60 protein-coding genes, 6 pseudogenes and 1 riboswitch (1 of these 67 running past the window's edge) are annotated in these 57,671 nt (G+C 50.5%); of the genes and pseudogenes, 17 read left to right on the top strand and 49 right to left on the bottom strand.

Features of this window, described 5'->3' with window-relative positions; translation table 11 throughout:
• From KI215_RS07510 to KI215_RS07490, 5 genes are all read right to left on the bottom strand, one after another.
• On the bottom strand, positions 1–767 hold the 5' end (the start) of the coding sequence (locus KI215_RS07510) for an ATP-binding protein (RefSeq protein ID WP_420830175.1). It extends 1,075 nt beyond the left edge of the window; 767 of the gene's 1,842 nt are visible here — the first part of the coding sequence; it begins with the start codon at positions 765–767; the stop codon falls past the left edge of the window.
• The gene (locus tag KI215_RS07505) at positions 764–1,480 is read right to left on the bottom strand and encodes a response regulator transcription factor (protein WP_212774903.1); all 717 of its coding nucleotides are present in this window, start codon (positions 1,478–1,480) and stop codon (positions 764–766) included. Before KI215_RS07505 ends, KI215_RS07510 begins: the two co-directional genes overlap by 4 nt.
• Positions 1,481–1,519: 39 nt before the next feature.
• Positions 1,520–2,731 (bottom strand): c-type cytochrome biogenesis protein CcsB, encoded by a 1,212-nt coding sequence (gene ccsB, locus KI215_RS07500; RefSeq protein WP_212774902.1) that lies wholly within the window; start codon positions 2,729–2,731, stop codon positions 1,520–1,522.
• 6 nt (positions 2,732–2,737) lie between these two features.
• Positions 2,738–4,324, bottom strand: coding sequence for a cytochrome c biogenesis protein ResB (locus KI215_RS07495; protein WP_212774901.1), 1,587 nt, complete (start codon positions 4,322–4,324; stop codon positions 2,738–2,740).
• A gap of 96 nt (positions 4,325–4,420) precedes the next feature.
• The gene (locus KI215_RS07490) at positions 4,421–5,137 is read right to left on the bottom strand and encodes a pseudouridine synthase (protein WP_212774900.1); all 717 of its coding nucleotides are present in this window, start codon (positions 5,135–5,137) and stop codon (positions 4,421–4,423) included.
• 611 nt (positions 5,138–5,748) lie between these two features.
• Here KI215_RS07490 and KI215_RS07485 point away from each other — a divergent pair.
• Positions 5,749–6,507: a YheC/YheD family protein gene (locus tag KI215_RS07485; protein WP_212774899.1), complete on the top strand. Its 759-nt coding sequence runs from the start codon at positions 5,749–5,751 to the stop codon at positions 6,505–6,507.
• A gap of 3 nt (positions 6,508–6,510) precedes the next feature.
• Positions 6,511–7,584, top strand: coding sequence for a TauD/TfdA family dioxygenase (locus KI215_RS07480; protein ID WP_212774898.1), 1,074 nt, complete (start codon positions 6,511–6,513; stop codon positions 7,582–7,584).
• 1,062 nt (positions 7,585–8,646) lie between these two features.
• Here KI215_RS07480 and KI215_RS07475 read toward each other — a convergent pair.
• The 3 genes from KI215_RS07475 to KI215_RS07465 all read right to left on the bottom strand — a co-directional run bounded on the left by KI215_RS07475 (position 8,647) and on the right by KI215_RS07465 (position 10,075).
• Positions 8,647–9,135, bottom strand: a complete 489-nt coding sequence (locus KI215_RS07475; protein ID WP_246512285.1) for a metallophosphoesterase family protein — start codon at positions 9,133–9,135, stop codon at positions 8,647–8,649.
• Positions 9,136–9,265: 130 nt separating this feature from the next.
• Positions 9,266–9,421 carry a hypothetical protein gene (locus KI215_RS07470; protein WP_212774896.1) on the bottom strand — a complete coding sequence of 52 codons (156 nt, stop codon included), beginning with the start codon at positions 9,419–9,421 and terminating at the stop codon, positions 9,266–9,268.
• A gap of 432 nt (positions 9,422–9,853) precedes the next feature.
• Complete coding sequence (locus KI215_RS07465; protein ID WP_212774893.1) at positions 9,854–10,075, bottom strand: hypothetical protein; 222 nt, start codon at positions 10,073–10,075, stop codon at positions 9,854–9,856.
• A 191-nt stretch (positions 10,076–10,266) separates the two neighbouring features.
• On the opposite strand from KI215_RS07465, the pseudogene KI215_RS16280 reads away from it, so the two are divergent.
• The 10 genes and pseudogenes from KI215_RS16280 to panD all read left to right on the top strand — a co-directional run.
• Positions 10,267–10,450 (top strand): annotated as a pseudogene (locus tag KI215_RS16280) (AMP-binding enzyme); the annotation flags it as partial.
• Between the two features lie 637 nt (positions 10,451–11,087).
• Positions 11,088–11,231 (top strand): annotated as a pseudogene (locus KI215_RS15925) (MFS transporter); the annotation flags it as partial.
• A 684-nt stretch (positions 11,232–11,915) separates the two neighbouring features.
• Positions 11,916–12,944, top strand: coding sequence for a YheC/YheD family protein (locus tag KI215_RS07460; RefSeq protein ID WP_212774895.1), 1,029 nt, complete (start codon positions 11,916–11,918; stop codon positions 12,942–12,944).
• 55 nt (positions 12,945–12,999) lie between these two features.
• Positions 13,000–13,560 (top strand): annotated as a pseudogene (locus tag KI215_RS07455) (aminotransferase class I/II-fold pyridoxal phosphate-dependent enzyme); the annotation flags it as partial.
• 1,125 nt (positions 13,561–14,685) lie between these two features.
• Positions 14,686–14,940, top strand: a complete 255-nt coding sequence (locus KI215_RS16275) for a transposase (protein ID WP_420830187.1) — start codon at positions 14,686–14,688, stop codon at positions 14,938–14,940.
• Between the two features lie 273 nt (positions 14,941–15,213).
• Positions 15,214–15,435, top strand: a complete 222-nt coding sequence (locus KI215_RS07445) for a hypothetical protein (RefSeq protein ID WP_212774893.1) — start codon at positions 15,214–15,216, stop codon at positions 15,433–15,435.
• A 37-nt stretch (positions 15,436–15,472) separates the two neighbouring features.
• A pseudogene (locus KI215_RS15920) lies at positions 15,473–15,778 on the top strand (transposase); the annotation flags it as partial.
• A 176-nt stretch (positions 15,779–15,954) separates the two neighbouring features.
• Positions 15,955–16,134: a YheC/YheD family protein gene (locus KI215_RS16270; RefSeq protein WP_420830186.1), complete on the top strand. Its 180-nt coding sequence runs from the start codon at positions 15,955–15,957 to the stop codon at positions 16,132–16,134.
• A gap of 226 nt (positions 16,135–16,360) precedes the next feature.
• Positions 16,361–17,164, top strand: a complete 804-nt coding sequence (locus tag KI215_RS07435; protein WP_212774892.1) for a YheC/YheD family protein — start codon at positions 16,361–16,363, stop codon at positions 17,162–17,164.
• A gap of 1 nt (position 17,165) precedes the next feature.
• Positions 17,166–17,551: pseudogene (panD, locus tag KI215_RS07430) on the top strand (aspartate 1-decarboxylase).
• Between the two features lie 637 nt (positions 17,552–18,188).
• Here panD and KI215_RS07425 read toward each other — a convergent pair.
• The 5 genes from KI215_RS07425 to KI215_RS07405 all read right to left on the bottom strand — a co-directional run bounded on the left by KI215_RS07425 (position 18,189) and on the right by KI215_RS07405 (position 21,715).
• Positions 18,189–18,722, bottom strand: coding sequence for a spore maturation protein (locus tag KI215_RS07425; protein ID WP_212774891.1), 534 nt, complete (start codon positions 18,720–18,722; stop codon positions 18,189–18,191).
• Between the two features lie 35 nt (positions 18,723–18,757).
• Complete coding sequence (locus KI215_RS07420; protein WP_212774890.1) at positions 18,758–19,351, bottom strand: nucleoside recognition domain-containing protein; 594 nt, start codon at positions 19,349–19,351, stop codon at positions 18,758–18,760.
• Entirely contained in the window at positions 19,344–20,492 is a 1,149-nt protein-coding gene (locus KI215_RS07415; RefSeq protein ID WP_246512240.1) for a D-alanyl-D-alanine carboxypeptidase family protein, read from the bottom strand. The genes KI215_RS07420 and KI215_RS07415 overlap by 8 nt, the downstream gene beginning before the upstream one ends.
• Before the next feature lie 111 nt (positions 20,493–20,603).
• Positions 20,604–21,071, bottom strand: a complete 468-nt coding sequence (gene ytfJ / locus KI215_RS07410; protein ID WP_212774889.1) for a GerW family sporulation protein — start codon at positions 21,069–21,071, stop codon at positions 20,604–20,606.
• On the bottom strand, positions 21,044–21,715 hold the full coding sequence (locus tag KI215_RS07405; protein WP_212774888.1) for a DUF2953 domain-containing protein: 672 nt from the start codon (positions 21,713–21,715) through the stop codon (positions 21,044–21,046). Before KI215_RS07405 ends, ytfJ begins: the two co-directional genes overlap by 28 nt.
• 137 nt (positions 21,716–21,852) lie before the next feature.
• Here KI215_RS07405 and KI215_RS07400 point away from each other — a divergent pair, with 137 nt between their 5' ends.
• A complete protein-coding gene (locus tag KI215_RS07400) occupies positions 21,853–22,176 on the top strand; it encodes an ArsI/CadI family heavy metal resistance metalloenzyme (RefSeq protein WP_212774887.1) in 324 nt (107 codons plus the stop codon).
• Between the two features lie 56 nt (positions 22,177–22,232).
• Entirely contained in the window at positions 22,233–22,535 is a 303-nt protein-coding gene (locus KI215_RS07395) for an ArsR/SmtB family transcription factor (RefSeq protein ID WP_338048339.1), read from the top strand.
• Between the two features lie 426 nt (positions 22,536–22,961).
• Here the strand turns inward: KI215_RS07395 and arsC are convergent, their stop codons facing one another.
• From arsC to KI215_RS07345, 10 genes are all read right to left on the bottom strand, one after another.
• The gene (gene arsC / locus KI215_RS07390; RefSeq protein WP_212774885.1) at positions 22,962–23,390 is read right to left on the bottom strand and encodes an arsenate reductase (thioredoxin); all 429 of its coding nucleotides are present in this window, start codon (positions 23,388–23,390) and stop codon (positions 22,962–22,964) included.
• A complete protein-coding gene (locus KI215_RS07385) occupies positions 23,380–23,751 on the bottom strand; it encodes an aquaporin (RefSeq protein WP_246512284.1) in 372 nt (123 codons plus the stop codon). The genes arsC and KI215_RS07385 overlap by 11 nt, the downstream gene beginning before the upstream one ends.
• A 5-nt stretch (positions 23,752–23,756) precedes the next feature.
• Positions 23,757–24,083 carry an ArsR/SmtB family transcription factor gene (locus KI215_RS07380; RefSeq protein ID WP_212774884.1) on the bottom strand — a complete coding sequence of 109 codons (327 nt, stop codon included), beginning with the start codon at positions 24,081–24,083 and terminating at the stop codon, positions 23,757–23,759.
• An 88-nt stretch (positions 24,084–24,171) separates the two neighbouring features.
• Positions 24,172–24,807 carry an SMC-Scp complex subunit ScpB gene (gene scpB / locus KI215_RS07375; RefSeq protein WP_212774883.1) on the bottom strand — a complete coding sequence of 212 codons (636 nt, stop codon included), beginning with the start codon at positions 24,805–24,807 and terminating at the stop codon, positions 24,172–24,174.
• Positions 24,776–25,567 carry a segregation and condensation protein A gene (locus KI215_RS07370; RefSeq protein WP_212774882.1) on the bottom strand — a complete coding sequence of 264 codons (792 nt, stop codon included), beginning with the start codon at positions 25,565–25,567 and terminating at the stop codon, positions 24,776–24,778. The genes scpB and KI215_RS07370 overlap by 32 nt, the downstream gene beginning before the upstream one ends.
• A 27-nt stretch (positions 25,568–25,594) precedes the next feature.
• Positions 25,595–26,065, bottom strand: coding sequence for a 6,7-dimethyl-8-ribityllumazine synthase (gene ribH, locus KI215_RS07365; RefSeq protein ID WP_275956747.1), 471 nt, complete (start codon positions 26,063–26,065; stop codon positions 25,595–25,597).
• A 23-nt stretch (positions 26,066–26,088) separates the two neighbouring features.
• Entirely contained in the window at positions 26,089–27,288 is a 1,200-nt protein-coding gene (locus KI215_RS07360) for a bifunctional 3,4-dihydroxy-2-butanone-4-phosphate synthase/GTP cyclohydrolase II (RefSeq protein WP_212774880.1), read from the bottom strand.
• Between the two features lie 339 nt (positions 27,289–27,627).
• On the bottom strand, positions 27,628–28,269 hold the full coding sequence (gene ribE / locus KI215_RS07355) for a riboflavin synthase (RefSeq protein ID WP_212774879.1): 642 nt from the start codon (positions 28,267–28,269) through the stop codon (positions 27,628–27,630).
• 13 nt (positions 28,270–28,282) lie between these two features.
• Positions 28,283–29,380, bottom strand: a complete 1,098-nt coding sequence (gene ribD, locus KI215_RS07350) for a bifunctional diaminohydroxyphosphoribosylaminopyrimidine deaminase/5-amino-6-(5-phosphoribosylamino)uracil reductase RibD (protein WP_212774878.1) — start codon at positions 29,378–29,380, stop codon at positions 28,283–28,285.
• Between the two features lie 173 nt (positions 29,381–29,553).
• Positions 29,554–29,693, bottom strand: a riboswitch (FMN riboswitch).
• 75 nt (positions 29,694–29,768) lie between these two features.
• Positions 29,769–30,701 (bottom strand): COX15/CtaA family protein, encoded by a 933-nt coding sequence (locus KI215_RS07345; RefSeq protein WP_212774877.1) that lies wholly within the window; start codon positions 30,699–30,701, stop codon positions 29,769–29,771.
• Between the two features lie 203 nt (positions 30,702–30,904).
• On the opposite strand from KI215_RS07345, the gene KI215_RS07340 reads away from it, so the two are divergent.
• A complete protein-coding gene (locus KI215_RS07340) occupies positions 30,905–32,500 on the top strand; it encodes a PucR family transcriptional regulator (protein ID WP_212774876.1) in 1,596 nt (531 codons plus the stop codon).
• 302 nt (positions 32,501–32,802) lie between these two features.
• Here the strand turns inward: KI215_RS07340 and ald (KI215_RS07335) are convergent, their stop codons facing one another.
• A complete protein-coding gene (gene ald, locus KI215_RS07335; protein ID WP_212774875.1) occupies positions 32,803–33,921 on the bottom strand; it encodes an alanine dehydrogenase in 1,119 nt (372 codons plus the stop codon).
• Between the two features lie 250 nt (positions 33,922–34,171).
• Between ald (KI215_RS07335) and KI215_RS07330 the strand changes: the two are divergent.
• Positions 34,172–34,625 (top strand): annotated as a pseudogene (locus tag KI215_RS07330) (GNAT family N-acetyltransferase).
• Between the two features lie 322 nt (positions 34,626–34,947).
• On the opposite strand, the gene KI215_RS07325 reads toward KI215_RS07330, so the two are convergent.
• From KI215_RS07325 to KI215_RS07215, 23 genes are all read right to left on the bottom strand, one after another.
• Positions 34,948–35,196, bottom strand: coding sequence for a hypothetical protein (locus KI215_RS07325; protein ID WP_212774874.1), 249 nt, complete (start codon positions 35,194–35,196; stop codon positions 34,948–34,950).
• A 229-nt stretch (positions 35,197–35,425) separates the two neighbouring features.
• Entirely contained in the window at positions 35,426–36,769 is a 1,344-nt protein-coding gene (lysA, locus tag KI215_RS07320) for a diaminopimelate decarboxylase (RefSeq protein ID WP_212774873.1), read from the bottom strand.
• Positions 36,770–36,984: 215 nt separating this feature from the next.
• A complete protein-coding gene (gene spoVAEA, locus KI215_RS07315) occupies positions 36,985–37,551 on the bottom strand; it encodes a stage V sporulation protein SpoVABEA (protein ID WP_212774872.1) in 567 nt (188 codons plus the stop codon).
• 6 nt (positions 37,552–37,557) lie between these two features.
• The gene (gene spoVAE / locus KI215_RS07310; protein ID WP_212774871.1) at positions 37,558–37,911 is read right to left on the bottom strand and encodes a stage V sporulation protein AE; all 354 of its coding nucleotides are present in this window, start codon (positions 37,909–37,911) and stop codon (positions 37,558–37,560) included.
• A gap of 16 nt (positions 37,912–37,927) precedes the next feature.
• Positions 37,928–38,350 carry a stage V sporulation protein AB gene (locus KI215_RS07305; RefSeq protein WP_212774870.1) on the bottom strand — a complete coding sequence of 141 codons (423 nt, stop codon included), beginning with the start codon at positions 38,348–38,350 and terminating at the stop codon, positions 37,928–37,930.
• Positions 38,347–38,946, bottom strand: coding sequence for a stage V sporulation protein AA (locus KI215_RS07300; protein ID WP_212775112.1), 600 nt, complete (start codon positions 38,944–38,946; stop codon positions 38,347–38,349). Before KI215_RS07300 ends, KI215_RS07305 begins: the two co-directional genes overlap by 4 nt.
• Before the next feature lie 178 nt (positions 38,947–39,124).
• Positions 39,125–39,892: an RNA polymerase sporulation sigma factor SigF gene (sigF, locus tag KI215_RS07295; RefSeq protein ID WP_212774869.1), complete on the bottom strand. Its 768-nt coding sequence runs from the start codon at positions 39,890–39,892 to the stop codon at positions 39,125–39,127.
• 9 nt (positions 39,893–39,901) lie between these two features.
• Positions 39,902–40,357, bottom strand: coding sequence for an anti-sigma F factor (gene spoIIAB, locus KI215_RS07290; protein WP_212774868.1), 456 nt, complete (start codon positions 40,355–40,357; stop codon positions 39,902–39,904).
• A complete protein-coding gene (gene spoIIAA / locus KI215_RS07285; RefSeq protein WP_212774867.1) occupies positions 40,354–40,707 on the bottom strand; it encodes an anti-sigma F factor antagonist in 354 nt (117 codons plus the stop codon). The genes spoIIAB and spoIIAA overlap by 4 nt, the downstream gene beginning before the upstream one ends.
• 124 nt (positions 40,708–40,831) lie before the next feature.
• Positions 40,832–42,016: a D-alanyl-D-alanine carboxypeptidase family protein gene (locus KI215_RS07280; RefSeq protein WP_212774866.1), complete on the bottom strand. Its 1,185-nt coding sequence runs from the start codon at positions 42,014–42,016 to the stop codon at positions 40,832–40,834.
• A 74-nt stretch (positions 42,017–42,090) separates the two neighbouring features.
• On the bottom strand, positions 42,091–43,083 hold the full coding sequence (locus KI215_RS07275; RefSeq protein ID WP_212774865.1) for a phosphotransferase: 993 nt from the start codon (positions 43,081–43,083) through the stop codon (positions 42,091–42,093).
• A 118-nt stretch (positions 43,084–43,201) separates the two neighbouring features.
• On the bottom strand, positions 43,202–44,527 hold the full coding sequence (locus KI215_RS07270; protein ID WP_212775111.1) for a pyrimidine-nucleoside phosphorylase: 1,326 nt from the start codon (positions 44,525–44,527) through the stop codon (positions 43,202–43,204).
• Entirely contained in the window at positions 44,527–45,354 is an 828-nt protein-coding gene (locus KI215_RS07265; RefSeq protein WP_212774864.1) for a purine-nucleoside phosphorylase, read from the bottom strand. Before KI215_RS07265 ends, KI215_RS07270 begins: the two co-directional genes overlap by 1 nt.
• A 20-nt stretch (positions 45,355–45,374) precedes the next feature.
• Complete coding sequence (locus tag KI215_RS07260; protein ID WP_420830185.1) at positions 45,375–46,187, bottom strand: purine-nucleoside phosphorylase; 813 nt, start codon at positions 46,185–46,187, stop codon at positions 45,375–45,377.
• A gap of 29 nt (positions 46,188–46,216) precedes the next feature.
• Positions 46,217–47,407 (bottom strand): phosphopentomutase, encoded by a 1,191-nt coding sequence (deoB, locus tag KI215_RS07255; protein WP_212774862.1) that lies wholly within the window; start codon positions 47,405–47,407, stop codon positions 46,217–46,219.
• Positions 47,408–47,477: 70 nt separating this feature from the next.
• On the bottom strand, positions 47,478–47,717 hold the full coding sequence (locus tag KI215_RS07250) for a DUF4227 family protein (protein WP_212774861.1): 240 nt from the start codon (positions 47,715–47,717) through the stop codon (positions 47,478–47,480).
• A gap of 61 nt (positions 47,718–47,778) precedes the next feature.
• Positions 47,779–48,912, bottom strand: coding sequence for an alanine dehydrogenase (gene ald / locus KI215_RS07245; protein WP_212774860.1), 1,134 nt, complete (start codon positions 48,910–48,912; stop codon positions 47,779–47,781).
• Positions 48,913–49,105: 193 nt separating this feature from the next.
• Complete coding sequence (gene fur / locus KI215_RS07240) at positions 49,106–49,585, bottom strand: ferric iron uptake transcriptional regulator (RefSeq protein WP_212774859.1); 480 nt, start codon at positions 49,583–49,585, stop codon at positions 49,106–49,108.
• A gap of 94 nt (positions 49,586–49,679) precedes the next feature.
• On the bottom strand, positions 49,680–50,360 hold the full coding sequence (spoIIM, locus tag KI215_RS07235) for a stage II sporulation protein M (RefSeq protein WP_246512239.1): 681 nt from the start codon (positions 50,358–50,360) through the stop codon (positions 49,680–49,682).
• Between the two features lie 243 nt (positions 50,361–50,603).
• Positions 50,604–51,833 (bottom strand): endonuclease Q family protein, encoded by a 1,230-nt coding sequence (locus KI215_RS07230; protein ID WP_246512238.1) that lies wholly within the window; start codon positions 51,831–51,833, stop codon positions 50,604–50,606.
• Positions 51,830–52,372, bottom strand: coding sequence for an NUDIX domain-containing protein (locus tag KI215_RS07225; RefSeq protein WP_212774858.1), 543 nt, complete (start codon positions 52,370–52,372; stop codon positions 51,830–51,832). Before KI215_RS07225 ends, KI215_RS07230 begins: the two co-directional genes overlap by 4 nt.
• A 79-nt stretch (positions 52,373–52,451) precedes the next feature.
• Positions 52,452–53,012 (bottom strand): VOC family protein, encoded by a 561-nt coding sequence (locus KI215_RS07220; protein ID WP_212774857.1) that lies wholly within the window; start codon positions 53,010–53,012, stop codon positions 52,452–52,454.
• A 52-nt stretch (positions 53,013–53,064) separates the two neighbouring features.
• A complete protein-coding gene (locus KI215_RS07215) occupies positions 53,065–53,829 on the bottom strand; it encodes a hypothetical protein (RefSeq protein ID WP_212774856.1) in 765 nt (254 codons plus the stop codon).
• Between the two features lie 819 nt (positions 53,830–54,648).
• Here KI215_RS07215 and KI215_RS07210 point away from each other — a divergent pair.
• Positions 54,649–54,873: a hypothetical protein gene (locus tag KI215_RS07210; RefSeq protein WP_212774855.1), complete on the top strand. Its 225-nt coding sequence runs from the start codon at positions 54,649–54,651 to the stop codon at positions 54,871–54,873.
• Positions 54,874–54,977: 104 nt separating this feature from the next.
• Here KI215_RS07210 and KI215_RS07205 read toward each other — a convergent pair whose 3' ends face one another.
• A complete protein-coding gene (locus tag KI215_RS07205; RefSeq protein ID WP_212774854.1) occupies positions 54,978–55,400 on the bottom strand; it encodes a hypothetical protein in 423 nt (140 codons plus the stop codon).
• A gap of 703 nt (positions 55,401–56,103) precedes the next feature.
• Positions 56,104–56,952 carry an esterase/lipase family protein gene (locus KI215_RS07200; RefSeq protein ID WP_275956746.1) on the bottom strand — a complete coding sequence of 283 codons (849 nt, stop codon included), beginning with the start codon at positions 56,950–56,952 and terminating at the stop codon, positions 56,104–56,106.
• Positions 56,953–57,671 lie beyond the last annotated feature (719 nt).

The following is a 57,671-nucleotide window of genomic DNA, read 5'->3' as shown; positions in this document are numbered from 1 at the left end:
GCGTGAACCAGCTCCTCCAATTGCTCTGCCATACGATTGAATGTGGCCGCCAAATCCCCGATTTCATCCCGTTCATGCTGCCGAACGGGAACACGAATGTTAAATTCCCCTTTTGCCATTCGTTCCGCCGCTTTTTTCATCTGCTTCAGAGGTTGGGTGATCCGGGTGGAAAGGAAGAAAGCGAAAATTGTCGTCAGAAAAAATCCGATAATAGCGGAGTAGTAGATCCACTTTTTGATATCCGTTTCGCTTTGCAGTTGGTTCTGCGTTCGGTAGAGCACCACCGCTCCCTCAATTTGGGATCCATTTTTCAGCGGTACGGCCACCATCAGGATGTCCTCTTTAAAAAGAGGGAACGGCATCCCTTCGCCTTCTTCCACAAACACCCTGTCTTTCATGACCACCGTTTTACCGCGCAACACACGGTCGATGTCCGTCTTTTCCAGTAGCTGTTGCCAAGGAACGTTGGCGATGGTAGGCGAAACGCCGATCGGCTCTGCAGCCCCGTCCGGTCCGAGTACAATCATGTACGTATCGAACAACTCCGAGATCCGCAGCATGTCACGCAAGTACGTCCCGCGTTTCGCCCCTTTTTTCTCCAGATCGTGCTGGATCTTATGCGCCAAAGCCAACAGGTTTTCCTGTTGGCTGCGTTGGTGGGTCTTTTCCACTTGGTCACTCAGGAACGCACTCAGCATCACCAAGAGGAGCGTGACCAAACCGATGATAGTCAGCCACAGCTTGCCGACAACACTTCTCCAGATCAATCCTTCGGCACCTCGAGCTTATACCCCACGCCCCACACGGTTGTGATCATCTTGGCCGCTTTGGAAGAGGCGCGGTTCAGTTTTTCACGCAATCGTTTGATGTGCGTGTCTACAGTGCGCAAGTCACCGAAAAACTCATACTGCCACACATCGCGCAACAACTCTTCCCGCGTGAACACTTTGTCCGGCGAACGGGCGAGATAATGGAGCAGCTCATATTCCTTTGGTGTCAATTGCACCGTTTTGCCACCCGCACGCACCTCGTGCGCATCATGATCGATCGTCAGATCGGGGAAGACGATCACGTTGTGTGTCTCGGTGTCTGTTTTCAGATACGCAGTGGCCGACGAACGGCGTAAAACCGCTTTGACCCGGTGCACCAACTCGCGTGGAGAGAACGGCTTCACCACATAATCATCCGCCCCGGCCTCAAACCCCTCCACCCGGTTTCCCTCTTCTCCCCGGGCAGTCAGCATGATGATCGGGGTCGCCTTTTTCTTACGAATGCCGCGGCAGACATCCACTCCGTCCATCCCCGGCAGCATCAGATCCAGCACGATGAGATCGTAATCGGTTTCCAACGCTTTGGACAAGGCGGTTTCTCCGTCCTCCGCCTCCTCGATTTCGTACCCCTCCCGCTCCAGATACATGGTGAGCAACCGACGGATGCGGTCCTCATCATCCACGATCAAAATACGTTCCCGCTTTTCCATCAACCTTCACCTCACTGGCACAACCTCGTCGTTCACGGTTTATGCATAAGAATGGAGGCCGGCGATCACCAAGTTAATCACAATCAGATTCAACATGATGATGACAAATCCGATCACCGCCATCCAGGAGGACTTCAGCCCGTGCCAACCACGGGAAAGGCGCAAATGCAGATAGGCGCTGTAAAACAGCCAGGTGATGAGCGCCCATACTTCTTTGGGGTCCCATCCCCAAAAACGCCCCCATGCTTCCTGGGCCCAGATCATGGCGAAAATCAGGCCGCCCAGCGTGAAGATGGGGAATCCGATGGCGATGGCACGATAGCTGATCTCATCGGCCATCTCCAGCGAGACATTTTTCACCATGGGATGAAGCAGCTCACTGATCCGTCTGCGTGACGCCAATCGGATCAAACCATAGAGAACCGTCCCGGACAGCACAGACCAGATTACCGAATTGAACTTGCGGGCCGCTTCCTGCCCCTGCATCCAAGACGGTGCTTCAAACAACGGATGCGTCATCCCCAAAAATGGCTGCATCCGCAATACTTCTCCGCCGTTAGGTCCCACGATCGGCGGCATCTCGTACACTTGCACCAATTGCTGTCCTTCAAAGGTGTGTTGGATCTCCGCATGATAACCAGCCATCGAAAACGCAAAACTGGTGAGAATAAAGCCGATCAGCATCACCAACACGAGGAGGGTTCCCTCCAACACGGCGGCACCGGTGGTTCCCCGTTCGTGACCGACAGCACGAATCAGATAGATCAAACCGGCCACGAATCCGACGACAAACGCCCCTTCCCCCAACGCCGTGGTGGTGACATGGATGTACAGCCAATAACTTTGCAGCGCCGGAATCAACGGCTCCACGTCCCGCGGAAACACGGAAGCGTACGCCAACATGATCACCGCGATCGGCATGGCGAACGCACCAAGCACGACCGTCCGATAAATGTAGAAAATGACGATAAACGCAAGCACGATTGTAAACGACAGGAACGAAGCGAATTCAAACATGTTGCTGGTGGGAAAATGGCCACCGACGATGATCCGCGTGATGATGAACATCACTTGAAAAAACACGCCCACGATGGTGAGAATGATGCCCATCCGGGACCATCGCCGCACGTGCACTTCTTCACCTGTACTCCACTTTTTCCCCACGATGGCGATGACAAACACGACCGAAGCCAACACGTACAAAAAAAACGTACACAACAACAGATTTTCCATTACTTTTTCCCAATCCATTTTCTATCACTCCTGCCCAAGCTGGGTCAAAGACAACTTAAGGCCTGCCCGTTCAGTGATCTGTTCCACCTCGCGTTTCAGTCCGAACCAGTTTTTGTTGGTATGAGCTCCCAAATACAGTCTGCCCTCGTGCCAGCGCAGCCAGACCCGTCGATGTTGCCAGTAGAAGCCCATCACCAAACCGATCATACAGACCGCCGCGCCGAAAAAGATAACGGGTAAGCTTTTGTCCACGCGTACCATCAGTCCGGACTGATCGACCACCTGCAAACCGGTCATACTGATGTCATATCGATTGTTTCGGTTGATATCGTCCAGGTTGGTCTGCGCGATCATCCAGGACTTCTCACCCTGCTTCAATTCCGGCGTGATCACCTCAAAAACGAATGCCGGACGGTTGGGAAACTCCGACTTGGTCGCCGGCCGATCCCCCTCCATCGTGAAGTCAGGGAAATAGTTCAAAATCCTCACAGTCCCCCCGTTTTGAAGCGGGTAGGATTCTTTGGGATGATACAGATTGACGGTAAACGTACCGACGCTTTTATTCGTCTTCTTGTCTGTCACCGTCATCTGTAACGATACGGGCTGGTTGGGCTGGAATCCCGATTGGAACAGCATCAATCCCTTGTATTCCATCGGATGGTTCACCATGATTACCTTGCGTGATACCGGTTCCAAACGCCCGGTCCGCGGATCTTGCCGTAACAATGTGATATCCGATTTGTACTGTTTCACAGTCGGTTGGGCATTCGCCTTTTTACTTGGCAGTTCCTTCGGATCGTAGAACTCCACTTCCGACTTATTATTCTTCACATAATAGGGCATTTCCGGCACCTTGGCCATTTCGCCCTCACGCACCCATACAAATTGGTCCAGGTACCAACCGGGTACCAAGCGCAACAAAGCACCAAACAAAAAGAGAATCAACCCGATATGATTGATATAGGGGCCCCAACGACTGATTCTTCCTTTCTCGGCCAACAGGGCATGTCCTTCCCGACGCACGCGAAACCGACGGTTTTGCAATTGGGTTACCAACCGATCGAGCAATCCATCCCGCTCTTCTTCTGGTACTTCCAGCGTATGGCTCACTTTTTGGCGGGATATGAACGTGAGGTCTTTGGTCACTTGCTGGTTTTTCAACGCTTTGTACAACGGGACCACACGATCCAAGCTGCATACGACCAATGAGATGCCGATCATGGCCAGCAACGTGACATACCACCATGAATCATACATGCTGGACAGGCCCAGCTTGTAGAACCACTCACCCCAAAATCCGTATTGCTCCACGTAATATTGAGCGGGATCGGGTGACGGAATATAACGCTCCTGTGGCAAAATCGTGCCGATTGCCGAAGCGATCAACGTGATGATGATCAGGATGATCGCCACTTTCACCGAAGAAAAAAAGTTCCACACCCGATCAAACCACGTCGTTTGATAGGTTTGTGACCGGCGAGCCTTCCCCTCATATCTCATCTCCAACGGACGTTTCTCATCATGGTCCTCTTCCAACGGTTTTCCGCAGTACTCGCACAGTATGGTACCGACGGGGTTATTGTGTCCGCATACGCATTTGGTGTTTTCCATCTGATCGACCCCCGTTACGGCATGGAATCCCTTTCTTTATTATAATCGTGACCATTTTTTGCACCCTTTGGCCAATTTGAAGATTGTTTGAAAGATCTAGAGATACAACAACCGCTTGAGCCGTTCCAGTTCACGGGGCTTCAGCTCGCGATAGGTTCCCGGTTTCATCGATCCCAGTGTCAAAAAGGCAATCCGCGTCCGGATCAGATGAACCACCGGGTGGCCGATCGCCTCGCACATACGACGGACTTGGCGGTTACGCCCTTCGTGGATGACGATCTCCAATACGGTGGTGTTGCGACGATCCTTCACCCGGCGTACTTGAGCCGGAGCGGTCCAGCCGTCCTCCAGACGAATACCGCGGCGCAACCGATCCAACTGTTCCTCCGACGGATGTCCTTTTACCGTGGCCAAGTAACATTTATCCGCCTCGTATTTGGGATGCGTCAACCGGTTGGCCAACTCTCCGTCATTTGTCATCAGCAATAATCCTTCGGTATCGTAATCCAATCGGCCCACCGGGTACACCCGTTCGTCAATCTCACGAAAATAATCGGCCACCGTTGGACGTCCCTGCGGATCGGACATGCTGGTGATCACACGAAGTGGTTTATAGAATAGAAAGGTCCGCTTCCGTTCTGTCATGATCGGTTTGCCGTCCACTTCGATCTGATCCAGCAACGGATCTACCTTTCTCCCCAACTCCGTGACCGTTTCACCATTGACACGAACCCGTCCTTCCAAAATCATGTCTTCGCATTTCCGGCGCGAGGCCACCCCCGCATGTGCCAAGACCTTTTGCAATCGCTCCATCATTTCACCTCATTCACATCTTATCCATCTGATGAGAGATTCACAAGGCGAGCGGAAATGTGTCACCAAAAAGACCAAAAAAAAACGCCGTTGAGGCTAGATCAGACAGATCCTATCGAAACAGCGGAAACCGTTCATGTGCAGTTTTTCCCTGCAGAAAAAGATTCGTTTGTGAGTGAATACTGTTTGCTTCTGTTCCTGTTGATTCTCCGTGATCTTATTGTCTATGATGTCCATCCTGGACCCCGCTTTCCCCAAAGTGAAATCCACAAATTTCCTCTAATTTGAACAGCCCTTTTCTTTTCGGTTGCTGTTTCTCTTTCGACGATGTCCGTCGCGAGGGTGATATACAGTTTTTATCATATCCTGGAGTCTCATCACTGATCCCCCTACCTTAACCTATCTTTTAAAATATATCCCAAATGTATGCACGTAAGATAGAAAGGTCGATAGAATAAATTATAAAAATCATAAAAGGAGTGAATTGATTTGTCAGTACATTAGAATTCGCTAGGAAATATAATTTAATTAGGTATTCACACTATCAATCTACAATCGAAATGCATACTATGAAATGCATACTAAATCTAATATAAAGGTGAGTGACTTACATGCCAATCCGAAAAGTATATAGCAAGATGTTAAAATCTGATTCTATGATGAAGGATGAATTCCTCCGCCATTTCATTCCCAGAACCAAATGGTTAAGCCCTCAGGCGGTTCATCATATGCTGGACCGTTATCCCACCGTCTTTATCAAACCGGATAAAGGAAGTCGTGGAAGAGGAATCATCCGGGTCGAACTTAGACAGGACGGGGTTTATGAGGTTTGCCATGAGTCTACATGCAAACAGGTTAATAAAGAATCACTTATGGATGAGATCACTGATATGATTCGTCCATCGCGCTCTTACAACATCCAGCAAGGCATTGACCTAGCCGATTATAAAGGACGGCCCTTCGACATTCGGGTTTTCATGCAAAAGCCGAAAAACGATTGGCAAATCTCCGGAAAAGTGATCAGGGTGGCGGCTCGCGGCCAGTTTTTAACCAATTATCATAAGGGTGGAAAAGCGGCAACCCTGGAGCGAGTCTTCTCTAGAGTTTTGGGTGATAAGGATGAAGTTCTTCAGACCCAGCAAGCAATCGATCAGATTTCGTATGCTACAGCAAAGGTATTGGATGCTCGTTTTCCGGGAATTCGTCAGCTCGGACTGGATATCGCCCTAGACAAAGCGGATCGGCTCTGGATTTTGGAAGTGAATACCAGTCCGGCCTACTACACTTTTCGGAAACTCCGCGATAAGAGCATGTACCGTGAGATTAGAAAGAATCGCCGGTATATTAAAAAGGTTTATGGGGGTCGCTAAATAATGGAAATAATTGCTCAGAACGCAGAGGATATCAAAGGGTTGCAAAAATATATCCTTACGCTAACCAAGGATGAAAAAGTAGAGGTCAGCCGGATTATCAAACAACTGCCCCGGTTGGATGTCCGACAGATCGACGATAAAATCTTGACTCGTGTTCAAATGGCCGGATTGAATCTTCCATCCCGAATTGTGGAATCTCTTCTTCAGTTCAAACGAAACCCAAACCAATATGGAACCATTCTGTTCCGTAATCTCCCCACGGATCCGGCTTTACCTTTCACACCTAAGGACGGGGGATTTTCAACTGAAAAAGACTCGTTCGTAAGTGAATACTGTTTACTTCTGTTCCTGTTGTTCCTCGGTGATCCCATTGCCTATGAAGAAGAAAAAGAAGGTTTGCTCATCCAGAATATCTGTCCGGTTCAAGGGCAGGAGAAAAAACAAGAAAATACCAGTTCCAACTATCTGAATTTCCATACCGAGGATGGATTTCATCCCTATAAACTAGACTATCTCGCATTGATCGGCCTTCGGTCGGATCAGGAACGGAAGGCTCAAACCCTTACGGTTTCGATCCGGAACGCGATCCATGCCATCCCCAGCACGGCCATTATGCTGTTGAGACAACCCTTATACCGTCTACATCCCTCTTCCTCCTTTAAACTGATGAATGATGAAATGGATCTCTCGGTAAAGATCCCCGTTCTGACAGGCCATTTGTTGGAACCGGAAATGTGTATCCACTATAGTTCAATGGAGGCGGAGAATGCGGAAGCAGAATGGGCTTTGAATACCTTGAAGAAAGCATTATTGCAAACCGTGGTCGCTTTTACTGTCTTACCCGGTGATCTGCTGATTATCGACAACCGATTGGTCGCCCATGCACGGACACCCTTCCGTCCGACTTATGACGGGAAAGACCGATGGTTGCAGCGTATGTTTACAATGGTTGACTTCCGGCGGTCAGGATTCAGCAGGAGTATTGGACGACATGTTTGTTCCCCTTTGAATGTCGAATTTACAAAGAATATACACCTGTCAAGAGTCATTCGGAAACCCATAATAATAGATTGATAGGGATGGTTCGTAAAAAACTCTGAAGTGTACACTGTTCAGACGACGTCATACGGTGAACTGAAGATGGGGAAACAACGCTCAGAGCAAATCGATTACGGATATGTAAACTCCTTCCAATATTTAAGCGTTGGCCTCTATTCACTGAACCCTTGGTCCATTGGGTTATCGGACGGCGGTACAGACGACCAATATGACGGCTTATTCTTGTTTTTCATCCTGAACCCCGCCTTTTCCAAGTAAAATTCCGAGCTCTTCTCTCATTTGAACAAACCCCTTCTGTTGAGGCGAAAAGCACCCTTATTATGGGTGCTTTACTTTCTCGTTTCTTAGAGAACAACTGCAACCAAGTTGAAACATTAATCAGTCTAGGGGTCGAAGGGGAATACAAGTCATGCTATATCTGTGCCACGTATGTGGTGATTGGTCGGTGGACGAACGAATGATACAATAAAATCATAATCCCCCGTACATACAAAAGGCAGGGGGATTTTTGTGTTTATCGAGCCAATGCTTGCACATCAATCCGATCGACCTTTTGACAAGGCGTGGGAGCTTCCTGATCGCCTGACTATCGAACCGTTTCTTTGGAAGACCCACACAAGAACAAAAGCCACATTATGTGGCCTCAAAATGAACGAACGGTTACCAAACCATGAAACGGTTATCTCTCAATCCAAATCGGGTTGGTAAGAGCAACCATAGTTCCATCGGATTTACGGATTTCAGCTCGAATATAATTTGTATCTGCTCTGCGCTTCGATCCTTGTCAATGGTACGATTCAACTCCTCCACATTCTTCTCTGTGGAATAACGGACCTCTGACGGGTGAATCTGTTTTGATGGCATTCGCCTTTAAAAAGGTCGAGTTCGTAAACAGTTCTTTCCCCTCAATCAATTCGTGGGGGACCTTGTCCGTCAAGGAAAATCCCACGACCCATCGGTACGCCACGTTGACCCCAATCCGGGAGCAGCGTTATTCTGGACAACCCGTATTTGGAGGCCCGTTCAGGGAACTTGTCGACTAAACGGGTCTTTGTCATTATACCGGGTACCAGCCGCCTACAACCGGCTCTTGAAATAAACGTGCTGCACCTGAAGTTTCTCACCGAGACTGGCCACTCCGTAGGAATAGAGAGGATTCCGCCGACGGTCCGTCGGTGATCCGGGGTTAAACAAGAGGGTACGGCCATGCCTAGCCTTGTAGGGGAGATGACTGTGTCCGAAGATAATCAGGTCCAGTTTCTCCCCCTCAAATGCGGCCAGAGCCCTGTTTTGAGTGGTCCCCTTTTGTCCATCACCGTGGACAATGCCAATGCGCCACCCATCAAGCTCAAGGATCCGGCGGGCACCGAAGGCCTTCCGTACCTTCGGCGGATCGCAGTTACCCGCCACTCCGTAAACCGGGGCAAAACGGGACAACTCCCGGTAAACAGACAGATCCACCCAATCCCCGGCATGGAGGATCACATCCGCCTTTTTCAAGCCCTTCACCAATGCAGCAGGAAGTTGTTTAGCCCGCTTGGGGATATGAGTGTCCGACACGATCACAACACGCAAACCAATCGCCTCCTTACTTTAGGAGTGCTACTCCATCACTTTCAGCAGCAGATCAACCATCCCATCACTGCGGTTCCCTCAGGGTAAGGATCCAGGCATAGACGAGTCATCAGACATGTCGTTACAGCTCGTAAGCGTTCATCCCTGTCTCCTTCGGCCAGGAGAAACGCGAACGTATACCGAAGATCGTGAGGACGAAGCGGCGAAATTGGTTCAAGATAATCTCCGCGTCATGCCCGATCTGCTTCAGCATCAGATCGATCGCCCGTGCAGACAACCAGCTGTCGGTCGCCTAGCAGGTACCCCCAATGCAGAAAAAACAGCGCCGTGGTCGTTTCCGGCGCATCCCTTCTCCGTTCGTCTCTAGAACACCCGCATAACAGGTAAAAGACACCGGTACGCTAACGATTTTTTTGGCTGATCTTTTAGGTCTGACTTTTTGTGTAACGTTTATGACAAGGGGAGTACTTGACCTCTCATTTCACCGCTAGGATTTTGTCGGTGTGTACATTGCAGTAGATTTTTCCGTCATATAAATCAACCGGACCAAATCGCAAAAGCGAACGTAGCGAAGTCCGTGCAATTCCTCGTATCCCGAAACTCCGATCGTCCTTCGCTTGTAGAACGCTTTCCCCGCTCGCTTAACCGGTTTTGACAAACCCACTCCTTAGCATCGAAAGTTGCGAAGGGCTTCTTCCCTTTTATCTCATCAAATGATCAAAAAAGGGAAGAAGAAAAAGAAGGGAAAGAATGGGAAGAAGAATTGGGATTTCGAGACTTGTGTTTTGATGGGCTTAAACACGATCCCGTCTTTTTTGATTTCCTTGATGACGCCGTACATCACTTTCCCGTTTTTCAATATCAACTTCATCGGCTTGCCCACGTGCTCCTGACTAAGCTGTCTAGGTGGGACATATTGAAAGCGCGGCATTCTCGACACCTCCCTTCAGCTTTTTACTAGATTATGAGAAAGAGTGAATTTTGGTGTGGGTGGGTACATCAAACGGGTTACTGTAACCAATAGTGGGTACCACCCCGGGTATATCAAAAATGAACGGGCAACAAACTTCTGGTAATAACTTACAAATAATATCTATGATGGCGGGACATCAGCCGTCGTAAGAGCTTAAAGAGAAAATACGGGCATATGTAAAGGAGAAACTGGGCGCATGCGGCATCGCGTGAAATCGAATTCAAGGACAAACTGCCCAAAACGCACAGCGGAAAACATACGCCGTTTACTCAAGGGTGGGAGCTTGTACTCCCATCATTAACCTCCACAATGGAATTACCGGCATGTTCCTGATTGACCTATCTCGGAAAACCGATTGTCGTGGCTTTTAAAAAGGTTGTTCTGAGTCGCTGCCCACTAGGAATTTTATACTTGGGGTACGATAAAAAGCGAAATATGGACTTACTGCCAAAACAACAAGAAAATTGCTTGCTCTTCTTTCAGATGTGATCTCCGTCTTTTTTTCTCCACATTCTCCCAATCCATGTACAGACCCAGCGGTTTTTTCAGCTGAACTTGTCAATAGCCTCACCCAACATAAGTTGGGCTTATTGTGTGTAAATCTAGTTAGTAACCAAATCCAACACCGGCAAAAACAAAAATTGTTGCGATTACCAACAGGAAAATTAACAAGCGACGCAATCCAAAACCAAAGCCACCAAAACCACCAAATCCGCTCATTATAAACCTCCCTTTCTATATAGCATTCGTTGTAGACTATTCATTGATCCGTACTATAGAGACGGCGTATGCATAGTTAAGTCCAAAAATAAATGAACACCCGTCTGGTTGATTCTCCTCTTCCAGAGTTGCAAGGCCATTTTCTTATGGTATCGCTTGTGGATCCCTCCCTCATAAGAAGCGGAAATAAACGGTAAGGAAGGGCACGGTTAATTCCGTGCCCAATCGTTTGAAGGGATTGCTTTTATCGTCCACTGTACGTCAGGAGACTGTTCCAGAAGCCATGTTAGGGCGAGTACTCTCGTTCTCCCGGGTATTCACCCGTCTTGCTATGTCACTAGCAGCTTGGGTCGGTGAGCTGATTTCCAACTTTGATCCGGTTGCCGTATTTGCCACCTTCCTGTAAGAGATGTCGTTTACCTACGCTAATCCAGTGATGCTCTGCCATGTGCGCCTAGGTTATTCCTTGTGATTAGAGGGTATGAAGCATCGTGGCGGTAGATAGCATATCTGAAGAACAATGAGCTGTAACAGGTAAAAGGAAGTGAAGTCATGAGTAAAGAAAAGGAAATATATCCAAGTGAAGATGTCTCGTCAATTGAAAAACCGTCTAGATGAGTGTTGCCAGAGAGAAGGGAATACTCAAACATCCCTTGTTCAATCGTGTATATATCAAGTATTGGACGATGCATGTTGTGAAAGGATAGTAAAAGAGCATGGAAGCCGAGACGCTGAGACACCGAGTCACGCCTTCACCTCCATTCCCATTAATTGGCGGTAGGTGCAGGAGCGCAACGGCTGGTATGCTCTTTTTTCGTTGGATCATCTTCCTCTCTCATCTTTCCTCATCCCTTCTTCGAAAAAAGTTGAGATTGACCTAGTAAGTAAAATAGTGGGCCTTTTGATGGGGATAGATGACGCTGGGGTACATCATCATTGAGTTGGTACTTTCGAATAGATTGATTTGGCATCGCTGAACTGTGTCCGATTTAGGTGATTATTCGGGTCTTCCGAATTTGTTTGAGCATACATTAATTGCTAAGAACGGCGAGACAACAGAGTAAAGGTGGGTTTGTTGATGATCGGGGTCATCCTCTCCTCACGCAGAGTGAATCGTGCGGACTCATATGTTCTGTTTTACATGAATCAGGCCCGAAAACAGAAAGTCGATCTCTGTTTTTATTCCCCGAAACATATATCCGTCAAAAAGAATAGGGTGAAAGGTTACGTGTATTCGCATAAGAACAACACATTGAAAAAAAGAACAGTACCCGTTCCTAAATTCAATTTGTATAAAATCAACTACAGTTTACGTAAAAAAAGCTACATCCGGAAAATCAACCGATTGAGAGAGAAAGGAGGTTCTGTTTTTTATAATTGTTGTTCGAAGAAAGACCGAAGCAAATATAAAGATTATAAATACCTGGTAACCTTCAAACAGATTCGTCCTTATTTACCGCAAACAAAAACGTTACAGTATGACAACCTCATAAACATGTTGGATAGCTACAACAAAGTATTCATTAAACCAAAAAGAGGTGGTCAGGGAAATAATATATATATCATCCGCAACAGTGGCGATCAGTATGACATCACTCATATATATAAGCGAAACAAAAAAAAGAAATCCATTCCCAAAAATAAACTGGGCAAGTATATTCAAAAACAGTTTGTTAAGCCTTACAAATTTATTATTCAACAAGGAATTCAAGTACAAAAGTACAAAGGCAGAAAATTTGATTTTCGGGTTTCTCCTCAGAAAAATAAACATGATCGATGGCAAATAACGGGGATCACTCCCCGCGTGGCTGCAAAAGGATGGGATGTGACCAATGTAGATCAAGGTGGAGAAATCATCTACAATGTGAAAAAACTGATTAATAAGAAAGCCAAAAAACAGATTTACCGGGCAAGCATCCTGATTTCCAAAGCGCTTGAAGAACGGTTTACTCATCTAAACGATCTGGGATTGGATTTGGCTGTGGATCATAAAGGTAAAGTATGGTTCTTCGAGGCTAACTTCAGACCCAATCGGAAAAAAGTAAACATCAAAAGAAACCGGATTCCTTTTGAACATGTCTGCAGTATGTACAAAAAGGCCCAATAGTTCGTTCACTGCTTGGATTTATTTGGAGAGGAGAAACCAGGGAGGTAAGGTGTACATGAGTTCAGAGTGTCAATACGGATTTGAAACGATTTCCATCCATGCGGGACAGAAAGCAGATCCGACAACGGGATCGAGTACGGTACCAATTTATCAAACGGCGGCTTATCAGTTTAAGGATACAGAGCACGCCGCCAGGTTATTTTCTTTAGAAGAATACGGAAACGTATATACAAGAATCATGAACCCCACTCAGGCAGCTTTTGAAGAATGTATGGCCCGATTGGAAGGAGGAGTTGGAGCTTTGGCCCTCTCTTCCGGACAGGCGGCGACTGCCTATTCGATATTGAATGTGGCCCACTCCGGTGATGAAATTGTAGTTTCCTCCTCTTTATATGGAGGAACTTACACCCTGTTCTCCCTTATGTTACCTCGGTTGGGGATTCACGTTCGCTGGGCCCGTGCTGACGATGTGAACTCTTTCCGGGAAGCGATTAATGAAAAGACGAAAGCAGTTTTTACAGAAATGATCGGCAATCCGAAAATGGACATACCCGATATAGAGGCCCTCGCCGAGATTACGCACAGCGAAGGGGTCCCCCTGATCGTGGACAGCACCTAAGGTTCTTGCGGATATCACCCGCTTCTTCACCACCGTCTTCATTTTCATCTCTGTCGGTGTGATTGGATCGGCCCTTTTTTTTGACATGCGGTTTCGGTGCGGCGTGTCCCGGGATGGGAACCGGGAGAACCCTGCGACCTCATAAATAGGCTCTCTTGACCCGAAATATTGAAGGGTTCCCGGGCTAATCGGGGGCACGGGAAGCCTTCGGTGCTCGCCCGGATCCTTGAGCCTGAGGGGTGACGTTATTGGCATTGTCCACTGCCATGGACGAAAGGGACAACACAGAACAGGGCTCTGGCCGCATTTGAGGGGGAGAAACCGGATGACCAAACTACAAATGGGAAGGCAATCTCAATCCCTCGGCGATGGTTTTCACTTTCTAGTGTTCTTCATGATACATCTTGACGGCTTTCAGATTGAATCCCTAACTAAACGAACTTTATTGTTGCCCTTTTTTAATAGGAACCCCCCTTTAAGCAGATTTACGCACACTTTTTGTTGCGTGTCCACTTTTAAGGGGGGCACTTCACGAACTAGGGATAACCCCGATGTTTATGGGCAGGGGAATCGGACAATCGAGAGAATGATCCGAATGGGAATCGTGATGGTAACGAAGAAAATCCCATTGAAGACACGTAGCCGGATGCTCGTTAGACCCACACTAAGAAGACAGCCGACAAACGTTCCCAATAACGTTCGAACCACCACGACGTTGCCGACAAGAGTAGTAGCGGTACGTCGAACAGATTGTTGAGTAGGGGTTGAGACACTACCACCGACGTTTACACCGTTGCTTACTGAGCGAAGCAGACGGTTTTTGGTGCGAGGTATAGACACGAAAACACACCTCCTTAACTGGATATATTAATCTATGAAGGAAGAGAAGAAAGAGTAACAGTGAATGCCCCCTGAAAAACGCCTGAACCACGGTGGAATTAACCAAGAGACCGTCCGGATAGAGACCAAATACTCATGTAATTTTGTCGCGAAATGATCTATTGAACTAACCGGTTGAACCCAGCGTTCGTGTTCTCAAAGGCGGAACCGTATTCACTATGCCCGGGTCACATACTTTCTTATCGATCCGACCAACGATGACGTTTTCATCGAAGCGAACGTCTGTATATTGTGATGGACAGCTTATTGCCTTATTATCATAAAAAAATGAAAGTATGGGCGAAGGAAAATCATGTGAAGCTGGCTTACACACCTACTTATACATCCTGGTTAAACAGTATTGAATGCCATTTTGGCTCGCTCCGTAAATTCTTTCTCGAGGGAAGCATCTACTCGACTCATACGAGTTGGCTAAGGCGAGCCAAGAATACATACGATGGCGCAACAGACGTAAACGTCACGATGCGATACTTATGAAAGAACAAAACAAGATCAAAGTTGCCTGAAGGGGCATCGCTGACCCCGTTCTCCTTGAAATGCGGTCATTGTCCGGGTGCTTTAAACCTTTCTGTTGCTGAAAACGCCCTACCGGTAGGCACCTCGTCATTCCACGTAGTGGGTTTCACCAATTGCCGTAAAGAGGATTTCAAGACTCGCTTTTGGTTATAGTTGCGTGTTTTGATGTACCCACCCACACCAAAATTCACTCTTTCTCATAATCTAGTAAAAAGCTGAAGGGAGGTGTCGAGAATGCCGCGGTTTCAATATGTCCCACCTAGACAGCTTAGTCAGGAGCACGTGGGCAAGCCGATGAAGTTGATTTTGAAAAACGGGAAAGTGATGTACGGCGTCATCAAGGAAATCAAAAAAGACGGGATCGTGTTTAAGCCCATCAAAACACAAGTCTCAAAATCCCAATTCTTCTTCCCATTCTTTCCCTTCTTTTTCTTCTTCCCTTTTTTGATCATTTGATGAGATAAAAAGGAAGAAGCCCTTCGCAACTTTCGATGCTAAGGAGTGGGTCCGTCAAAATCGGTTAAGCGATTAGGGAAAACGCTCTACAAGCGAAGGAAAGAGACAATCGAGCGGGGTTTCGCGGATGTGAAAGAACTGCACGGACTTTGGTACGCACGGATGAGGGGGCTTGCCAGAGTAAAGGAGCAATGCCCCCTTACTCGTGTGCCAAAACATCAAGAAAATGGCCTTACTCCGTCTGTCTTTCTCTATTTTCTTAGGTTTGTCAAATAGCCTCAGCACCCTTATGGTTGCTTTACTTTGTCGTTTTTGTTTCTCTTTCGGCGATATCCTTTGCTAAAGGAGAGGATGATATACAGGTTTTATCATATCCTGGAGTCTCATCACAGGGCATCACCTATCTTTTAAAATATTTCCCAAATGTATGCACGTAAGATAGAAAGCTACATAGAATAAATTATATAAATCAAGAAGGAGTGAATTGATTTGGGAGTTCAAAGAATCATAACAAGCAAAATGAAGTTGAACAACCTCCTATTAAAAGACCCCGGAATTGCTCCCTACATTCCGAAAACGGTTTGGTTTACCGATGAAGCCCTGAAGGAAATGCTAACGACCTATCCCACTGTTTTTGTAAAGCCCAACAAGGTCATTCCGGTAACGGGATCATTAGGATTAAAAAAGTGGACAAGTTAGCGTATGAAATTTGCTACAGCTATAAAGATAAAGTGAAAACAGCTAATTTAGAGAATACCTGCAGCCGAATGTAAAAACTGATCAATTATAGAAAAAAAACGGTATCATTCAACAAGGGGCCGATGTTGCCAACTTTAACGGAAAAGCTTTGATCCGAATCACCATGCACAGACCATTGGACTCAGTCAGCCTAGGGTGTAATTTCACAGAAAGGAGGATCTCAATTATGGCTGTGCAAAAGTATGTCTCCAATAAAATGAAATACAACAAGGTGCTCCTGAAGGACCCCTGGCTCTCCTCTTATGTTCCGAAAACGGTTTGGTTTTCCATCACAGCATTGGAGGATATGCTCAAAACTTATCCTGTGGTTTTCATCAAACCAAATTCGAACCACAGAGGGAACGGAATCATCCGGGTCAAAAAGGTATCACAACAATGGGGTCTGTTTGGGGGAAAGCCATCCTACGAGCTACGCTACAGCTACAAAGATGAGGTGAAAACCTGCTACTTGAATGGAGTGATTAATGAAGTAGTAAATGAGATAAACCCAAATAAAAAATATATTGTTCAACAAGGAATTGACTTGGCTACTTTTGATGGACTGCCCTTTGATCTCCGGATTTTAATGCATAAACCCGGGAAACGGTGGCAGATTTCCGGGTGGCTGGCCAGAGTGGCACAAAAGGAGCAAATTGTAACCAACCACATCAGAGGAGCCAAAGTCCTGACATTAGGCCAAGCACTGAATAAAAATACACATCTGAATGCTGTCGATCTAACGATGAAGTTAGGGGATCTGGCTCAGCAAATTTCTCAAGTGCTTGGATCATATTTTGACTTGCGGATTTTAGCTCTGGATATGGCGGTCGATAAAAAGGGAAACTTGTGGTTTATTGAGATGAATTCGGACCCTATGTTCAGAAAGATGTTTAAAAAAATAAATAATAAAGAAATGTATGAAAATATCCTAAGTACAAGAAATTACATTATCAAAAAGTATAAACATCGCCGCCCAAAAAGGAGGTTATAGCATACTCTCAACGGTGATGAAATCAAAAATCCACCGAGCGCCAGTGACGGAATCGAACCTGAATTATGTGGGAAGTGTCACCATCGACGAGGAGATCCTGGAAAAGGTAAATATTCTCCCTAACGAAAAGGTGCAAATCGTGAACAATATTAACGGGCCCGTTTGGAAACCTATGTAATCTCCGGTCCTCGAGGCAGCGGGATCATCTGCTTAAACGGAGCAGCTGCACGTCTGGTTCAACCCGGTGATATAGTGATTATCATTTCCTATATCATGCTGGACGAAGCCGAGGCAAAGTCTTACCGATCGCGCGTGGCCGTCATGGGAGAAGGAAACGTAATTAAGGAAATGCTGGTGGAAGAAGTTCACGGTACGGAGCAGTCCTGAAACAATACCAACCGGTAAGCACCCCAATGGGGTACCGGTTGTTTTTTTGGTATACTACTGCAAGACTGTAGCTATAACAGTGAACCGCCATGCGCAAACCTGTGACCTCTCTGTGAGGACTTTCTGATAGGTGGCTGACATGGATTTCCTTTTCTACCTTATGAGCGTCTTTTTTAACGGCTGCTTGCCGTGCGTTTTCACGATCCAGCACGATCCAATCGTCCACGTATTCTTCGTGGAATGACCATTAGACGAGTGAATTTGTTCTTGTTGGCGTTCACCTTTAAAAACGTCGAGTCCGTGAACAGTTTTTTCCCCTCGATCAGTCAAACACTCCTGGTCGGAAGTGCGGGAGATGATCAATACGAAGGGGGAAGTCAAAACCAAAGCGTTTTCCACCAAAGGTGCAGTTACTATCGGCCCCCGTGGAGGGGATAACGGGCAAAGCCGTCTTTCATCCACGATTCAAACCGTGGGCTTTCAGACGGCTTTTTATGTAAAAATGAGAGGTGATCCTATGAAATTTTGTCAACCGCATCATCAATTGCCCTGTCTGAAGTGGCCTCCAGGTGGAAACATATTGTCGGATCCGTTGTACCCATTGTCTTGTCCGTTCAGTGTCATCCCTCCAGCGGACTCAACCATACAACATCACCACGATAAACCATGATGCCAGCATCCCAACCAAGTCCGCCCACAATCCCACTTTGACGGCATACATCGTGCGCCGGATGCCCACCGCACCGAAGTAAACAGTCAGCACATACAGTGTCGTGTCCGTACTCCCTTGCATCGTGGAAGCCAGTCGTCCGAGAAACGAATCCGGACCGTATGTACGAAAGATGCTTTCGACAAATGCCAGTGAACCGGCCCCGCTAATCGGACGCAATATCGCGAGGGGTATGACTTCCCTCGGGAAATGAATCCCATCCACCAAGGGTGACAAGAGGCGGAGATAAAAATGAAGCGCTCCGGTTTCCCGGAAAATGGAGACGGCCACCATCATCCCGACCAAGTGGGGAATGAGTTGGATCGCGGTGGGAAAGCCTTCCTTAGCCCCTTCTGTAAAGCTTTCGTATACCGGCACTTTACGAAAGGTGGCGTATAGGGGAATGAACGCCAAAATGGCGGGCAAGATCAGCTTGGACAAAAAAGAGACGATTTCGACCAATTTTTCATCCCCCCGTGCATTTGATCCGATACATCCTATCGCCCTACCCGATTCTCCCATCGACTGCGGTACAGTCGGTCCACCAAGATCGCCGTCAGTGTCGCGCATCCGGTTGCAAACAAGGTCGTTCCGATGATTTCAGCGGGATCGACCGATCCATATTTCATGCGAATACCGATAATGGTCGCCGGAATCAGCGTGAAACCGGAGGTATTCAGGGCGAGCAGGGTACACATAGCCGGAGAAGCCGTTTTCTGGTCCGGGTTGAGCTTCTGCAATTCTTCCATCGCCTTGATACCCATGGGGGTGGCCGCATTTCCAAGACCGAACAGGTTGGCCGTCATGTTGGACAAAATGTAGCCCATCGCCGGATGATCCGGGGGTACCGACGGAAACAACACGCGTACCAGCGGCCGAAGCAGCCGGGCCAGCTTCTCCAACAGTCCAGCGTCTTGTGCGATCCGCATCATCCCCATCCAAAACACCAAAATACTGATCAGACCGATACAGACAGCTACCCCTTCCTTGGCTCCCTTCAAGGCGGCGGACGTGACCAGATCCAACCGCCCCTGTAGAACGGCAGCCACCACTCCGCTGGCGATCATAAACACCCATATGTAATTAACCACCGCCCCCGACCCCCATTCCCAACACATCCTGAAACACATCCATCCATTCGGAAAAGACGGATGGCTCATCTTGATACTGCGTCACAAGCGGAACCGTACCGACCGGCTGGCCGTTCAACAGCACGCGGGCCGTCCCCACGCGCAATCCCTCGCGATCCATTTTTTTCAGTGGATAGGAAAGCACCGGTTCTATGGAGACTTGGTGTCGTTCCTCCTCTGTCAATGGATAGATAAACGGTTGCTCGGCCACCACTCGCAATACCAGCTCTCCCTTTTTCTCCCCTCTTACCGTTTGAAATGCTTGCCCTTTCTTCACCACCTTGACGGGATGGAAATGCTGAAATCCGTACTCCAGCAATTGCATCGAATCATTCCAATCATCGGGGGCGTTCAACGTGACTGTCACCAATTGCCTGCCATTCCGCGTAGCGGAAGAAACCAACGTTCGACGCGCTTTTTTGGTGTAACCCGTCTTGACCCCGTCCGCGCCTTTGTAAAATCGGAGCATTTTGTTTTTGTTGTACCATTTGCGGTGCCATTCTTCTCCCGGCCACGGGACGGTTTTTACCTGTGTCCTGACAATTTCCCGAAAAGTGGGGTTTTTCAAAGCATAAGCGGTCAACCGCGCCAAATCCGCAGCAGAGGAATAATGCTCCGGTGCATCCAGTCCGTGCGGATTGGCGAAATGTGTGTTTTCCAATCCAAGATAGGCTGCCTTCTCATTCATCATGTAGACGAACCCTTCCACCGATCCGCCGACATGTCGGGCGATCGTCACCGCCGCGTCATTGCCGGATCGGAGCATCAGGCCGTACAACAAATCCCCCATCGAAATCCGTTCCTCCGCTTTCAGATAAATCGACGAACCTTCCACGCCGACCGCCTCGGGAGGAACGGTCACCTTGTCGGTGAGGCGGCTGTTTTCAATGGCCACAATGGCCGTCATGATTTTGGTCAAACTGGCGATCGGCAAGCGCTCATCCGCATGTTTGGCATATAAGAGGCGACCGGACTGCACATCGATCATCGCCGCCGCATGCGCACTTACCTGTGGCTCAGTCGAGCCCCACCCCCAGCCGAGCGAGCTGATCAATCCGATGATCAAACAAAGGATCATCGCCCCACCTTTCAAATGCCGCATAACCCTCCCACCCCAAACATGGTTTGTACACATTTATATGCCAGTGGGACAGGGATATGAAAAAGAGCAACAAAAAACACCGTCCGCTTGCCGGAAACGGTGTTTCTACCGTCATATATCCATACGGGGAGGTTCGCATCCCCCTTGTTTATCCTTTTTTTTCAACGTGTTTTGCAGACGTTCCACCAATCCGGGTGCAAAATCGATCAAACGATCAAACAAGTGCGTGTTGCCATCCATGTTCAATAACCGCACCCCTTTCTCCCCGACCACGAGGAACGCCACCGGCGTGATCGAAACCCCGCCGCCACTGCCTCCTCCGAAGGGCAATTTGCCCGATGATTGACCGTTGCCGTCTTCCTGTTGTTGTCTTTTGTCCCCTTGGGAACCGTCGTCGGCATAGGCGGTGTCGAATTCGCTTCCACCTGCTGCAAACCCGAAACCGACGCGTGAGACGGGAATGATCACACTTCCGTCCGGCGTTTCCACCGGATCACCCACGATGGTATTGACATCCACCATTTCTTTCAGGTTTTCCATGGCGGTGGACATCAGTCCTTGAATGGGATGTTCAGCCATCCTTTCGCTTCCCCCCTTACCCGGAAATTGAGCAATAATCGTATGCCAGCAAGGATAGCGTGCCCGATCCGAAATCGCACTATGCATTGGAAATCAGTCTCCAGATGCGGTTCGTGAAACACCGGATCCACCTGGATCTGCGGAGGACGTTCCCATTGCACGTAAGCACCGGCCACCCCGACGACGGTGGATTTCAATCCCCAAGCAAGGCCTGTCAGTACGCCGGTTTCCGCAGCGTCCCCCGTTCCAATCGCCGAGTGCCAACTCAAGCTCTCCACATGAAATCGCCTCAGCAAGCCACGAAACCATTGATGCAAATGATGGACGTGTTCCCGCATCCAAACATACTGCCGGTGCATGCGCCGGAGTACCCCCCACGACAAACGTTCCTGCCAGCGACGCCTCCGGCTTTGACGGACAGTTGCTTGTACATGTGGCGTCCATTTTCCGTCTTCCGTCATGCTGGACAGCTGAAGTGATGGCACTGTCCATCGCAAACGGAACCATTTCCACCACCGGAACGTGACATTGATCCGATCGTCCGCATCTACACGCTTGTATTGAATGTGACAGCGAACCGTTGTCAAACTGAGTAAAACCAATATCACGCCCAAGCCAAGCAAGATCCACAACAGCGTTATCATTCTTCGATCCTCCTGCCATCAATCTTATCTTGGGCATTTTTTCCTGTTTGCATACAAACCGAAATGGTTCATTGACATATCAAAAAAAATTGATTTATAATCACATCAATAAAAGTTGATGTAAGTGAGCCCCCACAATGGAGGAAAAGATCCGCCCCGGTTACGCCAAGTTTGATTTAGATGAACCGGCACTCAATTTGACACTAAACGAAGGCGGTGACATGACGGGAGGGATTGACCACCTCGAGATTCAAGTCTCCTCTACCGATGATGTTTTATCCATCAAACAGCGGCTGAAACAGGCAGGATTGGTCACCTTTGATGAAATGGATACCACCTGTTGTTATGCCCGTCAGGACAAAATTTGGGTAACAAGCCCGGACGGTCACCGGTGGGAAGTGTTCGTGGTCAAAGCGGATGCGGACGAGATGTCGGGAACGGGAAGAAATACAGATAACTGATTCAACTGAACAAAAATTCGCTGTATTAAGGGGTGAAACCATGATCAGATGAACAACTGATTTTAATCGCGAAAGCGCTTTCCGATCCCATTCGGCTACAGATCATGGATTTGGTCGCCAAAGGAAGCCAGGAAGAAGCGAATTCAAAAAGATGTTGCCAGAAAGGGATGTGTGTCTGCGATATCCAGGACGCCTTGAATATGAAACAGTCCAAAGTGTCCTACCACCTGAAGGAATTAAAAAACGCCGGCCTGGTTCACGAACGGAAAGAAGGGAAATGGCATTACTACTCCATCAACAAGGACACATTGAAAGACTTTTGTCAGGAACTGAATGACTGTTATTTTTTGAGGACATGAATGGATGATCCGGATATTCATGATTATGTAATTGGGCAAAGCAACCAACCGAAATGATGTCCTAAAAGATTTCAACGCACTGGCCAAAGCGGAACAGATCAACCAATCCTTAAAAATGAGAAGCTTGATTACTTCAGACCAATTTGAATGACAGGTTTATGTGAACGGGACGATCAACACCACCAAAGTGATTTCAGGTTACAGTGCAGGGCGTAGTGGTAACGGGTAAACTTACCCTGGAATACATACGACAAAAACCTTAAAGCCGTATGGGATGGGGTGATGAAACACCCCTGAGCTCGGAAGCTGTCCGAAAACGAAAACGGACTGAGGACGCTAACAACCCAAGAATCCCACACCGACCAATGAAGTCCCTTTTATACTTCATCTGTGTGGAGTGTCAAATTGACATCTCCACTATTCGTCTCATTTCACCTGTTCCTCTTGGGCAAACTGTTGGATGCGGGCTTCAATCTCATCACGTACTCGCCGGAAAACGGCCCATTTTTCCTCCTCCGTCCCCGTCGCTTTGGCCGGATCGTCAAATCCCCAATGTTCCCTTTTCACATGAGGCGGGGTCATGGGGCACTTGTCGTTGGCATCTCCACATAATGTAATCACGTAATCCGCCCGGTTCAACAATTCGGGATCGATCACATCCGAGGTCTGACCGGAGATGTCGATTCCTTTCTCTGCCATCACCTTTACTGCATTTGGATTCAGGCCGTGAGCCTCGATCCCCGCACTGTACACCTCAAACCGATCACCCAGGTATTTCTTGGCGAACCCTTCCGCCATCTGACTGCGGCAATTACCCGTGCACAGAAAGTAGATGATTTTCTTATCATTTTTCATTCTCAGTTCCTCCTTCGTGTATCATTGCCACGAATCTCGGGGCAATGTGGCACCCAAATGAGCGACATTGCCAAAGAGGAGTCGCAGAGTCACACTCGCCGCAGTCGCCCCGAGCATTTGGGCCACCATATAGTGACATGCTTCTCGAAGGAAGATATCCGCCGGCGGTAACAGCAGGATTCAAGTGGGCACCAGAGATGTGACCAAACGCATAGATCAAAGCTGTTACCACCATCCCAAACGTCAGGGAGACGCCGATGTGGGTAATGCTGTTCGTCAGCTCATCGATGACAATCGCACCTGTCCCTGCAAACACCAGAAAATACGTACCAATGAATTCTGCAATCCATTTCCTGTGCATTGACGTCATGATCCACACTGCACCTTTAACCCTTTTTCCTTTAATTGGTCAATCTCCTCACGCATGTCCGGTAAACAAGACAACACACTTTGCATGAAAGGAAACTGGGTTCCGTCCAAGGAGTAAAACACCCATTGTCCCTGACGCCGTTCCTTGACCAGACCGGCATTTTTCAATCGGCGCATATGTTGGGACACAGCAGGTTGACTCATTTTCAGGATCTCGACCAACTCGCAAACGCACAACTCCTCTTCCTTCAACAGTGCCAAGATCTTCAGGCGTGTCGGATCTCCCAATGCTTTGTGACATTCGGCAAGCAGATGAATTTCCATCAACATCACCACATCCCAATATAAGCATATGATTATATCTTTGTCAAAAACCACCCCCGCCACATCGGAACGATGCGCGGGGATTGTTTCACTCTTCTTCCTCCATCTGATCCTCTTCGGTCGAGATTGCCGTCTCCGACACGGTATCACGGTCCACACCCAAGCGTCTGTACAATTCCTTTCGTTCAGCTTCCCATTCGGCCCAGTCGAAAATCGTATCGGGCATGGGAAGTTCATCCAAACTCTTCAACCCGAAGTAGTCCAAAAACTCCCGTGTTGTTCCGTACAGGATGGGACGGCCCAATCCTTCGGCACGCCCCACTTCCTTCACCAAACCTTTGCGCAGGAGAGATTGTATGGTGCGTTCGCTTTTGACGCCCCGCACTTCCTCCACTTCCATGCGCGTGATCGGCTGACGGTAAGCGATAATCGCCAATGTTTCCAAAGCTGCACGTGACAGAACAGACCGATTGGGTGCTTGGGCCAGTTTTTCGAAATACGGGCTGTGTTCCGGCAAGGTGGTCATCTGGTAAACCTGTGCCACTTCGACGATCTGCACACCACGGCCCGCCTGCCGCCATTCCTCTTGCATCTCGCGAATCGTTTCCCGTACAGTGCGGACATCGGTTTCCAGATACTCGGCAATCTCTTTGGGATGCAAACCCTCCTCACCGGCGGCAAACAGCAACCCTTCAATGATCGCCTTCCTCTCCCGCGGTTCCAAGCGACTGATCCCCCCTCATATCTGCGGCGATAATCCACAAATCGTCAAACAGCCGTTCCTGTCGGCAAATGATCCGTTTGGCCTTCATCAGCTCCAAGATCGCCAAAAACGTGGTGACGATCCATTCCCGGGTGATACGTCCGCGTTCCACCAGACGTGAAAAGCGGACAGCTCCTCCCTCGGTGTGCAGACGTTCGATGATCTCTCTGATGCGGTCGCCGATCGAAATCTCCTCCCGCGAGACCCGGGCCACCTGTTGCGATTCTTTTTGCTGGCGGAGTACGTCCACGAAAAACTGCAACAAATCGTCCGGACGGATCCCTTCCAGCGGATTTCGTTCCCGTGCATACGGCGTGAGATCCATCGGAGGACGGGAGTAGACCAAACTGCGGCTGGATTCGTGTTCCCGCAACACATCGGCCAGCTTTTTATACTTTTTGTATTCCAACAGCCGCTCGATCAGCGCTTCACGCGGGTCGGCCTCTTCCTCCCACTCGGCATATTCGTCCAGTTCCATCTCTGTTGGTTCCTGCCGCGGCAACAACATTTTACTTTTGATGGCCAGCAATGTGGCCGCCATCACCAGGAACTCGCTGGCGATCTCCATCTCCCATTCCTGCATCGCCGATAAGTATTCCATGTACTGATCAGTAATCCGTGCGATCGGTACCTCGTAGATGTCCACCTCAGCCCGTTCGATCAGATGGAGCAATAGATCCAACGGACCCTCGAACGTGTCCAGTTTGATTTTGACGTCCACATGCACTTCCTCCCGGACGTCCGTCGATCAGCCTCGGAGTTCCCGTTGCAGATTGGCCATCTCGATCGCCGCGGTCGCTGCTTCCCATCCTTTGTTTCCGGCCTTGGTGCCAGCCCGCTCAATCGCCTGCTCGATGGTGTCCACGGTGATGACGCCGAAAATCACCGGCAAACCATGTTTCAAAGCAGCTTGAGAAACACCCTTGGCCACCTCATTGCACACGTAATCAAAGTGGGGCGTCGCCCCGCGAATCACCGTCCCCAACGCAATTACCGCGTCGTATTTGCCAGAAGCCGCCATCTGGTCGGCGATCAAAGGGATTTCAAACGCTCCCGGCACCCAGGCCACTTCGATGTCCGCCTCATTCGCTCCGTGCCGAATGAGAGCATCCTGCGCACCGCCCAAAAGTTTGCTGGTGATAAATTCATTGAACCGGCTCACCACAATACCGAAACGAAGACCTTGCGCCACCAATTTTCCTTCGTACACTTTTGCCACGATGCGTTCTCCTTTCTTTTCCATTACAGATTGAGCATGTGTCCCATTTTGTTTTTCTTGGTCAACAGATACCGTTTGTTGGATTCATTGGGCGGGATCTGGATCGGCACCACTTCGACCACTTCCAGCCCGTACCCTTTCAAACCGGTGATTTTGCGCGGGTTGTTGGTCATCAGGCGCATCTTGCGCACACCCAGGTCCCGCAAAATTTGTGCACCGATCCCGTAATCGCGCAGATCGGGGCGGAATCCGAGCTTCAAGTTGGCTTCCACCGTATCCAGTCCCTGTTCCTGCAATTTGTAGGCTTTTAATTTGTTCAACAGCCCGATGCCCCGCCCCTCTTGCCGCATGTAGAGCAATACGCCCGCTCCCTCATCGTTGATCCGCTTCAGTGCTGCATGAAGCTGGGGACCGCAGTCGCAGCGGTGCGAACCGAACACGTCACCAGTCAGACATTCGGAGTGCACCCGGACCAGCACCGGTTTTTCCGGGTCAATCTCTCCTTTAACTAATGCGACGTGTTCCCGATCGTCCACTTCATTGGTGTAGCCGATAGCGGTGAATTCCCCAAACTCCGTCGGCATTTTCGTCGCGACGACGCGTTCAACCAATTTGTCTTTGCGGTTGCGGTATTGAATCAAATCCTGAATCGTGATGATTTTCAAATCGTGTTGTTTGGCGATCTCCATCAGGTCGGGCACGCGGGCCATCGAACCGTCTTCCTTGATCACTTCACAGATAACGCCTGCCGGATATGCCCCGCACATCCGCGCCAGGTCGACAGCCGCTTCGGTGTGGCCGGCTCGGCGCAACACCCCGCCCTTTTTGGCAATCAGCGGAAAGATGTGGCCCGGACGGCGGAAATCTTCGGGGCGCGTCTTCGGGTCGATCAAGGCTCTGATGGTGGTAGACCGCTCATATGCGGAAATGCCGGTCGTGCAGCTCACGTGATCGACGGACACTGTAAACGCCGTTCCATGTGTATCCGTGTTGTGGTGCACCATCGGCGGCAGGTCCAACTCCTGCGCCCGCTCCTCGGTGATGGGCACACACACCAGACCACGCCCATACTTGATCATGAAATTGATCACATCCGGCGTGGCCTTTTCCGCCAGCGCTACGAAATCACCTTCGTTTTCGCGGTCTTCGTCGTCCACCACAATGATGACGTTTCCTTGCATCAATTCATAAATGGCTTCCTCAATCGGGTCGAAGGAATACATCTCCCCCGCCTCCTTTCGCGCATGTTCACCCGCTCGGCGGTTTGGACTATCACCTGGGAAACGTTGCCCATTGCCAATTGGTTAAGGTGTGTCTGGTGAATACTGCCCACATTGCTTTCCCGGCTCGCTCCACCTGCGCCCTGAAGGGATGCAGATGATGACCGCTCCAACTCGGTCAGCTCAGGTCGCTGGCAAAATACACTTCGCTTTGAGGAAATTGCCCACGATTTCAATCCTGTGATCCCGAGTTTTCGCTTAATCAGGGATTGGTCGGTCTCTCGGCTGGGAAAACATCGCTCCCTAGAATGCCCAGACACGCTCTAGACCCCTGGTAAACAATCATGCGAATCCGTTTTGTCGGAGTATCTCCAACGTCAACCCTTCGTTCTCTTTTGTCTTGCCCAGCATTTTGGCGATATATTTACCGATCATATCACACTCGATATTGACGGGATCTCCCACTTTGGCCGCATGCAATTGGGTATGGGTTAAGGTGTGAGGTATCACCGATACAGTGAAGAAGTCTTTACCTACATCCACCAACGTCAGACTGATCCCGTTGACCGCAACAGACCCCTTTTCCACCATAAACCGGGTCAGTTCCGTCGGAACCGAAATGCGGAACAGCACCGCATTTTCATACGGCGTTCGATCTGTGATCGTACCAACGCCATCCACGTGTCCCTGGACGAAATGGCCACCCAATCGTTGTCCCGCGGCCAATGCGCGTTCCAGATTGACCGGTGAACCTACGGACAAGGAACCCAAGTTGGTTCGTTTCATCGTTTCCGGCATTACGTCGGCCGTAAAATGGTCCTCTGCGAAACGGGTCACAGTGAGGCACACCCCATTGACGGCAATGCTGTCCCCCAATTGCACCCCTTCCAACACCTTGCGGCAGGCAATCGTGAGCTCCATCGCCATCCCCTGCCGGGCCATTTTCCGGATTGAACCCACTTCTTCGATAATCCCCGTAAACAACCGGATTCCTCCTTTACGACGGGAATACGGGATATCCGATCACACACAAATCCTCTCCAAAGCGTTGCACCTCGAGATCCCGGAGATGAATCGCCTCCGCCATCGTCTCCCGTTCCTCCCCTTCGACGGAAGTGGGGCTGTTCTGCCCGCCCAACAGCTTGGGAGCGACAAATGCGATCACTTTGTCCACCAACCGTTCCCGCAACAGTGCGGCGTTCAGCGTTCCGCCGCCTTCCACCAATATCGACAGCACTCCGTGTTCCCCCAATACCCGCATGACGCGGTGCAAGTCGACACGTGGACCAGGCCCGGTGGATACGATTTTGACCCCTTTGGCACGCAATTGTTCCTCTTTGTCCGGGTCCCGCTCGTCAGTGCAAAACACCCAAGTCGGTGCTTCCGTCACGTCCGTCACCGGCGTGTCCGACGGAAGACGCAGACGGCTGTCGATCACCACCCGGATCGGGTTGTGGCCGCCTCTCGGCAAACGCGTGGTCAACCGCGGCTTGTCAGCCAACACAGTGCCGACACCCACCATGATTGCATCATGGATGTGACGGAGTCTGTGCACTTCCGCCCGGGCAGCTTCACCCGTCACCCACCGGCTGTGCCCGGTATGTGTCGCGATTTTACCGTCCAGCGTAGAGGCCGTTTTTAAGGTAACAAACGGCCTGCCAGTCCGTCGGTGATGAAAATACGCTTCATTCAGCCGGAGACATTCTGCCTCCAGTACTCCCAGCACCACCTCGACGCCCGCTTCCTGCAATCGCCGAATACCGCTTCCTGCCACACGCGGATCAGGATCTTTCGAGCCGATCACGACCGTTTTCACACCGGAGGTGATCACTTTTTCCGTACATGGAGGCGTGCGTCCATAGTGATTGCACGGTTCTAGCGTGACATACAACGTGCTGCCGTGCGCTTCCGGGCCGGCCATGTCCAACGCGTGTACTTCCGCGTGCGGCGTACCCGCACGCAAATGCGCCCCCATCCCGATCAACCGGCCGTCCTTGACCACCACCGCCCCTACCAACGGATTGGGCGAGGTTTGCCCCTCGGCCGATCGCGCCAGCTGCAACGCCAACCGCATCCATTTTTCATGGTGCTCCATATCCTGTCTCCTTTGTTTTCGAGGATCGCAACGGGTACAGAAAAAGCCCCGGAAATCCGGGGCTTGTGAAAACATGAACAAGGATGGCGCATGATATTTGTGCATAGTAAAATAAACCTTCCACCCGGAGTTGGATTATTTTCCCAACCCCAGAAGAAGATACACGCATCCCGTTCATCCTTCTCCCATCCAGACTCTCACTGTCGGCCCCGGAGTTTCACCGGATCCACCGCGAATTCGCGGGTCACGGGCTGAGGCGGATTCGTCCGCCATCACCGCCGGTCGGGAATTTCACCCTGCCCCGAAGGATGTTATTGGATGTTTCCTATACGGTTGTACTTCAAAGTATAACGGAAGTCGAAACAAAAGTCTACGTAAACGACCATCCTCACTTCATGGCTTCTTCTCTGACGGCTGGTTTGTGACGCCAAGGCATGCCCACCCGCATGCACAAATAACACATCACCGAGAAAAAGATGGAGATGACCGTCGTGTGCAACAGCGCGATGATTAGCTGGATGCCGGTCAGTACACTGGCGATGCCGGTCGCCGCCTGCAAGGTGACAAACACCCATGCGAACCATGCAGCACGCACCAACTCATGATGTTGACGGTAAAATCGGACGGTGACCCACACCAGCCCCGCCACCAACAGCCACAGGGAATATGCCGCAGTTCGGTGCAACAGATGGATGCCCGCCAAACTGGTCCAATCGGGCAACCAATGTCCGTCACAACCAGGGAAGTTTTCCCCGCAACCCAGGCTGGAGCCGGTATGACGCACGTATGCGCCCGTGTACACGACGAGATACGTGTAAACGGTGATCCCCCATACGCCGTATTTGTAACGAGTGGACACGGTGCGGTCGGGGGACGCGTCTCCTTTGTCTTTTTGCTCCAAATACAAGACCAACAATACACAAGCAGCCAGCGACATCAGCGAAAATCCGAAGTGGGAAGCCAACACGGCGTCGGATTGACCCCACACCACGGCAGCCGCTCCCAACAGTCCTTGCAGGACCACGAAAAAGACGCTGGCGGCAGCCAACCACAACACCACACGGTCCTGGCGGAACACCTTCCATGCCCAGACAGCCAAAATCACGACGAACAAACCGACCAGCCCAGAGACGACACGGTGGCTGTACTCCACCCATGTCTGAAGCGTAGCATAGGTCGGAAACACTTCTCCGTTGCAAAACGGCCACGTATTGCCGCAGCCTTTTCCCGAACCCGTTTTTGTTACCAATGCTCCCATGAGCAATATGAGATAAAGCCCAAACGCAGTTGTCCATGAAAACCATTTCAAGCCTCGACTCACCAGGGTCCCTCCTCTAACGCACCACCTTCGTTCCTATCATAACACAGCACGAAAAAATTAGACCTGTTACCAGAAAAAGAGGCACAAACTTGCCACAGACCGGCTTATTCCCTGCGTTCGACTTGGAAAAAACTTTACTTTCTCACTCCCCTGCCTTGAAGTATCATGATCATGAAACCGTCGCATCGTGGGAGGAAGTGCTTATGGACATCCAATCGCCACTGACCGTCTCCGACATTCTGAAACGCCCGCTGTTCCGGCACGCCAAAGTGGCTGCCGGCTCCCGTGGCCTGCACCGCGAGGTGAAATGGGTTCACATCTTGGAAATCATGGACGGCTCATCTTATGTGCGGGGAAACGAATTGATTCTCATGACCGGGGTGGGTCTGGGAGAAGAAAAAGAATTGAAGGTACAGTTTGTTCGCGAACTGTGGGAAAGTGGCGTGTCCGCCCTGGCCATCGAATTGGTCCATCAATTCGTCCACCTGTCTGAGGAAGCCAAAGCTTTTGCTGACCAGCACGCCTTCCCGATCATCGTGTTTGAAGAACCGGTTTCCTTCATTGAAATCACACAGGACATTCACGGCGATCTGATCCATCGACACCACCGGCAGTTGCTGGCGTTGGAACGGCTCTCTCACCAATTTCACCAGCTGGCACTGAAGCCGCAGGGAGCGACCAACATCCTTCGACTGCTGCATCAGGAAACGGGGTATGCGGTCCGTTTGGTTGATTATCTGGGGGAGGATTTGGTATATCCCGACTTTCGGGAAAACCCGGAACATCCGCATGTCTTATCTCATCCGATCGTCGTCTTGGATGTACAAGTGGGTGAACTGCAAATGAGCGGTTCCACCGCCCCGACCGACTTCGCGCGACTGGTTATGGAACGCGCGGCTACTGCGCTCGCTCAGGAACTGTTGCGGAGCATTTCGTTGGAAGAACGCCGGTTACGGGTGACACAGCAGTGGATCGATCACCTGATTGAATCGGGTTCAACCCGACCTCCTAAGGAGCTTTCCGAAGCCGTCGATCAAGGCGGACAACTGGCGATTTGTGCGGTTGAGCCTTGCCATGGATACAACTCGGAATACAACCGTGTGGAAACCATGCAAAATATCGCCTTGCTGAAATGGACGCACACCATACGAAATGAATTAACCCCACTGGGCGTCGGAGTATGGACCGCTCCGCACGAAGGACTATGGGTCCTGATTCTCGCCGACCGGACTCCTACCGCCAATCTGCCGTTTCAGGACCGGTTGCGACGTGGTTTCAACCGTGTGTCCATCCAGTCCCCCAACTGGTCTCATCTCGGGCCCTTTGACTGGAAAGCGGGAGTCAGTCTTGCCTTTACCCGCTGGGAGCAAGCGCCTCAAGCGTGGCGTCAAGCCGTTGCGGCCTTGTCCCTCATCAACGTCGCCGATGTCCCAGCCAACGACGGGGAAACCACTTCGTCGGCTCCTGTCGTCTACTGCGAGGATCTCCATGCTTGGCAGTTGTTTTTGCAGGTGTCACCCTCCGTTCTGGCGCAATACGTGGAAGCCCAGATCGGTCCGCTTTTGACATACGACAGGGAACACGGAACCCAATTGACCAAAACCTTGGAAGTGTATCTGGCTGAAAACCAGTCCAAACAACACACCTCCAACGTCTTGTATATACATCGCCAAACACTGTACTATCGATTGGAACAAATCGAACAATTGTTGGGAAAAGATTGGGATTCCCCAGTCCGGCGCCTCGCGCTGGAAACCGCTTTGTCGGCACATCGGTTTCTCCAGGTGCAACGGAGATAAAACATTTTGGGTTTTTTCTCATGCCGTAAGGGGACAATGTTTTCCCAGGTGAGCGATTGACCAAGCCCTGCCGGACGACGCCCCGGAAAGCGCACGGATTCCATCACAGGCAATTTTCTCAAAGCGGAGCATACATTCACCTGAGGCAGAGCGGCCATGATGTGCTTACCGTTAGGGAGAAAGTGGAATGACTCGAAAAGAAATCGGGCAATATTGACCAGACACCCTAGGTAAAAACACCCCACACAGCCAAAGCCGTGTGGGGTATCCAATAGGGAAAATGAGGTTGTCATCAAAAGGGATTAAACTGTTGTCAACTTGCTGCTCAAAGCTTCCTCAGGCGAGACGTAATCCATGTTGAACGATTCGGCTACACCACGGTGTGTGATGCGACCTGCGGCCACGTTGACACCGCGCAACAGAGCGGGATCTTCATGCAGTTTTCCCTCGGCCAGCCGCAATACATAAGGCAAGGTGGCATTGGTCAGAGCCAACGTTGAGGTTCGCGGCACCGCACCGGGCATGTTGGCCACGGAATAATGGACGACGCCATACACCGTATAGGTGGGTTGCTCATGCGTTGTGACCCGATCCGCCGTTTCGACGCAACCCCCTTGGTCCACGGCCACATCAACGATCACCGATCCGGGTTTCATCTTGGCCACCATTTCCCGCGTCACCAATTTCGGTGCGCGTTTACCTGGGATCAAAACCGACCCGATCACCAAATCCGCTTGCTGCACTGCTTCTTCAATGTTGTAGCGGTTCGACATCAACGTACGGACGCGGCCGCCGAAGAGGTCATCCAGTTCGCGCAGACGCTGCCCGTTTACATCCAATACGGTCACCTGAGCACCCAGACCAACTGCCATTTTCGCGGCATTGGTTCCCACCACGCCGCCGCCCACAATCACCACATTGGCCGGGGAAACGCCAGGTACACCACCCAAGAGGACACCCAATCCCCCTTTGGGTTTCTCCAATGATTGTGCACCCACCTGAACGGACATCCTTCCCGCCACTTCGCTCATCGGTGCCAAAAGTGGCAACGCGCCGTTGTCAAGCTGTACCGTTTCATACGCAATCGCTGTGACACCCGATTGCACCAACGCATCTGTCAATGCCCGATCGGCAGCCAGATGCAGATATGTGAACAGCAACAAATCGCTCCGGAAATAGCGGTACTCTTCCGGCAGCGGCTCTTTTACTTTCAACACCATATCCGCTGACCAAGCTTCGTCCGCGGACACCATTTGAGCCCCGGCCCGTACATATTCCTCATCGGTAAAACCGCTTCCCTCTCCGGCTCCCTGTTGGACCCACACTTCGTGCCCCGCGTCCTTGAGCGCCTGGACACCCGCAGGGGTGATGGCCACCCGGTATTCCCTGTTTTTGATCTCTTTCGGTACACCGATCCTCATCAGCCGTTCCTCCTGTTTCATATCTTGCAAACGCTTTCTGTTCTTAACGTTATCAAACGAGAAACAAAGTGAAATCAGACAAATTGTATGAAAAAGGACGGGTGACTTTGGACATTCTCATTTAATAATCCCAGGTGAGCGACTTACTTAGCCGGTTGAGTGAGCAGTCCTAACCTACTTCCTTGAGTGGGCATGTGGAGTGAACCGAGAAAGAAATTGAACGGTGATCACCAAATCCATTGAAGAACATATGGATGAACTTTCGGAACTTCTGATACAGAAGACGGTGCGTCGATTGGCTTTTTACCACCATTGGGGATTTCAGATTACAAAAAATATTGGCGAAACGCATTGAACCCTGAAGTGATACTATTTGTCGCTAAAATAAATAATCAGATAGTCGGAAGCGTACAGTTACATTTATGTACGAAGCAGAACGGTGGCCATAGAGCCAAATCGCAAAATTAATGACACACCCTCATTATCGACGTAATGGTATCGGTCGTTCACTAATGCAAAAGGCTGAAGAAAGAGCAAAGCAGGAGGGTAGATCGTTATTAGTTCTCGATACAAGAGAAGGAGACCCTTCTAATCTCCTTTATACTTCTATGGGTTATATTCGGGCTGGACGGATTCCTCACTATGCGAAATCCGCAAGTGGCGAATTACATGCAACGATTTTTTATTATAAACAGTTAATCTGATGTAGCTACTGATCCGCAAAACAAAGCAACCCGGCAGCAGCAATTACCTAACCGGAGCGCCGGGTTGCTTCTGGATCGTCATGAACGCTGGAACCTTCAACGTGCGTTGTTTATCGTGGAGGATCCTCCGGCATCATACATATGCAATTTCCACACTTTGGTGCGTGTCCTTCCCCGATAGGATTAATTCTCCGGTCCAGGGTTCGTGTTACGGACTGCCGCAAATAGAGGTACAAAAAAAAACGAGCACGCAACGGTCTACCTTGCACCACCATGAATCGCTTCATATCCAGCCATGATCTTTCGACCATGACCAAACATTTCACAACCCATGATGATGGTTCGTTCGATCGTGCAGGATCCCTTCATAACCCCATACAACCAAACGGCTGTATGGAATCATTTCGGAACCCTGCACGATCTTCGCTCGACGCCGTACGATCGGTTGGGACCCCGCTGCAATCAGGTTGATACCCGACTGCAACGGAGCCTTTCCCAACCGTACGGCATCTTCCCTCCGACTGCATACAAGCCAATGGCATGACCTGTATGCAATCTTTGGTCGATCCATCTGCACCCCCATTCATGAGAGCACAGATGGATCTGAGCTCAACCGTTGCGTACCCGCATCTTTATAATGACTCCGTGATGAAACAATTATCCTTGTGACGGGAAGGAAATTAAAGGGAAATTCCAGCAGGCGACGGAAATGTTGGATTACATGCACCGAGCCGATTGCGGCTTTTTTACGGGAGAGACAACCCCGAAATCGATATTTGCTCACATCGTTTTTTAAGACTTCATCCCACCGGCTCTTCCTCTTCCCGTTTGACCTGAACCGGTTCGGGAGAGAGACAGTCGTTATGGATCAGATCGTCCAACGTCTCCCGGCGGACGACGACTTTCGCTTGACCGTCACGGACGAAAACCACCGCAGGTCGACGGATGCGGTTGTAATTGTTGGCCATGCTGTAGTTGTATGCTCCCGTACAGCTGACCGCCAAGATATCTCCCGTTCGCGGCGACGGCAGAGGCAGATCCCAAATCAACATATCCCCACTCTCGCAACATTTGCCGGCGATCGAAACAACCTCCGTCGGTTCTTCCGCAGCACGGTTTGCAAGCAAAGCCTCATATTTGGCTTGGTACAACGCCGGACGCAGGTTGTCCGTCATCCCCCCGTCCACGGCCACATATTTGCGCACACCGGGTACCTCTTTCATCGTGCCTACCGTATAGAGCGTTGTTCCCGCCTCACCGACGATGCTGCGGCCCGGTTCCAGCCATACTTCGGGGATCACCGGCTCACCTGCAAACGCAGTTTTCACTGCATCGGCGATGGCTTGAACATATTGGCGGATCGGCAGCGGGCGATCCTCTTTCTGATAACGGATGCCAAACCCGCCACCCAGATTCAAAATTCGGGTCTCCACCGCGAGCGTTTCCCTGCATTCACGGATGAAGGCGGCCATCTTATCCACCACCAGACGGAATCCTTCCGTTTCGAAAATTTGTGAGCCGATATGGCAGTGAAATCCTTCCAAAGACAGATGCGCCGCATCCCGAGCCAATTTGGCGGCCTCGATCGCTTGTCCGCTGGCCAGATCGAAGCCAAACTTGGAATCTTCTTGACCGGTTTGGATGTATTCGTGTGTGTAAGCTTCGATTCCAGGTGTCACCCGGAGCAATACGCGGGCGTTTATCCCTTTTTTGCCCGCCAGATCGTTCAACATGGACAACTCAACAAAATTGTCCACGATAAACAGTCCGATTCCGGCTTCCAATGCCATCTCCAATTCAAACGGTGTTTTGTTATTACCGTGAAAATGAATGTGTTCGGGCGGAAATCCGGCCTGGAGCGCCGTATGCAACTCCCCGTCTGAGACAACATCCAGGTGAAGTCCCTCTTCGGCGACAAGACGGCACATGGCCAAGGTGCAAAACGCTTTACTGGCATAAGCCACCTGATGCGGCAATCCCGTCTCGGCCATCGCGGACCGGAATTCCCTCATCCGTTTCCGGATCAAATCTTCGTCCATCACATACAGCGGCGTGCCGAAACGGCGCGCCAACTCCACTGTATCGCATCCCCCGATTTCGAGGTGACCGTATTCATTGATGCGACTGGTTCCATGTAAATGCACCGTTGTCTCCTCCCGTAAACCAATAGACAGTCCGTGCTTTCACACAGTGTCGTATTATTGATATTCATTATATCTCAGATGGATTGGGGATCAACAAAAAATCCCCTGCCTTTTGGATGCAAACAAAAAAGGCGAATCGGTCAGCGATCGCCAATGATGTGAAAGGTCGATTCCGGAAATGACCACCCATTGTCACAAAATCGCCCCCTCTGCACTCAATCCCCGTTCGCATGTTGCAAAATCAGCTCCACCGCTTTGGTGGTCACCGGAGCACCCCAATCAGCACGATCGTGATTTTCCATCTTGCCGATGTCGCCAATTCCGATAACGATCGGCGCTTCGATCTGGTTCAACACATCAACTGTATCTCCATAGATACGAAGCGGCTCCAGGTGCAACTCATGTCCATCCTTATCCACCCGGTGATGAACGATATTGCCGTCTTGGTCCAACGCCACATCCACCGGTGTGCCGGATACTCTCCGACTGTCGGATGCCACGGCGATCACACCCAGCACCTCGATGTCGGGGTGGTTGGCCACATATTCCAGGGCACGTTCTCCCCGCCCTTTTTGATTCCACCCGCAATCATCAAACATGACCAATACCGGATCGTGCTTGGCCGAACGGATCATCTCCACGATTTCCTCCCCGCTCAGTGGGGTCGGATTTCCCGCCGAGGAAGAGATGCAACGTCCTCCCACCTGACGGGCCACTTCCTCGACGGTCGCTTGCGCCACACGGTCACCATCCGTGATCAGTATCACCTTTCGCTTGGGCATGTTGGCTCATCCTTTCGGCTTAAATATCACCGCCGTCAAGAATCCGAAAATGATCGCCGCGGATATCCCTGCACTGGTGATTTGGAAAATGCCCGACAACACCCCGATCGGTCCGCTTTTCTTCGCCTCCTGCAATGCACCGTGAACCAATGCGTTGCCGAAACTGGTGATGGGGACTGTCGCACCCGCTCCGGCAAATTTGATGAGGGGTTCGTACAATCCGAGCCCATCGAGAATCGCTCCACTGACAACCAAAATACTCAACACGTGAGCCGGTGTGAGCGGCGTCAAATCCATCAACAATTGTCCGATCACACAGATCAAACCACCGATCAAAAAAGCGGTCCAAATCGTACCCACACTGCTTCCCTCCACTTCACAGATGAAACATCAGCCATTGAAAGAGCGATCCCGCCACTTTTCCCATCGCCATGGCCATCAACAGGTAGAGCAAGGCGTCCTGCAACGCCAACCGCTTGGCCAAAATGGGCAACACGTTGATCACCTCAGTCAACGCCGCGGCCAACAAACCGATAAAGCAACCCGCCAACAATCCGACCACCGCCGTCAACCAGATGGGACCGTCAAATGACCAGCCTCTTAAATCCATCCATGTTGCCGTTACGGCACCTGCGACAATTGCATATTCGTAAGCGTGAATCCGATAGGGGGTCTTGGACAACTGAGCCAGACGCGGTACGATATCCAACACCGTAATAAAAGCGACAAACCCGCTTCCGACTGCGACCCCGCCGGCAAACCCAATCCCTGCCAGCAATGCGCATTGCCATACGCTCATGATTGGGTACGCTCTTTTTGTTTTTCATGTTCGATGACATATTGATCCAGGTGTTCCTGGTACAAATACATTTCCAACTCCAACGGACTGGGTTCGTCATTTAACCGTCGTTTGAAAAGATGGTTGAAAAAGACGATCATACCGATACCGATGCCCAATGAATACGGAATTTGCAACACCAGCGGTTCGTGTACATGTTGTCCCGTCATCAGGTAGTAGATGCGTTCGTGAACTTCCCGCATGCTGACATCAGTATGAAAATTCATGATGGCCAAAGCCGAACCCACAAACAACAGCAACCAAACCCCCGCTACCCACCACAGTCGCGGTCTGATACGTTCCGCTTGCAATTCGATGATGACTTGCGCCGGACCGATGCTGCGCACGTCAAGACCTGGGAACGCCGATCGGATTCGACGAACCACGTCGATCAGGTCCAGCACGGCCAGATTTCCTTCTTTGAAGTCTGGTTCATATACCGGGATCTCCCTGACTGTGGCATACGGTTCATCCGCGATGACTTGTGCCACATCACGCAGCCGCAGGATCTTTCCCGCATGCGCGGTCACTTTTTTGCGGAGGCGGATATAGACCATGGAAGACACCCGGGACAACTCCTTTCCTGTCCTCTGTTGGAGTTAGTATGGAACGGAACCACCTGGAACATGCAAAGAAAAAAGCACCTTCCGGTGCTTGGAATGGTCGAACCATCGCGGGTGCGCCGCTGTTCCTCTCGCGGCGCCCGAAACTTTGTCAACAACATGAAGTACCTCTTCAATCGTCCAAGGGGGTGTCCATTTCTTCTCTCATTTTGCGGATGATCTTTTTTTCCAACCGGGACACCTGGACTTGCGAAATACCCAACCGCTCTGCCACTTCGGACTGTGTCTGGTCCTTGTAGTAACGCAAGTACACGATCAGTCGTTCCCGCTCATTCAACCGGTCGATCGCTTCCCGCAACGCCATGGTGTCAAACCAACCATGTTCTGCTTCATCGGAAATCTGATCCATCAACGTAATCGGGTCTCCATCGTTTTCATACACCGTTTCGTGAATGGAAGCGGGAGACCGATTGGCTTCCTGCGCGAACACGATCTCTTCTGGCGTCACCTGCAACACATCAGCGATTTCCTGTACGGTTGGTGCCCGTCCCAGTTCTTTTGCCAAATCATCCTTCACTTTTCGAATGCGGTTGGCCAACTCCTTGAGGGATCTGCTCACTTTGACCATCCCGTCGTCACGAAGAAAACGCTGGATCTCGCCGATGATCATCGGTACCGCATACGTGGAAAATTTCACTTCATACGACAGGTCAAATTTGTCAATCGCTTTGAGCAGCCCGATCGAACCGATTTGAAACAGGTCCTCCGCTTCATATCCCCTGTTCATAAACCGCTGAACCACCGACCACACGAGGCGGATATTGTGCCGAACCAACCGGTTGCGCGCTTCTTCATCTCCGTCCTGGCTCTTCTGAATCAGCTTTTTGACCTCTTCATCCGACAGGTGGGGGTGCTTGGCGTTGCGTACGTACGCATCCATGGGCAACCCTCAATTACTCATCGTTTGATGATGGGTTTTGAGCTGCTTGACCAACCGCACCGTCGTGCCGTAGCCGGGGCGTGAGAGGATTTCCACTTCGTCCATAAAATTTTCCATGATGGTAAATCCCATACCGGACCGCTCCAGCTCCGGTTTGGATGTATAAAGCGGTTGGCGTGCCTGATGGATGTCCGAGATCCCCACCCCGCGATCTTCGATCACGATACTGACCTTGGAACCTTCGATCTCGGTCCGGATGGTGATGATGCCGTCCTCCCGTTCCTCATATCCGTGGATGATGGCATTGGTGACCGCCTCGGACACCACAGTTTTGATATCTGTCAACTCCTCCATCGTCGGGTCCAGTTGCGAGATGAAGGAGGCGACCGCCACCCGGGCAAAAGACTCGTTTTCCGACCGGCTGGCAAACCGCAATTCCATGAAGTTATTATGTATGCGGTTCATGATGCCACCTCACAAGCCGTAATCGCCGCCTGCTCACTGTCGTATCGTTCCAATATTTTAAATAGTCCGGACAACTCGAATAAACGGGTGATTGACGGATGGACCGCACACAACACCATCTTCCCTCCGATTTGAGAAATACGTTTGATTCGTCCCAGTATGACACCCAAGCCGGAACTGTCCATGAAGGTCAGTTGGGACAAGTTCAATACCAAGTCCGTATATAAGCCGGTTGACAGCTCCTCTTCAATCCGGGTTCTTACCTGCTCTGCAGTGTGATGGTCTAATTCTCCCGACAACCGCACGACCAATATGTGACGGTGCCGCGCCACCTCAACGGCGAAGCTCAATCATCCTCACTCCCCTCTTTTTTCCACCCACTATTTCTACAGCCTTGTGATACTTTCCTTCCCGCTGACAAAAGAACAAAAAAATCGGGGACATCTGTCACCCGATTGAATAAAGTGTGCCCTGTCAATCAGTGGATGAGGAGCTGGCCTTCTCCGGAATCCACAAAACCGATTTGCTCACCCGTTTCCACGTCGCCCACAAACCGGCGCGCCGTATTGCCAGTGGGCTGTTCAATGCCATTCTACTGACAATTCTCCCGTCCTTGATGATTTGAATCTCGCCGATCTTTTGTCCTTTGGCCACCGGTGCCTGCAAATCGTTCCACACGATGCGGCGTTGGTATTGTTGCGGTTTGTCTCCCTTTTTCATCAGAATGCTCAGCGGATAGGGCGCTTTGATGAGGATCCTTCCAGGGTCCCCTTTCTCCACCCGGCGTTCGGCGATGGGGTCATCTTTGCGGTAGATCAACCGGTTGGTGTACTGCGAATAAGCGAAATCCAACATACGCGATACTTCATGATTGCGCGTCTTTGCATTGGGTTCCCCCATCACGACGGCAATGACGCGGAAGGTGCCTTTTTTGGCAGATGCGGACAAGCAGAATTTCGCCTCCGAAGTATATCCGGTCTTCAGTCCGTCCACACCGGGATAAAATTTGACCAATCGATTGGTATTGACCAACCAGAACGGCTTAGTAGTACCCTGCCGGAGATAATCTTCGTAAATACGTGTGAAATTGGTGATCTCCGGATGTTTCAGCAACTCCCTGGACATGATGGCAATGTCATGTGCGGTGGTGAAATGGCCTTCCTCAGGCAGGCCGTTCACGTTGCGAAACTGTGTATCCCTCATACCCAAGGCTTGTGCGCGTTGGTTCATCTCGTTGACGAATGCTTCATCAGTACCGCTGACATGTTCTGCCAGGGCGACAGAAGCATCGTTAGCCGACGCCACTGCAACCGCCTTCAACAAATCGCGCACCGACATACGTTCACCGGGCTCCAAATAAATTTGCGACCCCCCCATTTGCGCAGCGTGTTCGCTGACACGGACGAGATCGTCATATTTGATCTTTCCCTGATCCAATGCCTCCAGCACCAGCAGCATCGTCATGATTTTGGTAATGGACGCGGGTGGCAGTTTTTCGCGCCCGTTTTTTTCATACAGGATGGTTCCCGTATCCGCATCCATCAGTACAGCGGAACGAGCTTGGGGTGCCAATTCGCGCTCTTCCGCAAACGCGCGCGGCATCATTCCCATGAACAACAAAGCAACCATCAAAACGGACAACATGATTCGAGATCGCATGGATCTTCCCTCCTATCCTGACTAGCTTTAGTGTGATCGGCGGATAGGAGGATTATTCCAACACACTGCCACTTTTAACCACGGTGGTATAAATAGGCGAGATACGGGTCTTTTCGCTTTTCGGTCCGGATCGTGTCGTCCCATCGCCGTAGGAGCGATGGGTAACGACCAGAGGAGAACCATACATTGCGTGCCAGCCGGAACAGTTTGGGCGGTACAGCCATTCGGGAGCATAAGGCGACATATTCGGAAGCTCGAAGCGGATATTCCTTGTGGTAACTCTCCAAGAAACGTGACATCTCCTGCTCGGGCCATCCGTGGCGAGGAAAATGATACTGCATCAATTGAGCCAGGTCCCGAACCCGGTCATCCCAAGCCATGCGCTCGTAGTCGATCAACCACACCTGCTTTTTCCCATCCGTGAGGATGTTTTCATGATGAAGACTACCGTGACACAACACCTCGATCGGCCCATCACCCGATCGTCGCCACTTCTCCGCCCGTTCCCACGATTGCCAGGCGAGTTGAAGGCGGTATTGTAAAAAAGAGAGATGCTCCATCCCGTTAACCGGAGAAGCCCAACCGGTTCGTATGTCTCTGAGCCAATGCCACTGTGCCATCAAAAATCTCGGCCACCAACTGCGTTCCTGTCGCCCCGAAGGGCATCGGGAACGACGGTAACGCTTGAAACAGGCATGGTATTGCGCCAACGCACCAGCAGCCGATCCCAACCAATCGTGTCGCTTGGGCGACACCTCTTCTACATGTTGCAACCACTCTTCCATGCAATAGAGATGATCTCGATACGTTACCAACCACTGACCATCTTTGGTCGGAATCGGGGCAGGCAGACGGGTGAACCCCTTTTTCTTCACATGCTCCACTACTTCAGCTATATAACCGAGGTCTTTCATCTTGCGGGCGTTTTTTAACGCATACACACCCTGATCTGTTTCCACCCGATAAGCTGCGCGTACCTTTTCCAAACGAGTAACACGAAAGGGATAATGATTCTCGACCAACACCTGCACTTCCGACGGCTCAATCGTTACATCCGCGCGTAACATATGCCCCTCCTTACGACCGAACTTTTTTATTATGTTTATGTTCCGGGAGGAGATGGGTTCATGACCACGTTTTAGCGGAAATAAAAAACGGGGAACCCAACGGTTCCCCAACAAATTCTCATATATTGATGATCCCGTTACGATCCACGATGTGGCGAACCAACTTTGGCGCCACCACCGTTTCTTCGGAAATCTCGTATGCCGCCAATACCTGCGCCTTCACATCCTCGATGCGCGATAAATCATTGGCATGAAGAGTAGCCAGCGGAGTACCTTTTTGTAGCGCATCCCCGATTTTCTTGTGGAGGACGATGCCCACCGCGTGATCGATCCGATCCTCTTTGGTGGAGCGTCCCGCCCCCAGCTTCATCGCCGCCAAGCCGATCTCTTCCGCCTGCAGAGCAGATACCGTACCGTCAGTCGGAGCCGATACCTCAATCCGGTGTTTCGCTTGCGGGAGGCGTTCCGGGTGATCCACAACGTCGGCATCTCCATGTTGTGCCCGAATAAACGCACGAAACTTCTCCAATGCAGAGCCGTCTGCCAACTTGGATGCCAACAAGGCACGGGCTTCCGCATACGTGGACACCACCTCGGCGAGTAACACCATCTGCGCTCCCAGCGTTAAACTCAGCTCGGTGAGATCTGCCGGTCCCTCACCGCGCAGGGTGTCGATCGCCTCCTTCACTTCCAACGCATTGCCGACGGCAAACCCGAGCGGCTGGTTCATGTCGCTGATAACAGCCACAGTTTCCCGCCCCACTTGGGTACCGATGGACACCATTGCTTTCGCGAGTCGGATGGCATCCTCTTCTTTTTTCATGAATGCGCCGTGACCTGTTTTCACATCCAACACGATCGCATCCGCGCCGCCCGCAATTTTTTTGCTCATGATGGAGCTGGCGATCAAGGGGATGGAATCCACCGTCGCCGTCACATCGCGTAGTGCGTACAGTTGTTTGTCCGCCGGAGTCAGATCGGCCGTCTGGCCGGTTACGGCGATACCAATCTCATTCACCTGACGAACAAACGCCTCCCGCGTCAGCGAAGTGGAGAAACCGGCGATGGACTCCAACTTGTCGATCGTGCCTCCGGTGTGCCCCAATCCGCGCCCAGACAATTTGGCTACGGGAACCCCGGCGGCGGCTACCAGCGGGCCCACGACCAGGGTCGTTTTGTCCCCCACGCCGCCTGTGCTGTGCTTGTCCACCTTTTTTCCGCGAATCGAGGCAAGATCCACTTGTTCACCGGAGCGGACCATCGCCATCGTCAGATCAGCCGTCTCACGATCAGTCATACCGTTGAAGTAGACCGCCATCGCCCAAGCGGACACCTGATAGTCTGGAATCTCTCCTTTGGCGTATCCCCGAATGAGGAACTCGATCTCCTCCGTCGTCAGTGCTTGTCCATCCCGCTTTTTGCGAATCAGATCCACCATGCGCATCAAACGGTCACCTCTTCAATGATGCCCTTCACCAACCGGATAAACCGGGGCCGCGTCCGGTTGGCTACTTCCACCACCTGTTCATGCGTCAAAGGTTCCAGTTCTTCACCGATGGCCATATCGGTGATGCAAGAGATGCCCAACACGCGAAGACCGGCATGGTTGGCGGCGATCACTTCCGGCACCGTGGACATGCCGACGGCGGAACCGCCCAGATTGCGCAGCATGATCAGCTCGGCCGGTGTCAGATAGGTGGGACCGCTCACACCCGCATACACACCTTTCTGTACGCGGACATCCAGCCGTTTGGCCACCTTTTCAGCCAGCTGCACCAATTCGGGATCATATGCACGCGACATATCCGGGAACCGCGGGCCCAGCTCCGGTATATTGGGACCGATCAGCGGGTTGTCTCCGGTCATGTTCAGATGGTCGGTGATGATCATCAGATCTCCGGGTTGAAAAGATGGATTCATCCCGCCCGCGGCATTGGTGGCAATCAGCGTGGTGACGCCGAGGAATTTCATCACGTATACGGGAAACACCACTTCCTGCTGGCTGTAGCCCTCGTAATAATGAAACCGGCCTTGCATGGCAACCACATTTTTGCCGGACAGCTTTCCGATCACCAATTGTCCTGCATGCCCTTCCACCGTCGACACAGGAAAGTGCGGGATCATTTCATACGGAATCTTTACCGCGTCTTCGATCTCATCGGCCAGCACACCCAGACCGGAGCCCAGGATCAACCCGATTTCCGGCCGGATATCCGTTTGTTGTTCGATGTATGCTTTGGCTTCTTGGATTTGTTGTAAACGGTTCGTCATCTCGGTTCCCCCTCTGCCCCTTACATCCGGTTCAAAATACCTTTGACCAGACGGATGAACGATTCTTTTACCCGTTCCGCCGTTTCCATCACTTCTTCATGGCTGAGCGGTTGAGGCAAAATGCCGGCGGCCATGTTGGAAATGCAAGAGATACCCAACACTTCGATACCCGCGTGCCGGGCCACAATCACTTCCGGAACGGTGGACATGCCGACTGCGTCCGCCCCCAGCTTGCGCAGCATGCGAATTTCGGCCGGCGTCTCATAGGAAGGTCCGAGCAACCCGGCATACACTCCCTCGCGCAGGCGCAATCCCTGTTCATTTGCGACCGTTTGCGCCAACTCGCGCAGAGATGCCGCATATGCTTCCGACATATCCGGGAAACGGACCCCCAGTTCGGGATGGTTGGGACCGATCAGTGGGTTGCGTCCTGTCAGGTTGAGATGATCCTTGATAAGCATCAGATCGCCCGGTTCAAACGATTCGTTCACACCCCCGGCCGCATTGGTGACGATCATGCGGCGTACACCCAGCGCTTTCATCACCCGGATCGGGAATGTCACCGCTGTCAGGGGATATCCTTCATACAGGTGGAAACGGCCTTGCATCGTGATGACTGATTTGCCTTCCAGCTTTCCGATCACCAGTTGTCCCGCATGTCCTTCCACCGTTGACACCGGGAAGTGCGGGATGGTTTCGTACGGAATTTTGACCGCGTCTTCGATCTCATCGGCCAGAACGCCTAGTCCGGAGCCCAGGATTAACCCGATTTCCGGTTGGACCGTCAAACGCTCTTCAATGTATTCAGCCGCTTCTTTGATTTTTTTCAGCATCTCTTCCATATGTTTTCTCTCCTCTCCCATCACGATTGAAAACGCAACTCACCCAGAAAACTGCGGCCGTGCTTCGGCATCTTTACACCGAAGTTGTCGGCGATGGTCGCTCCTACATCGGAGAATGTTTCGCGAATACCCAACGATTTCCCTTCTTGTACAAGAGAGGGGCTCCACACCAACAACGGTACATATTCACGCGTATGGTCGGTGCCGGTGTGTGTGGGATCGTTCCCGTGATCAGCCGTGATGATCAACAGGTCGTCATCTCCGCAAGCGGACAAAATCTCAGGCACCCGTGCGTCAAACTCCTCCAATGCTTGAGCATATCCTTCAGGATCGCGACGGTGACCGTATTTGGCGTCAAAATCGACCAGGTTGACAAAGGCCAAGCCGCGGAATTCTTCTTTCAACACATCCAACAACCGGTCGACGCCGTCCATATTGGATTTCGTTTTGATCGCCCGTGTCACGCCTTCCCCGTCGTAGATGTCGGAGATTTTGCCGATCGCGATGGAGTCCCATCCCGCTTCGGCCAAATGATTCATCACCGTCGGATGCGGCGGTTTGATCGAATAGTCCCGCCTGTTGGCCGTACGTGTGAAATGACCCGGCTCACCCACAAACGGCCGCGCGATCACACGGGTAACCGAGAACCGCTCGTCCAATGTCAGCTCACGCGCAATCTCGCAAATGCGATACAACTCCTCCAGCGGAATCACTTCCTCGTGAGCCGCCACTTGGAATACGCTGTCGGCAGACGTGTACACGATGACGTCCCCGGTTTTCATGTGTTGCTCGCCCAACTCTTCGATAATGGCCGTGCCGGATGCCGGTTTGTTGCCCAGTACCTTGCGGCCGATCCGCTTTTCAAAAGCAGTGATTAATTCTTCCGGAAACCCGTTTGGATAGGTTTTGAAAGGGACAGTAGTATGAATGCCCATGATTTCCCAATGCCCGGTCGTCGTATCCTTTCCCGCGGAGACTTCCATCATCTTGCCGTAATGCGCCCGGGGTTTTTCTACAGGCGGTATTCCCTGCACCGGTTCAATGTTGCCCAATCCCAGCTCCATCATGTTCGGCATATGCAATCCATGGCGATGTTCAGCGATATGTCCGAGGGTATTCACCCCTTCATCTCCATAGTCCGCCGCATCCGGCAGGGCACCGATGCCCACGCTGTCCAACACGATCAACGCTACACGTTTGAACCGTTTCATCTCCGATTCACCATCCCATCCACATTTCTCAACAAAAAAGCCCGCACGGGCAATCCAACCCTTGCGGCTTTCATTCCCCCAACCAGTAAAACAGAAAGAGGCGTTCTTTCACCCCCATCTCTTCAGATGGACGGGGAATCATTTGCTGAGCGAACACTTTCACGGCTCGCCCACTCGGTTCCCGGTAACGCGGCTTGGGTTCCAGCAGTAGGCCGAAAAACGCAATCACCTGATAAAACAACAGCGTGAGCAGGAAGAACAGAAGAAAAAACTTTCCCCACTCCACCCAGCGTCTGAGCGAGATGATCATGGAACCTCGTCCCTTTCAGCAGTTTCCCTACATCGTATGGAACCCCAGCCGCGATTATGCCTTATCCCGCCAAGGCCTGTCCCATCACGTCATCCAGTGGCGTATATGGGAGATTGAGGCTTTCGGCCACCGCTTGGTAGGTGACATGACCTTGAATCACGTTAACCCCTTTGGCCAACGGACGACTGTCACGAAGCGCTTGTTCCAACCCTTTGTTGGCGATTTGCACCGCATACGGAATCGTGACGTTGGTCAGCGCGATCGTCGATGTCCTCGGCACGGCTCCCGGGATATTGGGCACCGCATAATGTACCACACCATGTTTCACATAAATCGGATCACTGTGCGTCGTGATCCGGTCGATCGTTTCGATGGACCCACCTTGGTCGATGGCGACGTCCACGATCACTGATCCCGGCGTCATCGTTTTCACCATTTCTTCGGTGACCAGCCGGGGAGCACGCCGACCCGGTATCAGCACCGCACCGATCAACAGATCCGCTTTTTTCACGGCTTGGGCGATGTTGTAGCTGTTGGACATTAAGGTGCGCAAACGGCCGTGGAAAATGTCGTCCAACTGACGGAGCCGATCCGGATTGATATCAAGCAACGTCACATTCGCCCCGAGCCCCAATGCCATTTTCGCCGCATTGGTACCCACGACACCACCACCGATGATTACCACTTCCCCTGGTAATACGCCTGGGACACCACCCAACAGAACGCCTTTGCCGCCTTTGGGTTTCTCCAGGAACTGAGCACCGATCTGTACTGACATGCGACCGGCCACTTCACTCATCGGTGTCAACAATGGCAGGGAACCATTGTCGAGCTGAATCGTTTCATAAGCGATGGCGGTCACTTTTTTCTCCATCAATGCTTGCGTCAGCTCCGGTTCGGGCGCCAAATGGAGATAGGTAAACAGAATCAGCCCTTCGCGGAAATAGCGATATTCGGACGGTTGCGGCTCCTTTACCTTCAATATCATGTCGGCGGAAGACCAAACCTGCTCAGCGGAGTCCAACATCTTGGCTCCGTGCGCCACATAATCTTCGTCGACAAAGCCACTTCCTTCGCCGGCACCTCTTTCGATCAGCACCTCATGTCCGGCGAGTACCAGTGCATCCACGCCGGCGGGTGTGATCGCGACGCGGTTCTCGTTGTTCTTAATCTCTTTGGGTACCCCGATGATCATGCGAGTCCAGCCTCCTTTGGTATGTTTATCATACCACCAGACACGGGTCAATCATACAGCGATAAGAAGGATTCTCAATGCAGGGGGGAGTGATCATACGGGATGTACCCGGTTACCCGCTTTTTGTAAACGTTTTCTTATTCATCCAAGACAAAAGAAGATGAAACCCAAAAACGTGAGATCCGACTGGATCTCACGTGACTTTGGAAGCAGCCAGTTTTTTCGGATCTTTCACCTTGTCTTTGCATCGATGACAGATACCGTGGAACGTCAAACGGTGGTCGATGATCTGAAAATCGAACTCCCGTTCCACACGTTCTTCAATCGGTCCCAACCAGTCATCCACAATTTCATCCACCGTACCGCAGTTCAGGCAGATCAGATGGTGATGATGGTGTTCCGCTCCTTCAGCGCGGAACTCATAACGGGTGACACCATCGCCGAAGTTCAGCTTGTGGATGATCTGCAATTCACTCAACAGTTCCAATGTCCGATAAACCGTAGCCAAGCCGATTTCCGGTGCCTTCTCTTTCACCAACAGGTAGACATCTTCCGCGCTCAAATGGTCTTCCTCGTTTTCCAACAGTACGCGGACGGTCGCTTCCCGTTGGGGGGTTAATTTGTAGTTATGGGCAGATAGCTGTTGTTTGATGCGATTTACCCGTTCTTCCACATCAACACCCCCCCACTGCATTTCCTGTCCTCATTATATGGGAGGTCGTGGCAGAAAGTCAAATCTATCAAAAACCAATATCAGATAATAATCATTACAAGTTTATAAAGGTCCCCAGCCATGCCTGAGCGTGTTCCAGGGGAGGAACGGCGGAGCGCATCAGCCACGGCGACACGTATGCCTCAAAAAACGAAGCGATCACCAACACGATCGCCATCGCCGTAACGGAGACTGAATAGGTTAAAAACTGGGGATAGATCGTTCCCCGCCGCTGTATCAGCCGGTTTTTCACCAACAGAAGCGAAAACTGCAAGCCGGACACCGCGACAAATATCATCACCGGTACCACGAGCAGATTGTGGGGCAAAACCGCCAACATCGCAAACCACAATCCTTTCCAGGAAAGTTGGTTCACCAAAAAACCCACCGTGAAACCGATGCCCAACCCCTTTAAAAACACCAAGATCAAAATCAACGGCAGCCCCACAATGGACAAACCCAAGATCCACATCAAACCCAAGGTTTTCAGATGATCTCCCATCGCATGCTGAAAGGCGATGCGCGGTTCAGCGATGCTGTTCTTGTTCAACCCTTGAAAAAAATATCCCATATAATGGAGTAAATCTTGTTTTTGTGAATCGGACAATGTATTGACAATAATCGCCCCGAACACCACGCCCATGACGAATAGTACGGTAACGAAAATGTACAGCGACAGCAAGCTTTGTACATGCTGTTGCACCCAGATTCCGAACCGCTTCCGATTGCGTTTCACCCTGTTCCCCTCCTTGTCCTACTCTATTTCTATGAAAGTGGACAAAGAAAAATGCCATCGTTTGGGAGAACAGGAGAGGGAGAAACAGTAACCAAAGTGTTTTCACCACTCGCGATTCCGAGCTCGCCGTTCCACTCGCTCCTGAATCACTGCGCTCAAAGGTCGCTTGCGGGATAACGGCCACCCGCTGTTAGCGAAGCGGTAACGGAAATCGGAGCCCACGGACTTTGTCAACAACCTGAATCAGGTTTGGTTTTGGACCTGTTTCACTTTGCCATACGTACCGCCACCGCCCTCGTCAAATTGCAAGCGCTGTTCCCGCGCCAAACGAATGTGCTCGGCAATGGACGTCCCGGCGATCGACGCAATCTCTTCGATGTCGGCGTGATGGAGGATGTGCATTTCCGTGCCGAACCGGTCCAGCAGCTTGCTCAGCGTTTTGGGACCCAGTTTGGGGATGAACTCCAACGGCACCTGATACACATACGGCGGGCGATGAGCGGGTGCTGTCGAGGGTTGGTCGGCAATTTCCGCTACGCGATCCGAAACGCCCTTCACCACCTTGAGTGAGCCGCACCGCAGGCATCGCCGGGTTTCCTCGGGCGGCAACAGCGCTTCACATTTGAGACAACGCGTCCGGTAGTATTTGCCCAATTTGGGGTTTAACCCATAGTTGGCAACGATACGGCGTCCGTCTTGTCTCAGCAACGCTCGCTTCAACTCCAAAAAGCTGGGAGCGGCGATGCACAACTCATTGTACTCGCGACCGATCTTTGGAATGGAATGCGCATCCGAATTGGTGACGAACGTTAGAGCGGACAGCTCGGAAAGCCGGTCAGCTAGTGAACTGTCAGCGGACAGACCCAATTCGACCGCCGCGATCCGGCCCATGTCCAACCAATCGCGCATCCGGTCCGACGCACTTCCGTATACACTTTTAAACGGGGTAAACACATGAGCTGGTATCATCAAACCATCCAGCTGTGTCACTTGCTCCTGAAGTTCACTCACGGGCGCATAAAGACGCTGGGTACTCAACTGTACATTTTTCATTCGCTTGGACAGCCAATACGTAAACCGCCGAATCGCATCAAATGACGGAAAGTATGCCAATAGATGAGCTGTGCCGAATCCGGGCTCTTTCACTTCAATCTCCGTACCCAGTATGACGATGGTCTCGCCGTAGACCAGACCTCCGTCCGGGTGCTCACGGTACACGCCCGCTTCCAGTCGCGCCGCGATTTCTTCCTGCACCGGGGGAGAATGGGCGTCGATGATGCCGATCATGTCCAGTCCTTTTCGTTGAGCGGATTCCCTGACGATCCGTTCAAACGTCAGATTGCGTGCGGCACTGATTTTAACAGGAAGACCGCTTTCGGTGCGCCCGATGTGAATGTGCAGATCGGCGAAATAAGAGGTCATACGGGGGGAACCGCTCGATGCCCCCGTCTGACTGTAACCCGCTTCGTTCATCCCTGCATCTCCTTCAATTGCCAATGATACACGGCTGCCACCGTTTTCGCATCGCAAATCTCACCATCGGCGATCCGTTGCCAAGCTTCGGGTAAGGTCAGTTCCACCAGTTCCACGAATTCGTCTTGATCCGGCCGCGCCTCTCCCCTGTGCAATCCGCTCGCCACATAGAGATGAATGATTTCGTCGGCAAACCCGGGCGAGGTATAAAACGATACGAGCGGGGTCATCTCTTCAGCTCGATACCCCGTTTCCTCCTTCAATTCACGAAACGCGCATACGCGGGGATCTTCACCCGGTTCCAGTTTCCCTGCCGGAATCTCCAGGATCGTCTTTTCCAGTGGTTTGCGAAACTGCCGCACCAACACCAGTTTTTTTTCATCCGTGATGGCCACCACCGCAACCGCTCCCGGATGTTTGACGATCTCGCGCTGGGATGTTCGGCCGTCGGGCAAAGTCACTTGGTCCAGCTGCAGCCGAATGATATTGCCTTCATAAATCGTTTGACTCTTGATCGTTTTTTCCTCCAACCGGCTCATTCCCATTCACTCCCTCACACCTATATTTTGAAAACCGCCGACAATAACAGACAAACCCTATTATACACCAAGCCGAAGCTTAGCCCTTTGATGTGGTGTAATCCGTGGGGAGGCACCCCTCCAGAGCACGGTCCAGAGGAGCATAGGATTGCTCCATGGATCGGGTGTACATTTCTACTACGTTTCCTTCCGGATCTTTGAAATAGAGCGCACGATATTCCGGTTCAAATTGCCGGATGGTGACGGGAATACCGAGTGATTGCAACTGTTCAAAGGTACGGTCGAAATCTTTTTCCTCAATGTACAGGGCAAAATGCACATGTTTGCCACCTTCATCATACAGCTCAGGAGACGGCCAGGAGGTAACGGGTTGATGTTGAATCTTGCGCTCCTGCGGTGTCCATTTCCGGGGAAGCCACAACCCCAACCGTGTGTTTCCTCCTACATAAAGCCAAGTTGCCCAGACATACGGATGTCTGCGGCTCACGAATTGCTCCTCTTGGAAACCGCTCACACCGGGCTCCCACTTCCATTGATCCACGACGGGAAACCCGAGCACTTCCGACCAGAAGTGTACGGCACGATCCATATCCGCCACTTCCAATACCAATTCCGACACGCCCTTGACAGGAAGTTTCATATCAGCGATCCCTCCGACACAAGGTGGCAAAAATGAATAATTTTTATAATATTTACGATATGTTATAATATTGTTTAAGTATTTTATCAAATTCTTTCCAATAAATAAGTGTTTTACTGGCTTTTTCAGTTTGGTGTTTGTCAATCCTAACTCCTTCAGCAATAAGTTGAATTCTTTTTTCTGGATTATCTTTTTTTCCTGCTCGGAGTATCGAGAGTTCCTTTAGTTCTTTTTTACCGTTTACCCATGTCCATTCCAATAAAGGCAGATCATCAATTTCATTTTTTGTTGGTATGGTTTCACCAACCCAGTCACATATCACAAAAATGGGGTGAGTATCACCAGTCCACTCTTCTGCAATTTCAACTACTTTTAAAATGATATATTTACCTGAGAGTAAGCGATAACTTATAGCGTCACCAATCTTTAAGTTGGTTTTCTCAACAAAACGTTTTGGTACTTTCTTTGGTGAAGGTTGAGGAGAATTGAGTTGTTCCTTCAGCTTATTCAATACTTCTTGACGTTTCTTTTTTAGTTTAGGGTCATCTTTCCAACGTTCTAATTCAACTCCGCTAACAATAATCTCAATTGCTTTCGTTTTTACCTCATCTTGAAGTCTGCCTAATTTCCATTGAATAGCTGCTAATGACAACCAAAATACAAGCGTATCTTCTGTATCCATTTCTTTTCCAAACTCTTCAATTAGGATCTGAGTGGCTTGTTTACCAGTAAAACCATCACCAATTAGGTCTTTATAGTGAAAACGGACTGTTTCCGCTACATCATCTGAAAAAATGCCTACTCCCCACGCACCCATGAGAATTCAACTCCTTACCCATGATACTAGCTGTAAAATCATCATGTGTAAACTGTAAAAACCTCTATATAACCAACCGGATCAAAGAATGGGTTGAACCCAAGTTGAGTTTTTTCATAAGGCAAGAAACTGGGCTTTTGTGAGGGTGTAGCCTCATGCAACTATAACGCTAATATTAGATAGTGGACATATATGTTACACATCTTCCTGTGCCTCTTCCAGCCTCAGCAAATCCTTGAAGCGAATAATTTTTCGGTCATCCCCGTTGGCGATCTTCAACCACTTTTTGTACGGATCCACCTTTGTTACAAGCCGTAGAATTGTTCCGGTCCGTAAGTGGTCGTATAAGTCACAATCACCGCTTTATTTCCTACCCTTACCCCGCCGAGATGGCCGCCCGCGGCACCGCCGCGGCCACCCGTTCGGCTCCTCTGAACCCCGGAGCCTGGGGCCGGGCCACCGGGCTCCTCCTTCTCAGTTACTTCCCTTCGAGTCCCTTGTGTTGCCGTCGCTTTTCTGGATCTACTGTGGTCGGCGGCGCAGAAAACGGGGCACCGATGCCCCGTTTTCCTCTAGTCTTGCTTCTTTTTTTGTCTCCGATATGCCCGTAGGCGACAGATGTCGGAGCAGAATTTCGCGTCCCTTCTAATAGGGAAAAACTCGCGACCACATTCCTTACATCGCATTCCTGACCCTCCAGCTTAATACTCCGTAAAGGAAGATGCAGTCTGTCGGCCAATACATAATAAATAAAATTGTTTATTAAGTTTCTTAATGGGTATTTAGATTAATGAATAAATTAAATGGAGGTACAGACCCATGATGAACGATATGGAGCATTGCAGGATTCGGACCGAAGAAATCCGTCAGGAAGCGAAAATGATCAGGCAAAGTCCTATTTCACTTCGTAAATATTTGGAGTGGTTCAAAACCCTTCCCCTGCCGGGTGAGGGTGTTAAAAGCCGGATTTGGTCTTCGGTTCAAAAGGGCGAACAAGCGAATGGATCGAAGAGGCACGGCCGCCGCGGTGTCGGGTTGGAATGAAAAACGAAAACAGCTCCTCGAAAAAACCCGATAACCCCAGTCGTACTAAGGGGTTTCGGGGTTTTTTCTAATGTAACACAATTCGTCGCAGGGTAGGTACTCTCTTAACCTTCGTGCTTGGGTGGTTCTAACCAAGAGCCCTCCGGGGCTGAAGGGGATGGGCGGGGCAAGATACGGATATTGCGATCCATCTGTCGTGCCTGTTCTGAATAATGGGCATCATCATCATGCTTGTCTGATTTCATTTTTTCTCGTACGAATTTATAAATCTGGTCATAATCTATCGCTTGTTCTAATGCTTTAGTTAGTGCTTTCTTTAGGTCAGAGTCCTGAATGTTATTCATTTCAAAAGCGTTACTTACGATAGATTCAAAATTAGGTTTCAATTCGTTTTTATTGTTGGATATAGAGGTGGTACCTAGGTATGAGCTGTGACGATGTCTTATTTTGTAGGGTTTCCAACGATAATAGTACATCATCTGCAAATTCACCATGTTAGGATCCATATGCCACCATTGATAATACAAAGCCTTCACTCCTTTTGGTTCTGGTTCGACTTGCATTGATATTGTATGCCCGTCTATCCGTAGAGTCACTGATGCAATATCCTATTCATACAGGTGCGGATAACTCACCCCAACTGGGCCGGGTCAGGGCAAAAGCGTCTTTTGGGACACTCGTCAAGGGTTCGCTTCGTGACCGCCAGGGCAGAGCTAAAATATAATCCGAGCATCAAATTTGAAGTCTGACTTCACATTTGGGAACAATTGTTGATATATTGATTAAACAAAAAATTGGTGAAAAAACCTATATTGTACAGGGGGTTGCTAATGATCGGGAAATGGAAAATCCACATCAAGAATCCCGAGAACCTCAATGCAGCTAGGAAACGGGCATATCAATTGTTGTTGCAGTGGTACCATGAGGACAAATTAAGTGTCAAGGCCAACGACACCGCAAAGAAAAATGTTAATCCTAATAAGACTTCCTAATTGGAAGCGAGGCTGTTGACAAACCCTACATCAAGGGGTCGGGACGCGATTTTCCGCCTCTGCTTAGGCACAGAGGTGAGTCGCTCGGCGGAAAATCGGCTTTTCGGCACATAGCATGCCCCCTTCAAGCAGACAAGCAATCAAAAGCGTCCATCTGCTTGAAGGGGGCTGTTCCATGGCCATCGGTTCAGTCAGGCGTTCTTATAGATCGGGCGGGGATTCGGAAACGAAATGTTGATCATTTCATGGCGCGGTCGGGATTAGCTGGCCCGGCATGTTCGAGCGCATCCAAAACAAAGCGGAATACATTGGGATCATACGAAATCCCCACGTGTCCCACCCAGTCCAGAGGATAGTAGTCCTGCAGGGTGATGTTGGTTACCTGTGTGGAAGGACCATCCAGAAAAGCGGAGGTGTATGGGATGACGATTTCATCGGCTTTCGTTGCGATGACGGTATAGGAAACCGGATCCGGGGTTTCATCGCCATTGTTCAACTTGTTCAAAAAATCGGATCCTGATCCTTGTTGTTGGCAGGCAACACAGAGATCGAGAGGAACGCCCCACGCCGTCAACAAAGTCCCGTGATTGGACGGAGCCAGCCCTATCAAGTCATCCACTTTTTCCGCTCCGCCGAGAAATTTAATATAGTAGCGGGGCATCATACCTCCTTGGCTGTGGCCGATGATCGAAACTTTTTTGGCTCCTGTATGGGCGAGAACTCGATCCACGAAGGTTTTTAATTCGTCAGCCGATTGTTCGATCGGTCCTGTGGAAGGGCCGGCGCTACTGAAGCCATAATTCAGGCTGTAAACGCAGTAACCTTTTTTCGCCAAGTAAGGGGACAGGTCTGCCCAGTTTTGCCACATCGTCTCAAAAGTTCCCGGGACAAGCACGATCGGCTCCGGGTGTGATGCGTCCGGACGGCATTCCGGATCATTGGCTCCCGGTGGTGGCGTTCCTTGCTTTTCCAGAAACGTTTTAAAATCGTCGGCGGCATGGGTCGAAGAGGCGGGAAAGACGGTCATCAAGCTGACCAACAGGCTTACCAAGATCATCAAAGAAATCCGTCGGTACTTTTTGGCCATTTTTGTCACACCCCAATCATCATATTTTTTTGAATACTATAATTATAATAACAAATTCGGTCTCCGGAATGAAAGACCGCGGGAAACGAGTGTTGTACGTCTGTGATATTGTCATCCCATATCGCATCTGAAAAAATGTCAGTTATAGGAGAGAAGACGATTACCACGAGCAGAAAAGAAGCCAAACGTTTGGCTGTCATCCAACGTCTCGGAGAGTTTGTCAGCAGTCCCACTTCCTAATTGGAAGCCTTTTTCTTTTTTGACGAAAACATTGGCCTAAAATGACTAAATTGACGCCCTACCTTTGAGCATCCCGATCCCCACGGCGACACACAAAAAAAGCGGCCCCGAACAAGGGGTTACGAGCGTATACAAAGATCTATGTCCCATATGGGCTTGGTCTATTGACACACTTCAGCCGTGGGAGGCACCCACGGGACACCCTCACAAAGGGATGTTTCGATTTTCCCTTTCGTACCGGACCGCACATTCAATCTTTGGGGAGAAGTATATTTTCATAAATATAGTTTCTAAAACAAACAAAATATTTCGGGATTAATAGAATATATTATCAAAGATTGGAAGGAAGAATTCTATGAGAGATCTTACAAGAATCAACTCTCGGGAAGAGGAAGTATCTGTGAAACAGGCAATAAGAATCATCTCTCTTCGTCGTGGAGAAACCCGAACAGTACGTTGTGGAAGGAGATCACTTCGTA

This window comes from Polycladomyces abyssicola, assembly GCF_018326425.1.
GTDB classification, from domain to species: Bacteria; Bacillota; Bacilli; order Thermoactinomycetales; family JIR-001; genus Polycladomyces; species Polycladomyces abyssicola.
This window is presented reverse-complemented; position numbering and strand designations above follow the sequence as displayed.

Excerpts from the sequence above, each read along its gene's own strand:
- KI215_RS07505 (WP_212774903.1), bottom strand. The coding sequence starts at position 1,480 with ATGGAAAAGCGGGAACGTATTTTGATCGTGGATGATGAGGACCGCATC.
- ccsB (WP_212774902.1), bottom strand. The coding sequence starts at position 2,731 with ATGGATTGGGAAAAAGTAATGGAAAATCTGTTGTTGTGTACGTTTTTT.
- KI215_RS07495 (WP_212774901.1), bottom strand. The coding sequence starts at position 4,324 with ATGGAAAACACCAAATGCGTATGCGGACACAATAACCCCGTCGGTACC.
- KI215_RS07490 (WP_212774900.1), bottom strand. The coding sequence starts at position 5,137 with ATGGAGCGATTGCAAAAGGTCTTGGCACATGCGGGGGTGGCCTCGCGC.
- KI215_RS07485 (WP_212774899.1), top strand. The coding sequence starts at position 5,749 with ATGCCAATCCGAAAAGTATATAGCAAGATGTTAAAATCTGATTCTATG.
- KI215_RS07480 (WP_212774898.1), top strand. The coding sequence starts at position 6,511 with ATGGAAATAATTGCTCAGAACGCAGAGGATATCAAAGGGTTGCAAAAA.
- KI215_RS07465 (WP_212774893.1), bottom strand. The coding sequence starts at position 10,075 with ATGCCGCGCTTTCAATATGTCCCACCTAGACAGCTTAGTCAGGAGCAC.
- KI215_RS07460 (WP_212774895.1), top strand. The coding sequence starts at position 11,916 with ATGATCGGGGTCATCCTCTCCTCACGCAGAGTGAATCGTGCGGACTCA.
- KI215_RS07445 (WP_212774893.1), top strand. The coding sequence starts at position 15,214 with ATGCCGCGGTTTCAATATGTCCCACCTAGACAGCTTAGTCAGGAGCAC.
- KI215_RS16270 (WP_420830186.1), top strand. The coding sequence starts at position 15,955 with ATGAAGTTGAACAACCTCCTATTAAAAGACCCCGGAATTGCTCCCTAC.
- KI215_RS07435 (WP_212774892.1), top strand. The coding sequence starts at position 16,361 with ATGGCTGTGCAAAAGTATGTCTCCAATAAAATGAAATACAACAAGGTG.
- KI215_RS07415 (WP_246512240.1), bottom strand. The coding sequence starts at position 20,492 with ATGCGGCATTTGAAAGGTGGGGCGATGATCCTTTGTTTGATCATCGGA.
- ytfJ (WP_212774889.1), bottom strand. The coding sequence starts at position 21,071 with ATGGCTGAACATCCCATTCAAGGACTGATGTCCACCGCCATGGAAAAC.
- KI215_RS07405 (WP_212774888.1), bottom strand. The coding sequence starts at position 21,715 with ATGATAACGCTGTTGTGGATCTTGCTTGGCTTGGGCGTGATATTGGTT.
- KI215_RS07400 (WP_212774887.1), top strand. The coding sequence starts at position 21,853 with ATGGAGGAAAAGATCCGCCCCGGTTACGCCAAGTTTGATTTAGATGAA.
- arsC (WP_212774885.1), bottom strand. The coding sequence starts at position 23,390 with ATGAAAAATGATAAGAAAATCATCTACTTTCTGTGCACGGGTAATTGC.
- KI215_RS07385 (WP_246512284.1), bottom strand. The coding sequence starts at position 23,751 with ATGCACAGGAAATGGATTGCAGAATTCATTGGTACGTATTTTCTGGTG.
- KI215_RS07380 (WP_212774884.1), bottom strand. The coding sequence starts at position 24,083 with ATGGAAATTCATCTGCTTGCCGAATGTCACAAAGCATTGGGAGATCCG.
- KI215_RS07360 (WP_212774880.1), bottom strand. The coding sequence starts at position 27,288 with ATGTATTCCTTCGACCCGATTGAGGAAGCCATTTATGAATTGATGCAA.
- ribD (WP_212774878.1), bottom strand. The coding sequence starts at position 29,380 with ATGGAGCACCATGAAAAATGGATGCGGTTGGCGTTGCAGCTGGCGCGA.
- KI215_RS07340 (WP_212774876.1), top strand. The coding sequence starts at position 30,905 with ATGGACATCCAATCGCCACTGACCGTCTCCGACATTCTGAAACGCCCG.
- ald (WP_212774875.1), bottom strand. The coding sequence starts at position 33,921 with ATGAGGATCGGTGTACCGAAAGAGATCAAAAACAGGGAATACCGGGTG.
- KI215_RS07325 (WP_212774874.1), bottom strand. The coding sequence starts at position 35,196 with ATGGATCGACCAAAGATTGCATACAGGTCATGCCATTGGCTTGTATGC.
- spoVAEA (WP_212774872.1), bottom strand. The coding sequence starts at position 37,551 with ATGCCCAAGCGAAAGGTGATACTGATCACGGATGGTGACCGTGTGGCG.
- KI215_RS07305 (WP_212774870.1), bottom strand. The coding sequence starts at position 38,350 with ATGAGCGTATGGCAATGCGCATTGCTGGCAGGGATTGGGTTTGCCGGC.
- KI215_RS07300 (WP_212775112.1), bottom strand. The coding sequence starts at position 38,946 with ATGGTCTATATCCGCCTCCGCAAAAAAGTGACCGCGCATGCGGGAAAG.
- sigF (WP_212774869.1), bottom strand. The coding sequence starts at position 39,892 with ATGGATGCGTACGTACGCAACGCCAAGCACCCCCACCTGTCGGATGAA.
- spoIIAB (WP_212774868.1), bottom strand. The coding sequence starts at position 40,357 with ATGAACCGCATACATAATAACTTCATGGAATTGCGGTTTGCCAGCCGG.
- KI215_RS07280 (WP_212774866.1), bottom strand. The coding sequence starts at position 42,016 with ATGCGATCTCGAATCATGTTGTCCGTTTTGATGGTTGCTTTGTTGTTC.
- KI215_RS07275 (WP_212774865.1), bottom strand. The coding sequence starts at position 43,083 with ATGTTACGCGCGGATGTAACGATTGAGCCGTCGGAAGTGCAGGTGTTG.
- KI215_RS07270 (WP_212775111.1), bottom strand. The coding sequence starts at position 44,527 with ATGCGCATGGTGGATCTGATTCGCAAAAAGCGGGATGGACAAGCACTG.
- KI215_RS07265 (WP_212774864.1), bottom strand. The coding sequence starts at position 45,354 with ATGACGAACCGTTTACAACAAATCCAAGAAGCCAAAGCATACATCGAA.
- KI215_RS07260 (WP_420830185.1), bottom strand. The coding sequence starts at position 46,187 with ATGCTGAAAAAAATCAAAGAAGCGGCTGAATACATTGAAGAGCGTTTG.
- deoB (WP_212774862.1), bottom strand. The coding sequence starts at position 47,407 with ATGAAACGGTTCAAACGTGTAGCGTTGATCGTGTTGGACAGCGTGGGC.
- KI215_RS07250 (WP_212774861.1), bottom strand. The coding sequence starts at position 47,717 with ATGATCATCTCGCTCAGACGCTGGGTGGAGTGGGGAAAGTTTTTTCTT.
- ald (WP_212774860.1), bottom strand. The coding sequence starts at position 48,912 with ATGATCATCGGGGTACCCAAAGAGATTAAGAACAACGAGAACCGCGTC.
- KI215_RS07230 (WP_246512238.1), bottom strand. The coding sequence starts at position 51,833 with ATGAACGAAGCGGGTTACAGTCAGACGGGGGCATCGAGCGGTTCCCCC.
- KI215_RS07225 (WP_212774858.1), bottom strand. The coding sequence starts at position 52,372 with ATGAGCCGGTTGGAGGAAAAAACGATCAAGAGTCAAACGATTTATGAA.
- KI215_RS07220 (WP_212774857.1), bottom strand. The coding sequence starts at position 53,012 with ATGAAACTTCCTGTCAAGGGCGTGTCGGAATTGGTATTGGAAGTGGCG.
- KI215_RS07215 (WP_212774856.1), bottom strand. The coding sequence starts at position 53,829 with ATGGGTGCGTGGGGAGTAGGCATTTTTTCAGATGATGTAGCGGAAACA.
- KI215_RS07210 (WP_212774855.1), top strand. The coding sequence starts at position 54,649 with ATGATGAACGATATGGAGCATTGCAGGATTCGGACCGAAGAAATCCGT.
- KI215_RS07200 (WP_275956746.1), bottom strand. The coding sequence starts at position 56,952 with ATGGCCAAAAAGTACCGACGGATTTCTTTGATGATCTTGGTAAGCCTG.